We start from the raw sequence: 56,790 nt of genomic DNA on the forward strand, positions 1-56,790 counted from the left end.
CGCCGGCCAGCACCGGCCGGCACCTGGCCATCGGTGGTGCCGCCGCGCTCGGCGCGACCGCCGTCGCCCCGCTCTGCATGCAGCCCGCCCGCGCCGCCGAGTTGATCTCGGTGGACCCGGTCTGGGCGGTCGGCATCTGCGCCATCCTCGGCGCGGTCATCGGAGCGGGCGCGGCCATCGCCGTACTGCTCCGGCCGGAGTTGGGCTGGAACATGGCGGCCGTTGCCGGGACGATCTGGCTGCTGGCGCTGGTCTCCGTTCTGCCGTCGCTCGGCACGGCCGGCCCGCTGCCCACGGTGCGACTCGGCGTACTCGAACCGGACTGGCTCAACGACGCGGCCGCGCAGCGCCTGGCGCTGCTCGTGCTGCCCCTGGTGGCGCTGCTCGCGGGCGCGGCGACCGCCGGACTGGCCCGGTGGCGCGGCCAGATCCCGCTGATCAGCGCGGCGACCGGGGTGGCGGGTCCGGTGCTGGTGGCGTTCGCCTACCTGACCGCCGGCCCCGGCGACGCCGTCGACCGCTACCAGACGACCCCCTACTACGGCGCGCTGATCGCCGTCCTCGCCGGCGCCCTCGGGGCCGCGGCGGCCGCCCTGCTGCGCTGGCCCGTCGGCGTCCGCGCCGCCGAGTCCGAGGCGATCGCGCCCACCGACATCCTGCGTCCGCTGCCCACCGGCCCGACGCTGCCGGGTACTGAGCCGGCGACGTCGACGGACCAGGCCGAGGACCACCCCGGGCCCGCCGGCGGACAGCTGGTCGGGACGGCTGCGGGTCCGCGTGCCGGTGACGACACCACCGGTGTACGCACCGTCCCCGCCCACTGGGACTGGCCGTCGGCCACGGCGAGCGGCCAGCACGGCCCGGTCCCCGCCGACGCGACGCGCCCGGGCGAGAGCCCTCGACCCACCGGCCCCCGCCAGCGGTCCGACGCCGCCGGGTCGGCAGCGGACGCCCCGACCCCGGACCCGTCCGCCACCGGCGGGCGGTACGACCGCACACCGGCCCGCGCCTCCTGGCTGACCGACCCGACCGGCGAGTTCACCGCCGGGCGGCAGTCGTCGAGCCGCGCCGAGGACGCAACCGGCGGTGCCGCCGACCCGGCCCGTACCGCTGCGGCGTCCTCCACGCCCGCGACGGCAGCCGTCAGCCCGACGTCCACCACGCCCGCATCGGCAGCCGTCAGCCCGACGTCCGACGCGGGCGGCGACGGCGCGACAGACAGCGCGACGACCGGCTGGGACAAGCCGGCCACCGACCGCACGACGATCAGCGCCACGGAAGCGCCGCCCGACATGGAAGCTCCGCTCGACACGGACGGCTCCGGTGACACGGGCACTCCGCTCGCGGGCACCACCGTCGCTCCGGTCACCCAAAGGGCGGGCACGCGGGCCAGGGGTGGCGCGGGCACGCCGAGCGCGGGCGACACCGGCGAGCCGGTCGCGGCCAATTCCGGCACCCCGAGCACGCAGGGCACGAATCCGCAGGTCGTGGACGTGGCGGGCACGCCGAGCACCGGTCCGCAGGTCGTGGCCAATACCGGCACGCCGAGCATCGGTCCGCAGGTCGTGGCCAACGCCGGCACGCCGAGCACGGGTCCGCAGGTCGTGGACGTGGCGGGCACGCCGAGCACGGAGAGCGGGGACAGCGCGGGCGACCGCGCTGTCGACGCGTCCACGCCCAAGCCGCGTCGCTCGCGCAAACCAAAGTCCGTCCCGGCGGCCACCTCGACGACCGCGACCGACGACGGCACGGCAGCAGCCACCGGGACGAACACCAGCGCGACGGCCACCGCCGGACCGGCCACCGCCGGTACGAGCAGCGCCGGTACGAGCACCGCCGGTACGAGCACCGAGGGGACGACCGGCGGACGCGCCAAGCGGACGGCCCGCGCCGGCAAGGGCACCGACGTGACGAGCGTCGACCAGCCGCTCGGCCACGACGCGTCGCGCCCTTCCGGCGAGAGTGAGAGCGCCACGCCCGACGAAGCGACACGGACCGCTGAAGCGGAAACCGACGCGCGGGCCGCCGAGGGGAGTGCGGACCTGCCCGCCGGAGGCTCCACGCCGGTCCCGGAGTCGAGGGCGGGCCGCCGCACCGAACCCGAGGGTGGCACCGGCGCTTCGCTGTTCGGCGAGCCGACGGCGGGCGACGCGGGGGCCGACCGCTGGACGCCGGCAGCACCGGCCTGGTCGGCCACCCCGTCGTGGACCACGGCGTCGACCGACCCGGAACCGTCGGCTGCGGATGCGCCCGCGAGCGCCGAGGAGTCGACCGACTGGACGCCCCGCTTCCGGCACCGGGCACCCCTGCCCGACCTGAGCCGGGTGCCCACCTGGGACGCCTTCGACACCACCCGCCGCGCCAGATCATCGGATCAGAGCACCGGTACGCCGGACCAGAACACCAGCGCACCGCCCGCCGGCACCGCCGGACCAGCCGTCAGCACGCCGGACCCGGCCCCCGGTACGACCGGCCGGGCCGACCAGGCCAGCGCGATGGCCGCCCTGGCGAGGTCCATCGTGCCGCCGTCGATCCCTCCGGTCGTACCGGAGCAGGGGGGCCCGTCCACCACCGCCGGCAGTGCCGAGCCGGCGAACGACCCCGCGCGGACGTCCACGGACGACGGGCGGTCCTCCCGGCGGGGGCGGCTCGGCGGCCTGTTCCGACGTAACCGGGTGCGGGCCGACGAGGAGAGCCGACCCGCGCCCGACGCGGCGGAGCCGCTGCCCTCGCAGGACGAGGAGTTCGTCGACTGGGTCGCCGGCCTCAGCAAGCCGGTCACCGACAACGAGCCCGAGCAGGAGAGCGGCCGTCGCTCGCTGCGCTCCACCGGCCGCCACCACCGCGACTGACCTGATCGACCCCGGGTTCCGGGAAGCCGGGCCTTCCTGCCGGCCAGGACGCCCCGACTTCCCGGAACCCGGGGTTGACCATGCCAAACGTCAGGCCAGGGGCAGGTAGACCTTCCCGCCGCCGGAGACGAACTCCTCCGACTTGTCCTTCATGCCGCGGGCGGCGTACTCCTTCAGCTCCTGGGTGATCTTCATGGAGCAGAACTTCGGACCGCACATCGAGCAGAAGTGCGCCGTCTTCGCTGGCTCGGCGGGCAGGGTCGCGTCGTGGTACGAGCGCGCGGTCTCCGGGTCCAGCGAGAGGTTGAACTGGTCCTCCCAGCGGAACTCGAACCGCGCCTTCGACAGCGCGTCGTCCCACGCCTGCGCGCCGGGGTGCCCCTTGGCCAGGTCGGCGGCATGGGCGGCGATCTTGTACGCGATCACGCCGGCCTTCACGTCGTCGCGGTCCGGCAGGCCGAGGTGCTCCTTCGGAGTGACGTAGCAGAGCATGGCGGTGCCGAACATGCCGATCATCGCCGCGCCGATCGCGGAGGTGATGTGGTCGTACGCGGGCGCGATGTCGGTGGTCAACGGCCCGAGCGTGTAGAACGGGGCCTCGTGGCACCACTCCTGCTGGAGGTCCACGTTCTCCTTGATCTTGTGCATGGGCACGTGGCCGGGGCCCTCGATCATCACCTGGACGTCGTGCTCCCAGGCGACAGTCGTCAACTCGCCGAGGGTGCGCAGTTCGGCGAACTGCGCCTCGTCGTTGGCGTCCGCGATCGAGCCGGGCCGCAGCCCGTCACCGAGCGAGAACGTCACGTCGTAGCGCGCGAGGATCGCACACAGCTCCGCGAAGTTGGTGTACAGGAAGTTCTCCTCGTGGTGCGCCAGGCACCAGGCCGCCATGATCGAGCCGCCCCGGGAGACGATCCCGGTCACCCGGTCCACGGCCAGCGGCACGTACGGCAGCAGCACCCCGGCATGCACCGTCATGTAGTCCACGCCCTGCTCGGCCTGCTCGATGACGGTCTCGGCGAACACCTCCCAGCTCAACTTCACCGGGTCGCCGCCGACCTTCTCCAGCGCCTGGTAGATCGGCACCGTCCCGATCGGCACCGGGGAGTTGCGCACGATCGCCTCCCGGGTCTCGTGGATCCGCTTGCCCGTGGACAGGTCCATCACGGTGTCCGCGCCCCACCGGGTCGCCCAGGTCAGCTTCTCCACCTCCTCGGCCACCGACGAGCTGACCGCCGACGTGCCGATGTTGGCGTTCACCTTGACCAGGAACGCCTTGCCGATGATCGCCGGCTCGCACTCCGGGTGGTTCACGTTCAGCGGCAGCACCGCCCGGCCGGCGGCGATCTCGGTCCGTACCAGCTCCGGGTCGACGTTCTCCCGGATCGCCACGAACTCCATCTCCGGCGTCACCACACCGGCCCGCGCGTACGCGAGCTGCGTGGGCCGGCGACCGTCCGCGCCGGCCAGCGGCGTGCCCGCGCCCCGCACCGGGGCCACGTCACCGCGCTCGGCGATCCACGGACCACGCAGCGCCGGCAACCCCACCGCCGGGTCGGACCCCGGGCCGGACGTGTCGTAGAGCCGTACCGGCGGATGGTCACCGGTCAGCGGCACCTCCGCGAACGGCACCCGCACATCCGGCCGCGACCCCTCGACGTACACCTTGCCTCGTGCCTGCATGACAACCTCCCTGGTGATCAGGCGGACCAGCCGAAGTGATCCAGCGGTCCGCGCCCCGTGCCCAGCTCCCAGCCCCGCCCGCCGGTCAGCGCGCGGAACACGTACTCCTTGGCGACCTGCACCGCCGCCGGCACCGGATCGCCCAGCGCCAGCCGCACGGCGATGGCCGCCGAGAACGAGCAGCCGGTGCCGTGGGTGTGCCGGGTGTCCACCCGGGGACCGCGCAGCAGGGTGGTGACGCCGCCGCCGCACAGCACGTCGACCGCCTCGTCCCCAGCGACGTCGCCGCCGGTGACCACCACGTACTCCGGGCCGCCGGCCGCGAGGGCCTCGGCGGCCACGACCATCCCCGCGACGTCGTCCACTCCGCGTCCGGTGATGGCCGCGGCCTCCGCGCAGTTCGGCGTCGCCACCCGGGCGTACGGGAGCAGCCGCTCCACCGCGCCCACCACGCCCAGCCGGTGGCCGCTCGTCGCGACCAGCACCGGATCGACGACGAGCTGGGGCAACCGGCCGTCCCGGGCGGCCTGAGCCACCACGTCGGCGACGGCCGGGGTGCCGAGCATCCCCGTCTTGACCGCGCCCACGGTGAAGTCGGCGAGCACGCTGTCCAACTGCTCCGCGACCGTGCGCGGTGGCAACGGCAGGACGGCGTCGACACCCCGGGTGTTCTGCGCGGTGACCGCCGTGAGGACACTCGTGCCGTACGCGCCGAGCGCCGCGAAGACCTTGAGGTCCGCCTGGATGCCCGCGCCGGCGCCGGAGTCGGAGCCGGCGATGGTTAACGTGGTTTTCGGGGTCACTGGCTTTCCTTCGTGGTCGCGGTTTCGGGCTGCGGCCGACCGTGCCCACTCCGGGCGGTCAGGCTTGATCCCTGCGTGGGCACGGTCGGCCGCAGCCCTGACCGGGGGACCTCCGTGCGCCCGTGCCGGCTTCTTTGAACCTTCTGGGTGATCGCCTCTTCGAAGGCGTTGCTCAGTTGGTGGGCTGTTTTCTTGGGGTTTTCTGCGCGCATGAGGGCGCCTAGCACTGCCACTCCGACGGCGCCTGCCTGCACGCAGGCGGTTACCTGTTCCGGAGTTTCGATGCCACCCAGCGCCAACAGGGGCACCGGGCTGACCTCGGCCAGCTTTCGTAGGCCGGCGGCTTCTAGGGGTGGGCCGTAGCCGGGTTTTGTTGTGGTGGGCCAGATTGGGGAGAGGGTGGCGTAGTGCTCGGTGGTGAGGCGGTTCAGTTCGATTTCGTTGTGGCAGGAACGGCCGACCAGGCGGGCCGGTGGCGGCGGGTACGGGCCGGCGGCCGGCAGGTGGACGGCATCGCCACCCAGTGGGTCGGGGCCGGCCACGATGAGGGTTCCGCCGACGTCGGCGAGGATCGCGCGTAGCTCGACGGCGAGGGCGGCGCGCTCGGCGCGGGGCAGGTCCTTCTCCCGCAGCACGACCCAGCGCACTCCCCCGGCGACCGCCCCCGCCACGACCCGTTCGAGACCGCTCCGGGCGACCAGCCGATCGGTCAACAGGACGACCCCCGACGGGACCGGCCCCGTCACAGGTTCGGTCTTCCCTCGTCGGGAGTGGACGCGAGGGCGTGGAAGCGTCGGGCGATCCGGCCCGCGCCCGCCGCGAGGCGGCCGGCCTCGACGGCGTACCGCATCGCCGTGGCCATCGCCACCGGGTCGGCGGCCCGCGTTACCGCGCTGGCCAGCAGGACGGCGTCGCAGCCCAGCTCCATGGCGAGCGCCGCGTCGGAGGCGGTGCCGATGCCGGCGTCGAGGATCACCGGCACGTCCACGCTCTGCCGGATCAGCCGGATGTGGTGCGGGTTGCCGATGCCGAGTCCCGAGCCGATCGGCGCTCCGGCGGGCATCACCGCGGCGCAGCCCACGTCGGCGAGGCGGCGGGCGAGCACCGGGTCGTCACTGGTGTACGGCAGCACCGTGAAACCGTCGGCGACGAGTTCCTCGGCGGCGCGGAGCAGCTCCACCCCGTCGGGCAGCAGCGTCCGCTCGTCGCCGATGACCTCCAATTTCACCCAGTCGGTGTCGAACGCGTCGCGCGCCAGCCGGGCCACCTTCACCGCCTCGGTCGCGGTGTGGCAGCCGGCGGTGTTCGGCAGCAGCCGTACGCCGCACCGGTCCAGCAGGTCCAGCAGCCCGCCTCCGGTGCCCGGCGCGGTGTCCACCCGGCGCAGCGCCAGCGTGACCAGTTCCGTGCCGGACGCCCGGATCGCCTGCTCCAGCACGTGCAGGTTGGCGGCTCCGCCGGTGCCGAGGATCAACCGCGAGCCGAACGTCTCCCCACCCAGTTCGAAGGGCACGCCGCTCACCCGCCCTGCGCGGCGGTGAGCACCTCGACGCGGTCGCCGTCGCGCAGTTCCGTGGCCGGCCAACCGGCCCGGGGCACCACCTCGCCGTTGACCGCGACCGCGACGCCACGCTGGTGCGGCGCGACGTCCTGGACCAGGTCGGCCACCGACGCGCCGCCGGGGACGCGGCGCCCGGCTCCGTTCACCGTCAGCTCCATCACTCCTCCTCGAAACTGCCTGTCGGCCCGGCGAACCGGTCGGCGCCGAAGCCGCTGAGCAGCGGGTCGGGCACTCCGGTGAGCACCAGGTCGGTGATCGCCTCGGCGGTGACCGGGGTCAGGACGATGCCGTGCCGGTGGTGCCCGGTGGCGGCCAGCACGTCCGGCCGGCCGGGCAGCGGCCCGAGGATCGGCGCGTTGTCCGGGGTGCCGGGGCGCAGCCCGGCGACGGCCTCCACCAGGTCGTACTCGGTCAGTTCGGGCAGCAGGTCGACGCCGGCGCGCAGCAGCCGCTGCACCGCGCCGGCGGTGACGGTGGTGTCCGACCGCTCCTCGACCGTCGCGCCGAGCACCACCTCGCCGTCGGCGCGGGGCACCAGGTACACGTGCTCGCCGTCGGCGTACCCCGGATCACGTGCCGGAAGCCCGGCGCGACGCCGCCGGGCGCGCGCAGCCGGAGGATCTGCCCCTTCACCGGCCGCACCGGCAGGCCGGTGAGGGCGGCCGCGCCGCAACCGGCCGCGACCACGGTAATCCCGGCGTCCACATCGGACAGCCGCCGGACCGGCCGCGGCACGAACGCCGCGCCGGCCCGCCGCGCGGCCGTGCGCAGCGCCGGCACCAGTCGCCGGGGATCGACCTGGTGGTCGGTAGGCGCGAGCGCGCCGCCGCGCACCCGGGGCGCGAGCGCCGGCTCGCGGTCGCGCAGCTCACTGGGGCGCAGCGGCGTCACCGGCAGATCCAGACCCTGTTGGTACGCCCACAGCCGGCGGGCCTCGGCCAGGTCGTCGCCGGTCAGCCCGACCATCAGGGTGCCCTCGGTCCGGTAGCCGATCGTGGCGTCGCTGGCCTCGGTCAGCTCGGCGGCGAACGCGGGCCAACGCGCGGCGGAGGCCACCAGCAGCTCGGTCAGTCGCCGTTCCCCGAAGTACGCCTCGGCGACCGGGGAGAGCATCCCGGCGGCGACGGCCGACGCCCCCGACCCGGGAGTCGGGTCGTGCACCTCGACGCGTAGTCCACGGGTGGCACAGCGCCACGCGATCGCCAGCCCGATCGGGCCCGCACCCACCACCGCCACGTCGGCGCGGGTCACGCCAGCGCCCGCAGCAGGTCGGCGGTCGCCCGCCCGGGATCGGCGGCCGAGGAGACCGCCCCGACCACGGCCACCCCGTACGCCCCGGCGGCGCGCAGCGCCGGCACCCGGTCGGCGGTCACTCCCCCGATCGCGATGACCGGCACGTCGACGGCGTCGACGACGTCGCGTACCCCGACGGACCCGATGGGTTCGGGCAGGCCGGCCTTGGTGCTGGTGGCGTGGCACGGGCCGACGCCGAGGTAGGTGGCCCCGGCGACGACCGCCTCGACCGCGCCGCGCGGCTCGCGGGCGGTGACGCCCAGCACGCCGGTGGGGCCGAGCACGTGCCGGGCCGCGGCGACCGGCAGGTCGTCGGCGCCGACGTGTCCACCGGCGGCGCCGACCGCCAGCGCCACGTGCAGTCGGTCGTTGACCAGGCACGTCGCCCCGTACGCCGCGCACAGCGCGAGCACCCGGGCGGCCAGGTCGTACGCCTCGCGGTCGGTGGCGGAGTCCTGGACCCGGACCTGCACGACGAGGTCGGCGCGGGCCGCCGCGAGGGCGGCCCGGACCACGGTGAGGGGATCGCGCCCGGGTCGGGTGTCGGTGATCAGATGCAGTCGTCCAAGGGACGGCACGGCAACGCTCCTCCCTGCGCCGGCATTACCCGGATCAGGTTCGACGGTCGGGGGCTGTCAGCCCCCCTCTCAGCCCGGTACACCGGGCTCCCGTGGGTTACTTGCGTGTCACCGTACGACAGTTCGGCCTCCTCTGCCAAGGGTGGGTCGTCGGCCCCCAGGCGGCGCATCGATCGGGGTGCTTTTTCCTGTCCTGTTCGGAATGTCGCCCGCCGTTGCAGAACCGTTACCCGCCGGCATCTTGCCGGACATCGATGCAGCAGAACTAATTTGTTCAGCGATTCGACAAAATGCCGGCGTGGACGCCTTGGCACGGCGTCCCCACCGGCTCCATCTGGGACGGTCTTCGGCGAGCCGGCCCCGCGATCCCTGTCCACCGCGACATTGGAGGCGGCGTGTCCCGTTCTCGTCGTGCCCGTTTACCACTCACCGCTACCCTGTTGTCCCTCGCGCTGACGTCGACGGCCCTCATCGGGTCCCCGGCGCAGGCGGCTCCGACCGGAGCGCAGATCCCCGCGCGAGACGTGCCTGTCGCGGCTCCGCTCTCCCAGGCGGTGCCGAAGGCGCCGAAGGCCGCAGCGGCCGACCCCTACTCCGTCCTGATCTTCTCGAAGACCGCCGGCTTCCGGCACGACGCCATCCCCACCGGCATCGCCGCCATCCAGCAGCTCGGCGCCACCAACGGCTTCACGGTGGACACCACCGAGGACGGCGCCGCGTTCAGCGACGCCAACCTCGCCAAGTACAAGGCCGTGATCTGGCTCTCCACCACCGGCGACGTTCTCAACGCCGACCAGCAGGCGGCCTTCGAGCGGTACGTGAAGGCCGGCGGCGGTTACGTCGGCGTCCACGCCGCCTCGGACACCGAGTACAGCTGGGCCTGGTACGGCGACCTGGTCGGCGCGTACTTCGCCAACCACCCCCAGAACCAGCAGGCCACCGTCAAGGTGGAGGACCCGGCCCACCCGTCCACCGCCGGACTGCCGGAACGCTGGTCCCGGTTCGACGAGTGGTACAACTTCCAGACCAACCCCCGGTCGGACGTGCACGTCCTGGCCAGCCTGGACGAGAAGAGCTACACCCCGGGCGCCGGCGCGATGGGCGCCGACCACCCGACGGCGTGGTGCCAGGACTTCGACGGTGGCCGCTCCTGGTACACCGGCGGCGGGCACACCCGTGAGTCGTACGCCGAGCCCGAGTTCCTCAAGCACCTGCTCGGCGGCATCCAGACGGCGGCCGGCGTGGTCGACGCCGACTGCGGCGCGTCGAAGACCTCCAACTTCGAGAAGGTCACGCTGGACAGCAACACCAGCAACCCGATGGAGCTGGACATCGCCCCCGACGGGCGGGTCTTCTACATCGAACGCGACGGTCGGGTGCAGATCATCAAGCCGGACACCGGCAACACCGTCACCGCCGTCGACCTGGACGTCTTCACCGGCAACGAGGACGGCCTGATCGGCATCCGGCTCGACCCGGACTTCGCCACCAACAAGTGGGTGTACCTGTACTACGCCCCGAACGACAACGTCACGCGGAACCTGCTGTCCCGGTTCACCGTAACCGGCGACACCATCGACCTGGCGAGCGAGAAGCAGGTGCTGCGGGTCGACACCCAGCGCAACACCTGCTGCCACGCGGGCGGCAGCATGACCTTCGACAGCGCCGGCAACCTGTACCTGGCCACCGGTGACAACACCAACCCGTTCGAGTCGAACGCGTACGCGCCGCTCGACGAGCGTCCGGGTCGCCAGGACTACGACTCGCAGCGCACGTCGGCCAACACGAACGACCTGCGCGGCAAGGTGCTCCGGATCCACCCGGAGGACAACGGCACGTACACCGTCCCGTCCGGCAACCTCTTCCCGGCGGGCACCGAGAAGACGCGTCCCGAGATCTACGCGATGGGCTTCCGCAACCCGTTCCGGATCGGCACCGACCCGAAGACCGACACGCTGTACGTCGGTGACTACGGGCCGGACGCCAACTCGAACAACCCGGACCGGGGCCCGCGGGGTCTGGTCGAGTGGAACGTCGTGACCCCCGGCAACTACGGCTGGCCGTACTGCACGGGCACGAACGAGGCGTACAACGACTACACGTTCCCGTCCGGCCCGAGCGGTCCGAAGTTCGACTGCGCCGCGCCGGTCAACAACTCGCCCAACAACACGGGCCTGACCAACCTCCCGCCGGTCGTCCCGGCCACCGTCGACTACGGCTACGCCGGTGACGCGCGGTACCCGGAGATCGGTGGCGGTGGCGCGCCGATGGGCGGCCCCGCCTACCGGTACGACGCCAACCTCAACTCGACCCGCAAGTGGCCGGCCTACTTCGACGGCAAGGCGCTGCTGGGCGAGTGGAACCAGAACAAGATGTACACGATGCAGATGACCGCCGACGGCAAGTCGTTGGTGGACATCAACCAGTTGCTCCCCGGCATGTCGATGATCCGGCCGATGGACTTCGAGTTCGGTCCGGACGGCGCGCTGTACCTGATCGAGTGGGGCAGCGGCTTCGGCGGCAACAACGACAACTCCGGGGTCTACCGGATCGACTACACCGCCGGTGACCGTGCGCCGATCGCGGCGGCGGCCGCCAACCCGACCTCGGGTCCGGCCCCGTTGACGGTGGAGTTCTCCAGCGCCGGCTCCCGGGACCCGGACGGTGGCACGCTCACCTACGCCTGGGCGTTCGGTGACGGGCAGACCTCCACCGAGGCCAACCCGACGCACACGTACGCCACGGCGGGCAACTACACCGCCCAGCTCACCGTGACCAACCCGAAGGGCCGCACGGCGGTGGCCAACGTACCGGTCACCGTGGGCAACACCGCGCCGACGGTGACCATCGAGTTCCCGCCGGACGGTGGCTTCTTCAACTGGGGTGACCAGGTCCGCTACACGGTCAAGGTGACCGACCCCGAGGACGGCCAGATCGACTGCACCAAGGTGAACCTCCAGGTGCTGCTCGGTCACGACGAGCACGCCCACCCGCTGGAGCAGCACACCGGCTGCACCGGCACGGTCCAGACGTCGCTCGCCTCCGGGCACGGCGCCGAGGCCAACGTGTTCGCGGTCTTCGAGGCCACCTACACCGACAAGGGCGGCGCGGGCGGTTCCGGCGCGCTCACCGGCCGGCAGATCGAGATCCTGCAGCCCAAGCAGAAGCAGGCCGAGTACTTCACCGCCACCGGGCGTACCCCGGTGAGCACGGGCGGCGGCGACGCCGGCGTGCAGCGCGAGGCCGCGACCGACACCGCCGGTGGCGGGCAGAGCATCGCGTTCATCGAGGACGGCGACTGGTGGTCGGTCGTTCCGGCGAACCTCACCAACATCACCGAGATCCGGTTCCGGGCCGCCTCGGCCGCCGCAGGCGGTCGGATCGAGGTCCACGCCGGTGCGGTCGACGGACCGGTCGTGGCCACGGCCACCGTTCCGGCGACCGGCGGGTGGCAGACGTACACGGACGTGAGCGCGCCGGTGACCGGTGCCGCGAGCGGCGGGCTGTACTTCGTGGCCCGCGACCCGAACGGCGGAACGGGTTCGCTGTTCAACGTCAACTGGATGGACTTCGTCGGTCGCGGCGTCACCGAGAACGGGCCGCCGGTGGTCACCGCCACCGCGACCCCGACCACGGGCACCGTGCCGCTCACCGTCGCCTTCGACGGCACGGCCACCGACGCCGAGGGTGACACCCCGCTGACGTACGCCTGGGACTTCGGTGACGGCGGTACGGCGTCCACCCTGGACGCCAGCCACACGTACACCAGCGTCGGTGCCTTCACGGCCACCCTCACGGTGACCGACAGCAAGGGCGCCAAGTCGTACGCCACGGTGCCGGTGCGGGTCAACGCTCCGGACACGTCCTGCCTCGGGGCGCGTTCGGACGACTTCAACGGCAACACGCTGGACAAGAGCCGGTGGACCACCGTGGTCCGGGAGAACCAGCTCTACTCGCTCAGCGGCGGCGCGCTGAAGCTGCCCACCGCGGTGGGTGACCTCTACGGCGCCCGCAACGACGCCACCAACCTGGTGCTCCAGCCGGCGCCGACCGGCGCCTGGGAGATGACCACCAAGGTCACCCTCCCGGTGACGGCCAACTACCAGCAGGCCGGCCTGCTGGTGTACGGCGACGACGACAACTACGCCAAGGTGGACCTGCTCTACAACGGCAGCCGTCGGGTGGAGTTCATCCGGGAGACGGCGGCCACGCCGCGCAACGACGCTGCCGACGCCACCAACGCACCGGCCGGTGACACCGTGTACCTGCGGATCACCAGCGACGGGACGAACCTGACCGCGGCCACCTCGGGCGACGGGCAGACGTTCACCACGGTCGGCCGCTCGGCCGCGCTGGCCGGCATCACCAACCCGCGGATCGGGGTGTTCGCCCTCAACGGCGGCACCGAGGCCCCGGTGGTGGACGCCGCGTTCGACTCGTTCGTGGTCACGCCGGACGCTCCGGCCGGCCCGGTCGACCCGTCGGACGAGTTCACCGGCACCACGCTGGACAAGTGCCGGTGGGACGCCATCGTTCGGGAGGACCCGAACGGCTACCGGGTGACCGACGGCGCGCTGCGGATCGACGTGCCGAACGGTGACATCTACGGCACCGACAACACCGGTCCGAAGAACTTCATCCTCCAGACCGCGCCCTCGGGCGACTGGACCCTGGAGACCAAGGTCGACGGCAGTCTGCTGAACGAGCAGTACCAGCAGGCCGGTCTGCTCGTGCAGGCCGACGACGACAACTACCTGAAGTTCGACTTCATCGCCGACAACACGGCCGGCTCGGCGGTGACGCGGCGGATCGAGTTCCGCAGCGAGATCGCCGGGACGGTGCAGAGCCCGCAGCCGGAGGCGACGAGCCTCACCTCGGCGGTGTGGTACCTGCGCCTGGCCCGGGTGGGCGACACCTTCACCGCGTCGTACTCGGCCGACGGGACGACCTGGACCACGCTGGAGGCACTGACCAACAGCGCGGTGGGCGCCACCCCGAAGGTGGGTCTCTTCACCCTCGGCGCCAACCAGACGGCGTCGAAGACGGCCGCGTTCGACTACTTCCGGTTGAGCACGAAGGTGGCCGACGACAAGGCGCCGGTCACCACCGCGGCGGTGTCCGGCACCCCCACCGACGGGTGGTACACCGGTCCGGTGACGGTCACCCTGACCGCCGCCGACGAGGCCGGTGGCAGCGGGCTCGCCAGCACGGAGTACCAGCTGGACGGGGCCACCGCGTGGACGTCGTACACCGCGCCGGTGGCGATCAGCGGTGACGGCGAGCACGAGCTGCGCTTCCGCTCGACCGACAAGGCCGGCAACGTGGAGTCGACGAAGACCGTCACGGTCAAGATCGACGCCACCGCTCCGGTCACCACGGCGACGTTCGCTCCGGCAAACGACGCGGGCTGGCACAACGGGACCATCCCGGTGGTGCTCGCCGCGACCGACGCCGGTTCCGGGGTCAAGACGGTCGAGTGGTCGCTGGACGGTGGCGCATGGACGCCGTACACGGAGCCGGTCGAGGTGACCGGTGACGGTCAGCACGAGCTGCTGTACCGCTCCACCGACAAGGCGGGCAACGTCGAGACGCTCAAGTCGGCGATCCTGAAGATCGACGGCACCAAGCCGACGCTGCTGGTCTCCGGCATCGCCGACGGCCAGCTCTACGGCGACAGCCAGGACGTCCGCGTGTCCTGGCAGGCCGTGGACCCGACTTCGGGCATCGCGTCCGTGGTCGGCCAGCTCGACGGCAACACGTACGCCAGCGGCACCCTGCAGGCCATGTACGAGCTGTCGCTCGGCCTGCACGAGCTGACCGTCACCGCGACCGACAAGGCCGGCAACAAGACGACCTCGAACGTCCGGTTCTTCGTCACCACCTCGTTCCGGGACATGCAGTTCCTGCTGGACCGGTTCAAGGCGACGGGGCGGTTGTCGGCCACGGCGCACAAGCAGTTGACCGCCAAGCTCGACGCGGCCCGCCAGGCCGAGGCGGCCGGCAACGACAGCAAGGCGATCAAGCAGCTGACCCAGTTCCGGGAGCTCGCCACCAACGCCACCCTGGTGGCCGAGGCCGAGATCCGGGACACCCTCACCCGGGACGCCGACGCGATGATCGTGCGGCTCGGCGGTACGGCCAGCAAGGCCGGCGTCAAGGCCAATGACGGCGAGCCGGTCAAGGGCACGGGACGGCTCGGTGGCGACGCCACCCGGCTGGCACCCGGTCGCCAGCTCTGATCCGATCGAGGCCCCTCTCCGACGCTCCGGCGTCGGGGAGGGGCCTCCCTCATTAGGGAGGAGACGTCCGTGACGCGTATCCGCACGGCGGTCGCCGCCGTCCTCGTCGGACTGGCCCTGACGCTGGTCGCCGCGGCCCCGGCCGCCGCACGGGCCGACAAGTTGAAGCTGGTGGTGGCCGGCGACGGGGCCGTCGGAGTCACCATCCAGGCCACCTACGCCGATGGCCGCCGGCTCGACCAGGTGGTGCGGTTGACCCTCACCGCCATCGGCCCGGACAAGCAGCAGGTCGGCCCGGTGCAACTGGAGCCGGCACCGGAGGGGCAGGGCTTCTACAGCAGCGGTCCGGTGCTCTCCCCCGGCACCTGGAAGGTGACGGTGAACGCCCCGGCGCCGTACGGCACCAAGACCACCGCGACCGTGCAGGCGCAGGTGGCGCAGAGCCAGCCACCGCCCACCCCGGTCGCGCTGACCAAGCCGACCACCGGAGCGGGCGCTCCCGGGTGGTGGCCGTTCGCGGCGGCCGGGCTGGTGCTCGTCGCCGCGGCGATGGGGGTGGCCATGCTCTTCGGCCGCCGCCGTCCCGACTGACCGACACCGACGACGAAGGGCCGGGTCGCAAGCGCTGCGACCCGGCCCTTCGTGTTTCGGCTCAGAGAATGTCGCGCAGGGCCGTCAGGTCCTCGTCGGTGGGCTCCCAGGTGCCGGCGGCGGCGTTGGCGTGCACCTGCTCGGCGCTGGTGGCGCCGGCGATCACCGAGGTCACCGCGGGCTGGGCGGCCAGGCCACCGATCGCCACCTGGAGCATGGTCAGACCCCGCTCGTTCGCGTACGCCTCGATGGCCTCGATGGTGTCCCAGTCGGCCGCCGCGAGCCGGTCGGCGTACCGGCCGCCACCGGAGAGCCGGCTGCCGGCCGGAGGCTGCTCGCTGCGCTTGTACTTGCCGGTGAGCAGGCCGTTGGCGAGCGGGAAGAATGGCAGCATTCCGAGGCCGAACCGCTCACACGCCGGAATCACCTCGGTCTCGACGGAGCGCTCCAGCAGGCTGTAGTGGTTCTGCGCGCTGATGAAGCGGGCCTGGCCGTTTGACGACGCGACCCAGTCCGCGTCGGCGATCTGCCAGCCGGTGAAGTTGGAGTTGCCCAGGTAGCGCACCTTGCCGTCCCGGACCAGGTCGTCCAGCGCGGCGAGGGTCTCGTCGATCGGCGTACCCGGGTCGGGCTCGTGCATCTGGTACAGGTCGATGTGGTCGGTCCCGAGCCGGCGCAGCGACGCCTCGACCGCGCGGGCGATGTACCGGCGCGCGCCACGCGCCCCGAAGTCCGGGCCGTTGAGGCCGTTCATGTCCATACCGAACTTGGTGGCCACCACCACGTCGTCGCGGCGACCCTTGAGCGCCTGCCCGAGCAGTTCCTCCGAGCCACCCTGCGGCTCACCGTAGATGTCGGCGGTGTCGAACAGGGTGATCCCGGCGTCCAGGGCGGCGTCCACCACCGCTCGCGTGCCGTCGAGGTCCAGCTTGCGGCCGAAGTTGTTGCAGCCGATTCCGACGACGGAAACCACGAGCCCGGAGTCGCCCAGCCGGCGATAGGTCATCTCAGTCACGAGATCCACCCTATGCCGGCTGGAGGCACGCCCGCCCGGCGACCGATCAGCCGACGTCCCAGACCGGCTCGGGGGTTTCCACCACCTCGTTGTCGCCCCGGAACAGCACGAACCGGTCGAAGGATCGGGTGAACCACCGGTCGTGCGTGACGGCCACCACCGTCCCCTCGAACGCGTTCAGACCCGCTTCGAGGGCTTCCGCGCTGGCCAGGTCGAGGTTGTCGGTGGGTTCGTCGAGCAGCAACAGGGTCGCCCCGGACAACTCCAGCAGGAGTACCAGGAAGCGGGCCTGCTGCCCTCCGGAGAGGGTGCCGAAGCGCTGGTCACCCTGCCCGGCCAGCTCGTACCGACTGAGCACCCCCATCGCCGCGTGCCGGTCCATCCCCTGGCGGTGCTCGTCGCCCCGCCACAGGATCTCGACAAGCGTCTTCCCCATCAGCTCCGGTCGGTCGTGCGTCTGGGAGAAGTGCCCGGGGCGGACCCGCGCGCCGAGCCGGGCCACGCCGTCGTGCACCACGGGCGCGAGCGCGCCCGCGCCGTCGACCGGCCCGTTCGCCGGGTCGGGGTCGGTGCCGCCGCGCGCCAGCAGCCGCAGGAAGTGCGACTTGCCGGTGCCGTTGGCGCCGAGGACCGCCAGCCGGTCGCCGTACCAGATCTCCAGGTCGAAGGGGAAGGTCAGGCCGTCCAGCTCGAGCTGGTCGCAGACGACCGCGCGCTTGCCGGTCCGCCCGCCGGTCAGCCGCATCCGGATGTCCTGGTCCTTGGGGGGTACGGGCGGAGGCCCGGCCTCCTCGAACTTGCGCAGCCGGGTCTGCGCGGCCTGGTACCGCGAGGCCAACCCGTCGTTGTACGCGGCCTTCTGCTTGTACATCAGCATCAGCTCGCGCAGCTTCTGGTGTTCCTCGTCCCAGCGTCGACGCAGCTCGTCGAGGCGGGCGTGCCGGGCCACCCGGGCCTCATGCCAACTGGCGAAACCACCCGGGTGCACCCAGGCGCTGCCGCCCTCGACGGCGACCACCCGGTCGGCGCTCTGCGCCAACAGCTCACGGTCGTGCGAGACGTAGAGCACCGACTTCGTCGACTCCCGCAGTCGCGCCTCCAACCAACGCTTGCCGGGCACGTCGAGGAAGTTGTCCGGCTCGTCGAGCAGCAGCACCTCGTCCGGGCCGCGCAGCAGCAACTCCAGGGCGAACCGCTTCTGCTGCCCGCCCGAGAGCGTACGTACCGGGCGGTCCCGTACGGCGTCCCACGGCTGGTCGAGCACGATGGTGGCGACGGTGTCGAAGAGCACCTCGGCGTCGTACCCGCCGGTCTCGCCCCAGGCGCCGAGCGCGTCCGCGTACGCCAACTGTGCCTTGCCCGCGGCGTTGCTGAACTTGCCGTGGGCCTCGGCCGCCCGCATGGCCGCCTCGGTCTCGCCGAGCCGGCGGCCGGCGTCGCGCAGCGCCGGCGGGGCCAGCGACAGGGCCAGGTCGGCGAGCGTCGTCTCGTCGCCGATCATGCCGATGAACTGCCGCATCACGCCCAGGCCGCCGGCCCGCGCGATGCTGCCCGCGCGTACCGGAAGGTCACCGGCGACCATCCTCAGCAGTGTCGTCTTGCCGGCGCCGTTCGGCCCGACCAGGGCGACCTTGGCGCCCTCACCGACCCGGAACGACACGTCGGCGAAGAGTTCCCGACCGTCGGGCAGGGTGTGCCCGACCGCTGCCACGTCCACGTATCCCACGCCGGGATCCTGCCCCAACCGGGACCGGTAGGGACATCCAATTACCGGGTGACCCGCAGCACCCGGAAGCCCTTCTGGCTGGCGTGCCGCTCGACCTGCCAGCCCTGTTCGACGAGCCAGCGGTGCAGCGAGTCGCCACCCAGGTGCCGGGCGACGACCAGCCAGCCGACGCCGTCCGGGGCGAGCCGGGGCAGCCAGCGCCGCAGCAGGTCGTGCAGCTCGTCCTTGCCGATCCGGATGGGCGGGTTGGACCAGAGCTGGGCGAAGGTCACCTCCGCCGGTACGTCGTCGGGCGCGCTCACCCGGACCCGGTCACCGGCGCCGATCCTCGCCGCATTGGCGGCGGTGAGGTCGCGGGCGCGGGAGTTGACGTCGACGGCCCAGACGGTGCTCGTCGGCGCGAGGTCGGCCAGGACGCACGCGATGGGTCCGAACCCGCAGCCGAGGTCGAGCAGGTCACCTGTGGTGTCGGCGGTGGGCAGGTCGGCCTTGCGCAGGAGTACCGCGGTGCCGGGATCGAGACGGCTGGCGGAGAAGACACCGCCGGCCGAGGCGAGTCGGTAGTCGCGGTCGGCGACGGAGAATTCGACCTCGCGCGCCGGTGCGTCGCTGGCGGGCTGCGCGGTGAAGTAGTGGTCGCCGGTCACGTCGGCAATTCTCGCATCGGCTCGGGCGGCTCACGACACTGCCCACACCCACATTTCCCTGATATTACCCCCTAAAGGGACAATAACTCCTACTCTGGGCGACATGGTGTATCGGTACCAGTCCGAAGAGGACGCATTCGAGGACCCCGACGGGTCCGACCTGGACGCGCTCGGCGCCGGTCCCCCTCCACCGGCCGGCCCGTCACCGTCGCGTTTCCCCGCGCCGTCGCTGCCCCGGCCCAACCAGTTGGTGCTGCCGTCGAACCAGCCACCGCCGGCCCCCGCGTCACCGCGCCGGTGGCGGCTCCCCGCAGCCAGGTCTACACCTCGGCCCAGCCTGTGGAGCCGTCCGCACGGCGCGGCGGTGGGCGGCTCTGGCAGGTGGTGATCGGCGGCGCCGCCGTCCTCGTCCTGCTCGCGCTCTGCGGCCTGGGCGCCGCCGCGCTGCTGCTGGATCGCGATGCGACACCACAGTCCACCCCGACGTACCAGCCGAACGCCGCGCCGTCCGCCGGCGTCCCGCAGCAGCAGGATCTCGACTCGCGGGACACCGACCAGGCGCCGCTCACCGCGAAGGAACTCTTCCCCGACAAGGAGCTGAAGCTCGCCGAAGGCCAGCCCGCCTACCAGGTGCTGAAGACCCAGTCCAGCGGCAGTTGCGCCGTCGCCGCCACGGACGAGGTCGCGGACCTGCTGGTCCGGCTCGGCTGCAACCAGGTCGTCCGAGCCACCCTGCGGAGCCCCGGCGGTGAGCACCTGGTCACCACCGGCCTGTTCAACCTGACCGACAGGGCCAACGCCGAGCGGGCCCGGGACCGGATCCGGCAGATCCTCGACGAACGGCAGGGTCGGTTCCGGGGGCTGACCGCCGGCGACGACACCGATGCGCTGACCAGCGCCCCGGCCCGGGTGGGCTGGCAGGTCCGCGGCCACTACCTGGCGTACGCGCTGGTGGTCCGCGCCGACGGAACCGCGGTCAAGTCCGGCGACACCAAGATCCGGGAAGTCCTGTTCGACATGCTCGAGGCGCACCTCAGCAAGGGCGTCCTCCAACGGCGGGCCGACATCGGCACTGCCGGGCAGCCAACGGGGGCATCCACCGAGGGCAGCGGCAGCCAGAGCCCCAGCGAGGACGGCGACTGACCCACGACCGCGTCCGACGGGTGTGCCGCCGAACAGGTGGCCCACCCGTCGTCGTCCGTACCGGGTCCGCCCGTCAGCCCTCGACCGGCACGCGCAGCCGGCGCGTCAGGTCGGCACGGCGCGCGTAGTCCGCCGGATCGTCCGGGTAGCCGACCGCGACCAGGGTCAGCCCGTGCGCCGGCGCCACCGTCACCTCGCTGGACCGCTCCTGCCGGTTCAGCAGGCTGCCCGGCCACCGCACCGGCCGGCGGCCGTCGCCGGCCGCGAGCATCGCCCCCACGAGGCTGCGCACCATCGCCTGACAGAACGCGTCCGCCTGCACGGTGGCGACCAGGATGCCGTCCGGGTCCCGCCGCCAGTCCAACCGGGTCACCTCGCGCAGCGTCGTCGCGTTCTCCTTGCGTCGGCAGTACGCGGCGAAGTCGTGCTCCCCCACCAGGCCCTCGGCCGCGGCGTTCAGGGCCGCCAGGTCCAGCGCCCGCGGCCAGGCCAACACCTCGTGCCGGCGGAGCGGCTCCGCGCCGTACGGGGCGTCGGTCACCCGGTACTCGTAACGCCGGTAGGTGGCCGAGAAGCGGGCGTCGAAGTCGGTGGGCACCTCGGTCATCGCCCGTACCCGCACGTCGGTGGGGAGCAGCCGGGCCAGCCGGCGCAACAGCCGCCCCTCGTGCTCCCGCCACACCTCGACGGGTAGGTCCAGGTGACAGACCTGCCCGGAGGCGTGCACCCCCGCGTCGGTCCGGCCCGCGACGGTCAGGCCGGTCGCCGTACCCGCGCCCAGGACCAGGTCCAGGGTCTCGACGAGCACCCCGGCGACGGTCCGCCGCGTCGGCTGGGGCGCCCACCCGGAGAAACCCGCGCCGTCGTACGAGACGTCCAGCCGCAGCCGGATCCGCTCGTCCACCTCGTACCTCCTGTTACGGGTCGGGCCCGACACCCCGAAAGGGGTGCCGGGCCCGCACTGATGCCCGAGGTCAGGCCTTGTTCTCCTCGGTGGCGAGGTCGCTGTCCTCGCGCGCCTCGGCGGTGTCGCCGGAGGCCGACACCGGCGCCTCGGAGTCCTGGTCGGCGTCGGCCGACTTCGGAGCGTCCTCGGCCGGCGCGAGCGCCTCGACCTTGTCCTGCTGCGCGGCCTTGCGGGCGGCGGTCTTCTTGTTCACCTTCGGCTCGGCGACCTGAAGCTCCTCCACCAGCTCGATGATCGCCATCGGCGCGTTGTCACCCTTGCGCGGACCGGTCTTCACGATCCGGGTGTAACCGCCGGGGCGGTTGGAGTACCGGGGCGCGATCTGGTCGAACAGGGCGTAGACGACGTCCTTGTCCTTGACGACACCCAGCACCCGACGCCGCGAGGCGAGGTCACCGCGCTTGGCCTTGGTGATGAGCTGCTCGGCCAGCGGGCGCAGCCGCCGGGCCTTCGTCTCGGTGGTCTGGATCTTGCCGTGCTGGAACAGCGCGGTCGCCAGGTTGGCGAGCATCAGCCGCTCGTGCGAGGGGCTGCCGCCGAGGCGGGGGCCCTTGGTGGGCGTGGGCATTTTTGGTGCTCCTCAGTTGTGGCGGCAGCGCGGACTAGAGCTGCTCGGTCTCGCGGTAGTCGTCGGTGTCGTAGTCGGCCTCGCCGAAGGTGTCCACGACGTGCGCCGGGTCGAAGTTCGGAGCCGAGTCCTTCAGCCCGAGACCCATCCCGGCGAGCTTCATCTTGACCTCGTCGATCGACTTCTGACCGAAGTTGCGGATGTCGAGGAGGTCGGCCTCGGTACGCCCGATGAGCTCACCAACGGAGTTGATGCCCTCGCGCTTGAGGCAGTTGTAGGAGCGGACGGTCAGGTCCAGCTCCTCGATCGGCAGAGCGAGGTCCGCCGCCAGCTGGGCGTCCTGCGGGGACGGCCCGATGTCGATGCCCTCAGCCGTCTCGTCCAGCTCACGAGCCAGACCGAACAGCTCCACCAGCGTCGAGCCGGCGGAGGCCAGCGCGGTGCGCGGGCCCATCGACGGCTTGGTCTCGACGTCGATGATGAGCCGGTCGAAGTCGGTGCGCTGCTCGACGCGGGTCGCCTCGACGCGGTAGGTCACCTTCAGCACCGGCGAGTAGATCGAGTCGACCGGGATCCGGCCGATCTCGGCGCCGGACTGCTTGTTCTGGGCGGCCGTCACGTAGCCCCGGCCCCGCTCGACGGTCAGCTCCATGTCGAGCCGGCCCTTGCCGTTCAGGGTCGCGAGCTTGAGGTCCGGGTTGTGCACCGAGACGCCGGCCGGGGGCTGGATGTCGCCCGCCGTCACGTCGCCCGGGCCCTGCTTGCGCAGGTACATGCTGACCGGCTCGTCGTGCTCGGAGCTGACGCACAGCTCCTTGATGTTCATGACGAGCTCGACCACGTCCTCCTTGACACCGGGGATCGTGGTGAACTCGTGCAGCACGCCGTCGATCTTGATCGAGGTGACCGCCGCACCCGGGATCGACGACAGCAGCGTGCGCCGCAGCGAGTTGCCCAGGGTGTAGCCGAAGCCCGGCTCGAGCGGCTCGATGGCGAACCGCGACCGGGTCTCGTTGATCGACTCCTCGGAGAGGGAGGGTCGCTGGCTGATGAGCATCTTTTCTCTTCTCTTCCGGGGCGCCCGCTATTTGACGCCCACGACACAAACTGTTCCGGTGGCCCGCCCCGAAGGGCGGGCCACCGAACGAGCTCGGACTACTTGGAGTAGAGCTCGACGATCAGCTGCTCCTGGACCTGCGTGTCGATGACCTGCCGGGCCGGGAGGGAGTGCACGAGCACCTTCATCTGGCTCGGAATGGCCTCGAGCCACGCCGGAACCGTCTTCGAACCGGCCTGAGCCTGCGCCACCACGAAGGGGGTGAGCTCCTTGCTCTTGCCCCGGACCTCGATGATGTCGTGCTCCTTGACGCGGTACGACGGGATGTCGACCTTCTTGCCGTTCACCGTGAAGTGACCGTGCTTGACCAGCTGGCGGGCCATGTCCCGCGAGTGGGCGTAGCCGGCCCGGTAAACGACGTTGTCCAGCCGCGACTCGAGGATCTGCAGGAGGACCTCACCGGTCTTGGCCTGCTTGCCGACGGCTTCCTCGTAGTAGCCACGGAACTGCTTCTCCAGCACGCCGTACACGCGGCGGGCCTTCTGCTTCTCGCGGAGCTGGAGCAGGTACTCCGTCTCCTTGGTGCGGCCGCGGCCGTGCTGCCCGGGCGGGAACGGCCGGGACTCGAACGGGCACTTCGGACCATCGCACTTGCTGCCCTTGAGGAACAGCTTCATCTTCTCCCGCCGGCAACGGCGGCAGTCAGCACCGGTGTAACGAGCCATCTCTCTCTACCTCTCAGACCCGACGACGCTTAGGCGGACGGCACCCGTTGTGCGGCTGCGGGGTGACGTCGGCGATCTGGCCGACCTCGAGGCCCACGGCCTGCAGCGAACGGATGGCGGTCTCCCGGCCGGAGCCGGGGCCCTTGACGAACACGTCGACCTTGCGCATGCCGTGCTCCATGGCGCGACGCGCGGCGGCCTCGGCGGCCAGCTGCGCGGCGAACGGAGTCGACTTGCGGGAGCCCTTGAAGCCCACCTGGCCCGCGGAGGCCCAGGAGATGACCGCACCGGTCGGGTCCGTGATGGACACGATGGTGTTGTTGAAGGTGCTCTTGATGTGCGCCTGCCCGTGGGCGACGTTCTTGCGTTCCTTGCGCCGGACCTTCTTGACAGCGGCTCCGGCACGAGCCTTCGGTGGCATAAGTCTGTGCGCTCCTATTACTTCTTGCCGGGCTTCTTCTTGCCGGCGACGGTCCGCTTCGGGCCCTTGCGGGTCCGCGCGTTGGTCTTGGTCCGCTGGCCACGCACGGGCAGGCCCCGGCGGTGCCGGATGCCGGCGTAGCAGCCGATCTCAACCTTGCGGCGGATGTCAGCGGCGACCTCGCGGCGCAGGTCGCCTTCAACCTTGTAGTTGCCCTCGATGTGGTCGCGGAGCTGCACGAGCTCCTCGTCCGTGAGGTCCCGAGCGCGCTTGTCCGGCGAGATGCCGGTGGCGGCGAGCGTCTCCAGGGCGCGGGTTCGACCGACCCCGAAGATGTAGGTGAGCGCGATCTCCATCCGCTTCTCGCGGGGGAGATCCACGCCGACTAGACGTGCCATGTGCGGGCGTACTCCTCGTGATGTGTGGCGGAGGTGTGGACCCGTCCCACCCCGCTACCGGCCGTCCCGTCTTTCCGACGCCATCAGCGCCGGCGACCGGGATCGGTCGCTGCCCAAGCGGGCCCCGGCCTCCGACCGGGGGTCAGCCACGAAAGGAGTACGCCTCGCGTACCGCTCGCGGCTGGGACGAGCATGTGTGATGTGTGTGTCGCTGAGGAACTGCCCGGACCAACACCACCCGGCCGTGTTCGGCCGGACGGGCTGAGTCAGCCCTGGCGCTGCTTGTGGCGCGGGTCGGTGCAGATGACCATGACCCGGCCGTGCCGGCGGATAACCCGGCACTTGTTGCAGATCCTCTTGACGCTCGGCTTGACCTTCACGGTTGCCTTACTTCCCATCTGGCCCGGCAACGCGCCATGCGCGAGACCGGACGTCGAAGACGGACACGGGACTTCCCGGCCGCCGTCAGGACTACTTGTAGCGGTAGACGATGCGCCCGCGGGTCAGGTCGTACGGCGAGAGTTCGACGACGACTCGGTCCTCCGGCAGGATGCGGATGTAGTGCTGCCGCATCTTGCCGCTGATGTGAGCCAACACCTTGTGGCCGTTCGCGAGCTCCACGCGGAACATGGCGTTCGGCAGGGGCTCGATGACCCGACCCTCGATCTCAATGGCTCCGTCTTTTTTCGGCATGTCCTCCGCTGTCCTGACGTCGATTGCTCCGGGCGACCCACAACGTCTTACACGGAAATCTGACCAGAATCAGAAGACCGCGCCAGCCGCGGCTCCGGGACCCACCGAAGCGCAGGGTGGGCATGCCGGAGTGGACGCTGTGCGCCGATCAGAAAGTGTACGCCGGCCTGCCGCCCACCGCCAAACCACCCACCCACCCCGACCCGCAATCTCCGGTTGATCATGAAGTTGTTGCCATGACACGCCGGGCCCGAGGGCAACAACTTCATGATCGACGGGGATCTGGGCCGGGGGGGTGGGGGTGCGGGTGGGGTGGGTGGGTTAGTCAGGTGGGGGTGGGGTTTTGTCTGGTTCGGTGGAGCGGAGTTGGCGTTTGCGCTCTCGCTTGGCGCGCTTGCGCTGGCGACGACGCTCCCGCTCGATCGCGTGCCGCCGGGGCTCTCCCGCGGCCAGCCCACCCACCGTCCGAAGCACCAGCACCACACCCCACGGCCCGGCCACCCAGGCCGGCCAGAAGTAGAGCAGCTCCTGACTCAGCAGCGAGGTCACGCCCCAGATCGTCACCACGATGGCGAGCACCTTCAGGTACGGGAACCACACCTCGCCCAGCCAACGACCGGTGTCGCCGGACACGAACGGGGCGAGTCGGCCGGTGGACGGTTGGGCCACCGTGCTGGGCGCCCGCAGGGCCGGCTGCGCCGGAGACGACATCGGCGGCAGGTCCGACAGCAACGGGTCCAGTTCGGCATACGTCCGCGCAGCGTAGGCCCGCTGCAACCGCTCGTCGTACTCGTGCAGGTCCAACCGACCTTCGTTGAGGGCGGCCCGCAGCCGTTCGGCCACCGCTTCCCGGTCCGCGTCCGCCGCTCGCATCCCGTCGCGCCCGTCCATGCCGGCAAGCATGCCACCGCCCCGCCAATCCGTCCCGCCCGGACGCCCTGCCCTTGATCGACTCGACAACAGGGCAACTGGGGTGTCCATGGCCGTGGGACAGGGCGACCTTCCGGAACCCGATTTGATCAACCGCCACGACGCGGCCCACCCGACCCACTCGGCCGGCCCCGCCTGCCCGGCCGGCTCGGCGGGACCGTCAGGAGGTGGTGGAGGCGGCGGGCTGGCGGGCCGTCACGAGGTCGCCGAGTCGAGCCCGGCCCCCGTCGAAGGCGGTGAGCACCCAGACGCCGTCGGGCAGGAGCGCCATCGAGTGCTCGACGTGCGCCGCGATCGACCCGTCCCGGGTGACGACCGTCCAGCCGTCGGCCAGCTCGACCGTACGGGGCGAGGCCATCGTGATCATCGGCTCGATCGCCAGCGCCATGCCCGGGACCAGACGCGGACCCTTGCCCGGCCGGCCGTGGTTGAGCACGTGCGGGTCCTGGTGCATCTCGGTGCCGATGCCGTGCCCGCCGTAGCCGTCGACGATGCCGTACCGGCCGCCCTTGCGGACCGCGGTCTCCACGGCGTGCGAGATGTCGGTGAGCCGGCCCTTGCCACTGGCCGCTCCACGGGCCGCGGCGGCGATGCCCGCCCACATGGCGTCCTCGGCCACCTCAGCCATCTTCAGCAGCGCCGGATCGACCTCGCCGACCCCGACGGTGATCGCCGAATCGCCGTGCCACCCGTTCAACACCGCACCGCAGTCGATCGAGATGAGATCGCCCTCGGCGAGCACCTGGTTCGGCGATGGGATGGCGTGCACGATCTGCTCGTTCACCGAGGAGCAGATCGACGCCGGGAAGCCGTGGTAACCCTTGAACGACGGGACGGCGCCCGCCTCGCGGATCGTCGACTCGGCGATCGCGTCCAGATCGGCGGTGCTCACACCGGGCGCCACAGCCTCGCGCATCCGGCGGAGCGCCTCGGCGACCACGAGTCCGGCCGCGCGCATCTTCTCGATCTGGTCAGGGGTCTTCAGCTGGATGTCCAGCTGGGGACGACGCATGGAGCGGTTACCTTTCGTTGCCGAAACAGCGGGGCACGTCTCGCGTACCCCGCTGTTCGCACTCTATCCGCCGCGGTGCGGCCGGGCCTCAGCCGCCGTACGACCGCAGCGCGTCGATGGCCCGGGTCGTGACGTCCTCCACCGGGCCGGTGGCGTCGATCCCGACGAGCTTGCCCTGGGCGCCGTAGTAGTCGACCAGGGGGGCGGTCTTCTCGCTGTACTCCCGCAGGCGGGTGGCGATGGTCTCCGGCTTGTCGTCGTCGCGCTGGAACAGCTCGGCGCCGCACCGGTCACAGATACCCGGACGGGTGGTGGCGTCGAACTCGACGTGCCAGATCTTGCCGCAGCCCCGGCAGGTACGCCGGCCGGAGAGCCGCCGGATCACCTCGTCGTCGTCGACCACCAGCTCCAGGACCAGGTCCAGAGCGGTGCCCAGGTCGGCGAGGAGCTTGTCCAGAGCGGCCGCCTGCGGAGTGGTCCGCGGGAAGCCGTCGAGGAGGAAGCCCTCGCTGGCGTCGGGCTCGGCGAGCCGATCCCGGACCATGTTGATGGTGACCTCGTCCGGAACCAGCTCGCCCGCGTCCATGTAGCGCTTCGCCTCGACGCCCAGTGGCGTGCCCTGGGTGACGTTCGACCGGAAGATGTCCCCGGTCGAAATCTTGGGCACCGACAGGTGCGCGGCGATGAACTCGGCCTGCGTGCCTTTGCCCGCGCCCGGCGGGCCAACCAGAACGAGTCTCATCTACCGCAGGAACCCTTCGTAGTTCCGCTGCATGAGTTGGCTCTCGATCTGCTTCACGGTCTCCAGACCGACGCCGACCATGATGAGCACAGCGGTGCCACCGAACGGGAAGTTCTGGTACTGCTGGTTGTCCAGCCAGATGAAGAAGAAGTTCGGCAGGATCGAGATGACGCCCAGGTAGAGCGCGCCCGGCAGGGTGATCCGGCTGAGGATGAAGTCCAGGTAGTCGGCGGTCGGCTTGCCCGGACGGATGCCCGGCACGAACCCGCCGTACTTCTTCATGTTGTCCGCGACCTCGGTCGGGTTGAACGTGATCGACACGTAGAAGTACGTGAAGAAGATGATCAACAGGAAGTAGACCGTGATGTAGATCGGGCTGTCCGGGGCGACCAGGTTGTTCTGGATCCAGGCCTGGACCTTGCCCGGGTCGTTCTGGTCGAAGAACTGGAGAGCCAGCTGCGGCAGGTAGAGCAGCGACGAGCCGAAGATGACCGGGATCACACCCGCCTGGTTGACCTTGAGCGGGATGTAGGTCGAGGTGCCGCCGTACATGCGCCGGCCGATCATCCGCTTGGCGTACTGCACCGGAATCCGGCGCTGCGCCTGCTCGATGAAGGTAACCGCCGTGATGACCACCAGGACCAGCGCGATGACCAGGGCGAACATGTCCCAGCCCTTGCTGGTCTTGATCTGCCAGCCCTCGCTGGGCAGGCGGGCCGCGATCGAGGTGAAGATCAGGACGGACATGCCGTTGCCGACGCCGCGGTCCGTGATCAGCTCGCCGAGCCACATGACCATGCCGGTGCCGGCGGTCATGGTGATCACCAGGATGGACAGCGTCAGCCAGTCCGGGATGCCGGTGCCCTCGGGGATGATCGGGAACTGGTCGCAGCGGTTCTGGAACAGCTGCCCGGAGCGGGCCAGGGCGACGAACGCCGACGCCTGCAGGACACCCAGACCCAGGGTCAGGTAGCGGGTGTACTGCGTGATCTTCGCCTGGCCGGCCTGGCCCTCCTTGCGGAGCTGCTCGAGGCGCGGAATCACGACGGTCAGCAGCTGCAGGATGATCGACGCCGTGATGTAGGGCATGATGCCCAGCGCGAAGACCGAGAGCTGGAGCAGCGCTCCGCCGGAGAAGAGGTTGAGCAGATTCAGCGGGCCCGTCGTGTCGCCCGAGATGGAGTCGAGGCACTTCTGCACGTTGCCGTACGAGACGCCGGGGCTGGGCAGCGTGGCACCCAGCCGGTAGACCGCGATGATGCCTACTGTGAACAGCAGCTTCTTGCGCAGGTCAGGCGTACGGAACGCACTGAGAAAGGCGGACAGCAACTTCTTCCTCCTGCGCGAGGCGGGCCGCCGGTGATCCCTGGCGGGTCGGGGTGAATCCCGGGCGAGTGCCCGGAATCCATGGCTGGGATGGGACTCTAACAGCCCTGTCCCACTCCGGGCAGGTGTGCCCGGCTACATAAACCGATTCCGATATTACCGGGCGCTCAGGCCCCAGGCAGACCTAGGCGCCCGCCAGTTGCTCGCAACTGGACGGGCGCCGAGGTCGTACGCCTTACAGCTCGGTGGCAGAGCCACCGGCGGCGGCGATCTTCTCCTTGGCCGACGCGCTGAACGCGTGCGCCGACACCTGGAGCGCCACCCCGCCGAGATCCCCGGTGCCGAGGACCTTGACCGGCTGGCCCTTGCGGACCGCGCCGGCCTCGACCAGCTCGATCGGGCCGACCTGGCCGCCGTTCGGGAACAGCTCGGCGAGCCGGTCCAGGTTGACCACCTGGAAGACCACCTTGAACCTGTTCTTGAAGCCCTTCATCTTCGGCAGGCGCATGTGGATGGGCATCTGCCCACCCTCGAACGCCGCCGAGATGTTCTTGCGGGCCTTGGAGCCCTTGGTACCGCGACCGGCGGTCTTGCCCTTGGAACCCTCACCGCGACCCACACGGGTCTTCGCGGTCTTGGAACCGGGCGCCGGGCGCAGGTGGTGCACCTTGATCGTCATTACTCGACCTCCTCGACCTTCACGAGGTGGTTGACCGTGAAGATCATGCCGCGAATCTCGGGCCGGTCCTCCTTGACCACCACGTCGTTGATCCGCTTGAGACCGAGCGAACGCAGCGAGTCACGCTGGTTCTGCTTGGTCCCGATACCGGACCGGAGCTGGGTGACCTTCAGGCGTGCCATCAGCGCGCCACCCCCGCCCGCGACGCCAGCATGGCGGCCGGCGCGACGTCCTCCACCGGCAGACCACGACGCGCTGCGACCTGCTCGGGGGACTCGAGCCCCTTCAGGGCCGCCACGGTGGCGTGCACGATGTTGATCGGGTTCGACGAACCGAGGCTCTTGGAGAGCACGTCGTGGATACCGGCGCACTCCAGCACGGCACGCACCGGACCACCGGCGATGACACCCGTACCGGCCGAGGCCGGCTTGAGCAGCACCACACCGGCCGCGTCCTCACCCGTCACCGGGTGCGGGATCGACTGACCGATCCGCGGCACCTTGAAGAAGTGCTTCTTGGCCTCCTCGACACCCTTGGCGATGGCCGCGGGCACCTCCTTGGCCTTTCCGTAGCCCACGCCGACCGTGCCGTCGCCGTCGCCCACGATCACCAGGGCGGTGAAGCTGAAGCGACGACCACCCTTCACGACCTTGGCGACGCGGTTGATCGCGACGACCCGCTCAAGGTGCGGGGTCTTCTCGACGGGCGCGTTTCCGCGGCCGCCCTCACGGCGGTTGTCGCGGCGACCACCCTCGTTGCCACCGGACCCGCCGCCACGGCGCTGTTGACCTGGCATCAGCAGCCTTCCTTATCTCTCGTGACGGGGTTGTTAGAACTCGAGCCCGGCTTCGCGGGCGGCGTCGGCAAGCGCGGCGACTCGGCCCGCGTACCGGTTGCCACCGCGGTCGAAGACGACCTTGGAGACGCCAGCGGCCTTGGCCCGCTCGGCGAGCAGGGCGCCCACCTTGCCGGCGAGGGCGCTCTTGTCGCCCTCCGTACCGCGCAGCGAGGCGTCCAGGGTCGACGCCGACGCCAGGGTGTGGCCCTTGGTGTCGTCGACGATCTGGGCGACCATGTGCCGCAGCGAACGGGTGACGACCAGGCGCGGACGCTCGGCCGTACCGGTGACGTTCTTGCGGACGCGGAAGTGCCGACGCGCACGCCCAACGGCGCGCTTGGCGGCGACGCCGCGGCGGCGCTTGAGCAGCGTGGCGCTCACTTCTTACCTGCCTTTCCGGCCTTGCGGCGGATGACCTCGCCCTGGTACTTCACGCCCTTGCCCTTGTAGGGCTCCGGCGGACGGATCTTCCGGATGTTGGCGGCGACCTCACCGACCTGCTGCTTGTCGATGCCGGCCACGTGGAACAGGGTCGGCCGCTCCACCGTGAAGGTGATGCCCGCCGGGGCGGGGACGACCACCGGGTGCGAGAACCCGAGCGCGAACTCGAGGTCCGAACCCTTGGCGGTGACCCGGTAACCGGTGCCCGCGATCTCCAGGCTCTTACGGTAACCCTCGGTCACGCCGACGATCATGTTGGCGACCAGGGTACGGCTCAGGCCGTGCAGTTCCTTGGCCTTGCGCTCGTCGTTCGGGCGGCTGACGTTCAGCTGCCCGTCCTCCGCGCGCTCGATCGTGATCGGCTCCGCGATGGTGTGCTGGAGCTCGCCCTTCGGGCCCTTGACCTTGACGGTCTGCCCGTCGATCGTGATGTCGACGCCGGATGGCACCGGGATCGACTTACGTCCAATTCGCGACATTTCTACCAGTCTCCCGTTACCAGACGAAGGCGAGGACTTCCCCGCCAACACTCCGCTTGCGGGCCTGCCGGTCGGTCAGCAGTCCCTGGGACGTCGAAATGATCGCCACGCCCAGCCCACCGAGCACCCGCGGGAGCCCGTCCGACTTGGCGTACACCCGGAGACCGGGCTTGGACACGCGCTTGATGCCGGCCAGGCTCCGCTCGCGGTTCTGGCCGTACTTGAGCTCGACGACCAGTCGCTTGCCGACGGCGCCCTCCTCGGGCTCCTCGACCGACCAGGTGGCGATGTAACCCTCGGCCTTCAGGACCTCGGCGATGTTCGCCTTGATCTTGGAGTAGGGCATCTTCACCTGATCGTGGTACGCCTGGTTGGCGTTACGCAGACGCGTGAGCATGTCTGCGATCGGGTCGGTCATCGTCATGGATTTCGTCAGCCTTTCTCGCCGGGGTTCCCGGGGCATCAGCCCCGGGCCTACGGCGAAGAGCAATACCTAATCGGTGCAGGAGTTCCCGGCCGGAGCCGGGACGCGGTCGCCCTTACCAGGAAGCCTTGGACACACCCGGCAGCTCACCGCGGTGGGCCATCTCCCGGATGCAGACCCGGCAGAGCCCGAACTTGCGGTAGACCGCCTTCGGACGCCCGCACCGCTGGCAGCGGGTGTACGCGCGAACCGAGAACTTCGGCTTCGCGGCCGCCTTGAGGATCAGCGCCTTCTTGGCCATCTCAGTTCTCCTTGAACGGGAAGCCCAGGAGCTTGAGCAGCGCCCGGCCCTCGTCGTCGGTCGTGGCGGTGGTGACCACCGTGATGTCCATGCCCCGCTGGCGATCGATCCGGTCCTGGTCGATCTCGTGGAACACCGACTGCTCGGTCAGACCGAACGTGTAGTTGCCGTGCCCGTCCAGCTTGCGCCCGTCCAGACCGCGGAAGTCGCGGATACGCGGCAGCGCGATGGAGAGCAGCCGGTCCAGGAACTCCCACATGCGGTCGCCGCGGAGGGTCACCTTCGCGCCGATCGGCATGCCCTCGCGGAGCTTGAACTGCGCGATGGACTTGGTCGCCCGCCGCACCTGCGGCTTCTGGCCGGTGATCGTGGCGAGGTCGCGGACCGCGCCGTCGATCAGCTTGGCGTCGCGAGCGGCCTCGCCGACACCCATGTTGACGACGATCTTGACCAGCCGCGGCACCTGCATGGGGTTGCCGTAGCTGTTCTGCTCACGCAGCTGGGCCACGATCTCGTTGCGGTACCGCTCCTTGAGGCGCGGCATGGTCTTTTCGGTAGCCGTGGTCATCACAGGTCCTTACCGGTGCTACGCGCGATGCGGACCTTCTGGCCGTTGTCGTCGATCCGGTAACCGACGCGGGTCGGCTTGCCGTCGGAGTCCAGGACCTGCACGTTCGAGACGTGGATCGGGGCCTCCTGGGTGACGATGCCGCCGGTCTTGGCGCCACGCTGGGTGGTGCTGATGCGGGTGTGCTTCTTGACCCGGTTCACGCCCTCGACCAGGACCTTGTCCTGCCGCGGGTAGGCCGCGATGACCTTGCCCTTGGCACCCTTGTCCTTGCCGGCGATGACGACGACCGTGTCGCCCTTCTTGACCTTCACGGTCACAACACCTCCGGCGCGAGGGAAATGATCTTCATGAACCGCTTGTCCCGCAGCTCCCGGCCCACCGGGCCGAAGATACGGGTTCCACGCGGGTCCCCGCCGTCCTTGATGATGACGGCGGCGTTCTCGTCGAAGCGGATGTACGAGCCGTCCGGCCGCCGCCTCTCCTTGGCCGTGCGAACGACGACCGCCTTGACGACGTCGCCCTTCTTCACACCGGCACCCGGGATCGCGTCCTTGACCGTGGCCACGATGACGTCGCCGATGCTCGCGTAGCGCCGACCGGAGCCACCGAGAACCCGGATGCACAGGATCTCCCGAGCACCCGTGTTGTCGGCGACGCGCAGTCGCGACTCCTGCTGAATCACGTCTATCTCCTATGTCTGCCGGTTCTCCGGCCGCCGTGGCGGCCGGAGCCTGGCGGAACCAACGCCCGACGCAACGCCGGGCGAGCTCGAGCCTTCGCTACTTGGCCTTTTCCAGGATCTCCACGATCCGCCAACGCTTGGTGGCGCTCAGCGGCCGGGTCTCCATGATCAGGACCCGGTCACCGGTGCCAGCGGCGTTCTGCTCGTCGTGCACCTTCAGCTTGCTCGTACGGCGCATGATCTTGCCGTACAGCGCGTGCCGAACCCGGTCCTCGACCTCGACCACGACGGTCTTGTCCATCTTGTCGCTGACCACCAGGCCCTCGCGGACCTTGCGGCGCGCGCGGGTGGCGTCAGCGGTGGTGTTCTCGGTCATGATGCAGTCACCTCAGTCGGCGCGGCCGAGAGCCCCAGCTCGCGCTCGCGCATGATCGTGTAGATCCGGGCGATCTCCCGACGGATGACCTGCAGCCGCCGGTTGTTGTCCAGCTGCCCGGTTGCGGCCTGCACGCGGAGGTTGAACAGCTCCGCCTTGGCCTCCCGCAGCTTCGTGACCAGCTCCTCCTCGGAGAGCTCACGCAGCTCGGTCGCCTTAACGCCCGCTGCCATCAGGATTCACCCACTTCGCGCGTAACAATGCGGCACTTCATCGGGAGCTTGTGGATCGCGCGACGCATGGCCTCACGCGCGATCTGCTCGTTGGGGAACGACATCTCGAAGAGAACCCGTCCCGGCTTGACGTTGGCGACCCACCACTCCGGCGAACCCTTACCGGAACCCATCCGGGTCTCGGCAGGCTTCTTGGTGAGGGCCTGGTCCGGGAAGATCGTGATCCAGACCTTGCCGCCACGCTTGATGTGACGGGTCATCGCGATACGCGCCGACTCGATCTGGCGGTTGGTCACGTACGCCGGCTCGAGAGCCTGGATCCCGAACTCGCCGAACACCACCCGGTTACCACCCTTGGACGCGCCGTGGCGGTCCGGGTGGTGCGGCTTGCGGAAGCCCTTCGGGGGCTTGCGCGGCATCAGCATCTGTCAGCCCTCCTGCTGCGTTTCAGCCGGAGCAGCAGTGGCGGCGACAGCAGCGCTGTCGACCGGCTCGCCGCTCGGCGTCTCGGCCTGCTGCGCGATGGTGGTCGCAGCAGCCCGACCGGCCTCGGTGCCACCAGCCGTGGTGCCGGACGAACCCGACCGGCCACGGCGCGGACGCTCGGGACGGTCGCCGCGCTCACCACGACGCGGGCGGGACGGACCGGCCTCGGCCGGAGCCTCCCGGCCCGGGACGGCGTCGCCCTTGTAGATCCAGACCTTCACGCCGATCCGGCCGAACGTGGTACGGGCCTCGAAGAAGCCGTACTCGATGTTGGCCCGCAGCGTGTGCAGCGGAACCCGGCCCTCACGGTAGAACTCGGTCCGGCTCATCTCGGCGCCGCCCAGGCGGCCCGAAACCTGAACCCGGATGCCCTTGCAGACCGGGTTCTTCATGGCCGACTGCATGGCCTTGCGCATCGCCCGACGGAAGCTGACCCGGCTGGACAGCTGCTCGGCCACGCCCTGCGCGACGAGCTGAGCGTCCGACTCGGGGTTCTTCACCTCGATGATGTTCAGCTGGACCTGCTTGCCGGTGAGCTTCTCCAGCTCGCCGCGGATCCGGTCGGCCTCCGCACCCTTACGGCCGATGACGATGCCCGGCCGGGCGGTGTGGATGTCGACGCGGACGCGGTCGCGGGTGCGCTCGATGTCGACCTTGGAGATCCCGGCACGCTCGAGGCCCTTGGACATCATGCGGCGGATCTTGACGTCCTCGCCGATGTAGTCCTTGTAGAGCTTGTCCGCGAACCAACGGGACTTCCAGTCGGTCGAGATGCCGAGCCGGAACCCAGTGGGGTGAACCTTCTGACCCATTACTCGGCGTCCTCCGTCTTGCTCTGCGCTTCGGCCGGTGCGGCCTGCGTGGCCGGGGCGGCCTTCTTCGCCGCGGCCTTCCTCGGCGCTGCCGGCGCGACCGCCTCGACCGCCACGGTGATGTGACAGGTGCGCTTGCGGATCCGGTACGCCCGACCCTGCGCCCGCGGCTGGAACCGCTTCATCGTCGGGCCCTCGTCCACGAACGCCTCGCTGACGAGCAGCGCGTCGGGGTCCAGCCGCTCGTTGTTCTCCGCGTTGGCGATCGCGCTAGCGAGCACCTTGTACACCTGCTCGCTCGCAGCCTGCGGCGCGAACTGCAGCACCGTGAGCGCCTCCTTCGCGGGCAGGCCGCGGACGAGGTTGACCACCCGGCGCGCCTTCATCGGCGAGATGCGCACGTGCCGCGCAACCGCCCGCGCGCCCGGAAGCACCGGAGCGTCGCCCTTTCCTGGCATCGCTGTAACCCCTTGTTCCCTCTATCCGTATGCCTGGCGGCGTCAGCGCCGACGGCTCTTCCGGTCGTCCTTCTCGTGACCCTTGAAGGTGCGGGTCAGCGCGAACTCGCCGAGCTTGTGCCCGACCATCGCCTCGGTCACGAACACCGGGACGTGCTTGCGTCCGTCGTGCACGGCGATCGTGTGCCCGAGCATCTCGGGGATGATCGTCGAGCGCCGCGACCAGGTCTTGATCACGTTCTTGGAGCCCTTGTCGTTCTGAACTTCCACCTTCTTGAGCAGGTGGTCGTCGACGAACGGGCCCTTCTTCAGGCTGCGAGGCATGTCTTATCTCCCTCAGCCGCGCTTACGCGTGGCGTAGCGGCGGCGGACAATCAGCTTGTCGCTCGCCTGGCCCTTACGGCGGGTGCGGCCCTCGGGCTTACCCTGCGGGTTGACCGGGTGGCGACCACCGGAGGTCTTACCCTCACCACCACCGTGCGGGTGGTCGACCGGGTTCATGGCGACACCACGGACGGTCGGGCGCTTGCCCTTCCACCGCATACGGCCGGCCTTACCCCAGTTGATGTTCGACTGGTCGGCGTTGCCGATCTCGCCGATGCTGGCGCGGCAGCGCACGTCCACCCGCCGGATCTCGCCGGACGGCATACGCAGGGTCGCGTACACGCCCTCGCGGCCGAGCAGCTGGATGCCGACGCCGGCGGAACGGGCCAGCTTGGCCCCGCCGCCCGGACGCAGCTCCACGTTGTGGATCGTCGTACCGACCGGGATGTTGCGCAGCGGCAGGTTGTTACCCGGCTTGATGTCGGCGCCCGGACCGGACTCGACGCGGTCGCCCTGCTTCATGTCCTTCGGCGCGATGATGTACCGCTTCTCGCCGTCGGCGTAGTGCAGCAGCGCGATGCGCGCGGTGCGGTTCGGGTCGTACTCGATGTGGGCGACCTTCGCCGGCACGCCGTCCTTGTCGACCCGCTTGAAGTCGATCAGACGGTACTGGCGCTTGTGACCGCCACCGTGGTGCCGCGTGGTGATCCGGCCGTGGGCGTTACGCCCGCCCTTCTTCGGCAGCGGAGCCAGCAGCGACTTCTCCGGCGTGGACCGGGTGATCTCGGCGAAGTCGGCGACGCTGGAGCCACGACGGCCCGGCGTCGTCGGCTTGTACTTACGGATAGCCATTGTCTACACCCCTCAGCTGACCGGGCCGCCGAAGGCCTCGATACGGTCACCGTCAGCCAGCTTCACGATCGCCCGCTTGGTCGCCTTGCGCTGACCGAAGCCGGTCTTGGTGCGCTTGCGCTTGCCCTGGCGGTTGAGCGTGTTGACCGTCAGGACGCGGACGTCGAAGATCTGCTGGATAGCGATCTTGATCTCGGTCTTGTTCGCGTCCGGGTGCACCAGGAAGGTGTACCAGTTCCGGTTCAGCTCGCTGTAGCTCTTCTCCGAGACGACCGGCGCCACGATGATGTCGCGCGGGTCGGCGATCGTGCTCACTTGCCACCCTCCTCGGTGGTCTCGGCGGGCACGCCCAGGAACTCGTCCAGGGCGTCCTTGGTGAAGACCACGTCGTCGGCCACCAGCACGTCGTACGTGTTCAGCTGGCCGGACTCGATCAGGTGCACCCGCGACTCGTTGCGCAGCGACACCCAGTTCAGCTCGTCGGTGCTGCTCAGCACGACCAGGACCCGACGGGCCTCGGTGAGCTTGGCGAGCGTGGCCAGAGCGGCCTTGGTCGACGGCTTCTCGCCCGAGACGAACGCCTCGACGACGTGCACCTGCCCGGCGCGGGCCCGGTCGGAGAGGGCACCGCGGAGCGCGGCGGCCTTCATCTTCTTCGGGGTCCGCTGGCTGTAGTCACGCGGCACGGGACCGTGCACCACGCCACCACCGGCGAACTGCGGCGCGCGGATCGAGCCCTGCCGGGCGCGACCGGTGCCCTTCTGCTTGTACGGCTTCTTGCCGCCACCGGCGACCTCGCCGCGGGTCTTGGCCTTGTGCGTGCCCTGTCGGGCCGCCGCGAGCTGGGCCACCACGACCTGGTGCATCAGCGCGACGTTGGCCTGCACGTCGAAGATGTCCGCCGGCAGCTCGACCGAGCCGCTGGTGGTGCCTTCGACGGTGCGCACGTCAACGGTGGTCACTTGGCCGCACCGCCCTTCTTCACCTTGCTCTTGGCCGCGGTACGGACCAGAACGAGCGCGCCCTTGGGACCAGGAATGGCACCCCGGACGAGCAGCAGGTTGTTCTCGGTGTCGACCGCCTGGACGGTGAGGTTCTGCACGGTGTAGCGCACGCCACCCATGCGGCCGGCCATCCGGGTGCCCTTGAAGACACGACCCGGGGTGGCGCAGGCGCCGATGGAGCCGGGCGAGCGGTGCTTGCGCTCGACACCGTGGCTGGCGCGCAGACCGTGGAAGCCGTGCCGCTTCATCGGGCCGGCGTAGCCCTTGCCCTTGGTCTTGCCGGTGACGTCGATCGTGACGCCCGCCGGGAACTCCTCGACCGTGACCTCCTGGCCGAGCGAGTACTCCGACGCGTCCGTGGTGCGCAGCTCGACGATGTGCCGGCGCGGCGCCACGTCCGCCTTCGCGTAGTGCCCGCTGACCGGCTTCTTCACCTTGCGCGGGTCGATCGTGCCGTACGCCAGCTGGACCGCGGAGTAACCGTCCTTCTCGGCGCTACGAACCTGGCTGATGACGCACGGGCCGGCCTCGACCACGGTCACGGGAACAACCTTGTTGTTGTCCCAGACCTGGGTCATGCCGAGCTTGGCGCCCAGGATCCCCTTGACTTGCCTGTCCATTTGTCCGGTCCCTACAGCTTGATCTCGATGTCGACGCCAGCCGGCAGGTCGAGGCGCATGAGCGAGTCGACCGTCTTCGGGGTCGGGTCGATGATGTCGATCAGCCGCTTGTGCGTGCGCATCTCGAAGTGCTCGCGCGAGTCCTTGTACTTGTGCGGCGAGCGGATAACGCAGAAACGGTTGATCTCCGTGGGCAGCGGCACCGGGCCCGCGACCTGCGCCCCGGTACGCGTCACCGTCTCGACGATCTTCCGAGCCGAGGAGTCGACGACCTCGTGGTCATAGGCCTTGAGCCGGATGCGGATCTTCTGTCCCGCCATGGTGGCTTCTGTTCCTTCTCTCGATGCCGCTGTGTTGCGGGCGCCTGTACCGGCTGGCACAGGCCCACTTCGCCGACCCCCGCGGTCGGGCGTGTCGCGCCCTCGGGCCAGGCTCCGCCCCGAGGTTCCGGAGTGGTGCTGACCGCGCGGTGGGTCAAGGCGTCGATCGCACTACCGCGACCTGAACGCCGTGCGAGGGTGGTTGGCGACTGGGCCGCCAACCACCCTACGCTCGACTGTCTCGCCACCCGGAGGTTCAGCGAAAGCCGAACACAGGCGACGAACTGTCGTTACGCAACCTGACTAGTATGCCGCACGACCGGCGGCGGGTCTAATCGGGGTTACCCAGGTCACTTCTGAATCTTGGTGACGAACCCGGCGCCGACGGTGCGGCCACCCTCGCGGATCGCGAACTTGAGGTTCTCCTCCATGGCGATGGGCTGGATCAGCTTCACCGACATGGTGGTGTTGTCACCCGGCATGACCATCTCGGTGCCCTCGGGGAGGGTGACGACACCGGTGACGTCCGTGGTCCGGAAGTAGAACTGCGGGCGGTAGTTCTGGAAGAACGGGGTGTGCCGGCCGCCCTCCTCCTTGGAGAGGATGTAGACCGTCGCCTCGAACTCCGTGTGCGGGGTCGTGGTGCCCGGCTTGACGACCACCATGCCGCGCTCGACGTCCTCGCGCTTGATGCCACGCAGCAGCAGACCGACGTTCTCGCCCGCGCGGGCCTCGTCGAGCAGCTTGCGGAACATCTCGATACCGGTGCAGACCGTCTTCTGCGACTTCTCGCGGATACCGACGATCTCCACCTCCTCGTTCGGCTTGAGGATGCCGCGCTCGGCGCGACCGGTGACGACGGTGCCACGACCGGTGATCGTGAAGACGTCCTCGATGGGCATGAGGAACGGCTTCTCGGTCTCGCGCTCCGGCTGCGGGATCGCGGTGTCGACCGCGGTCATCAGGTCCAGGAGCTTGCCGGTCCACTCGGGGTCACCCTCGAGGGCCTTCAGCGCCGAAACCCGGACGACCGGCAGGTCGTCACCCGGGTACTCCTGCGAGGAGAGCAGCTCGCGGACCTCGAGCTCGACGAGCTCCAGGAGCTCCTCGTCGTCGACCATGTCGCTCTTGTTGAGCGCCACGACGATGTACGGCACGCCAACCTGACGCGCGAGCAGCACGTGCTCACGGGTCTGCGGCATCGGGCCGTCGGTCGCCGCGACCACCAGGATCGCGCCGTCCATCTGCGCGGCACCGGTGATCATGTTCTTGATGTAGTCCGCGTGGCCGGGGCAGTCCACGTGCGCGTAGTGCCGCGACTCGGTCTGGTACTCGACGTGCGCGATCGAGATCGTGATGCCGCGGGCCTTCTCCTCCGGCGCCTTGTCGATCTCGTCGAACGGCGTGTACGGGTTCAGGTCCGGGTACTGGTCGTGCAGGACCTTGGTGATGGCCGCCGTCAGCGTCGTCTTACCGTGGTCGATGTGACCAATGGTGCCGATGTTGACGTGCGGCTTAGTCCGCTCGAACTTAGCCTTCGCCACTGGTGTCCTCCTGTGGACTTCTTGGTTCGTACGCCCGGCGCGCCGGTCGGCGCTTAGGACTCTGTCGACAGCCTTTCCGGCCTGACGGCCGGAGAGCCTTTGTGGGTTCTGCGGCGATGAAGCCTACAGGCCCGGTCTCACGCGATCCGATCGTGGTGGCCGCGGGCGGGTTGAGTCACCCGCGACCGACCACGAATCACCTGCTCGGGGCAGTTACTCGCCCGTCGCCTTCGCGATGATCTCCTTCGCGACGCTCTGCGGAACCTCCGCGTAGGAGTCGAACTGCATGCTGTAGCTAGCCCGGCCCTGGGTCTTCGACCGCAGGTCGCCGACGTAGCCGAACATCTCCGACAACGGCACCAGAGCCCTCACGATGCGGGCGCCGCTGCGCTCCTCCATCGCCTGGATGATGCCGCGGCGGGAGTTGAGGTCACCGATGACGTCACCCATGTTCTCCTCAGGAGTGGTGACCTCAACGGCCATCATCGGCTCGAGCAACGCGGGATCGGCCTTGCGGGCCGCGTCCTTCATCACCATCGAGCCGGCGATCTTGAATGCCATTTCCGACGAGTCGACCTCGTGGTACTGACCGTCCAGCAGCGTCAGCTTCACACCGACGAGCGGGAAGCCCGCGAGGATGCCGTACTGCATGGCGTCCTGCGCACCGGCGTCGACCGACGGGATGAACTCCCGCGGGATGCGACCGCCGCTGACGGCGTTGGCGAACTCGTAGGTCGGCGAGTCGTTGTCCAGCGGCAGCGGCTCGACGCTCACGATCACGCGGGCGTACTGGCCGGAACCACCGGTCTGCTTCTTGTGGGTGTACTCGACCTTCTCCACCTTGCGGCGGATGGTCTCGCGGTACGCCACCTGCGGCTTGCCGACGTTGGCCTCGACGTTGAACTCGCGGCGCATCCGGTCGACCAGGATGTCCAGGTGCAGCTCACCCATGCCGGAGATGACCGTCTGACCGGTCTCCTCGTCCAGCTGGACGCGGAAGGTCGGGTCCTCCTCGGCCAGGCGCTGGATGGCCGTGCCCAGCTTCTCCTGGTCGGACTTGGTCTTCGGCTCGATCGCCACCGAGATGACCGGCTCCGGGAAGGTCATCGACTCCAGGATGACCGGGTTCGCCGGGTCGGAGAGCGTGTCGCCGGTGGTGGTCTGCTTGAGACCCTGCACGGCGATGATGTCGCCGGCCTGCGCCGACGGACGCTCTTCACGCTTGTTGGCGTGCATCTGGTAGATCTTGCCGATCCGCTCCTTGCGGTCCTTGGTGGAGTTGACCACCTGGGAGCCGGAGTCGAGCGTGCCGGAGTAGACGCGCACGTAGGTGAGCTTGCCCAGGTGCTTGTCCGTCTGGATCTTGAAGGCCAGACCGGAGAAGGGCTCCGAGTTGGACGGCTTGCGCAGCAGCGGGGTCTCACCGTCGGTGGCCGTACCCTCGATCGCCGGAACGTCCAGCGGCGACGGCAGGAAGTCGACCACGGCGTCGAGCATGGGCTGGACGCCCTTGTTCTTGAACGCCGAGCCGCACAGCACCGGGTTGGCCTTGCCGGCGATGGTGGCACGCCGGATGGCGGCCTTGATCTCCTCGACGGAGACCTCCTCGCCTTCCAGGTACTTCTCCATCACCGAGTCGTCGACGTCGGCGAGGGTCTCCATCAGCTTCTCGCGCCACTCGGCCGCGGAGTCGGCCAGCTCGGCCGGGATCTCCTCGATCGCGTAGTCCTCACCCTTCTGGGTCTCCCCGCGCCAGGTGAGGGCGCGCATGCCGACCAGGTCGACGACACCGATGTGGTCGCCCTCGAGCCCGATCGGGATCTGGAGCACCAGCGGGGTGGCGTTGAGCCGGTCGATCATCATCTGCACGCAGCGGAAGAAGTCGGCACCGGTCCGGTCGAGCTTGTTGACGAAGCACATCCGCGGGACGTTGTACTTGTCGGCCTGCCGCCAGACGTTCTCCGTCTGCGGCTCGACGCCGGCGACACCGTCGTAGACCGCGACCGCACCATCCAGGACACGCAGCGACCGCTCGACCTCGACCGTGAAGTCGACGTGGCCAGGCGTGTCGATGATCTGGATCGTGTGGCCCTTCCACTCACACTTGGTGGCAGCGGAGGTGATGGTGATACCACGCTCCTGCTCCTGCTCCATCCAGTCCATGACGGCGGCGCCCTCGTGGACCTCACCGATCTTGTACGTGATGCCGGTGTAGAACAGGATTCGCTCGGTGGTCGTGGTCTTACCGGCATCGATGTGCGCCATGATGCCGATGTTGCGTACGTTGGCGAGCGCGTCTGCGGCGGCCACTTCAATCCCTACTTATCGTCGTCTCGACTCAACTGGTGGCGGTTCCGGCGCCCGGTGGACGCCGGAACCTCAGGTGTTACCAGCGGTAGTGCGCGAAGGCCTTGTTGGACTCGGCCATCTTGTGCGTGTCCTCGCGCCGCTTGACGGCGGCACCGAGGCCGTTGCTCGCGTCCAGCAGCTCGTTCATCAGCCGCTCGACCATGGTCTTCTCGCGCCGGGCGCGGGAGTAGGTCACCAGCCAGCGCAGGCCCAGCGTGGTCGCCCGGGTGGGGCGGACCTCGACCGGCACCTGGTAGGTGGCGCCACCGACACGACGGCTACGCACCTCGAGGGTCGGCTTGACGTTGTCCATCGCCCGCTTGAGGGTGACGACCGGGTCGGTGCCGGACTTCTCGCGGCAGCCCTCGAGGGCCGCGTACACGATCGACTCGGCGAGCTGACGCTTGCCGCGCAGCAGGATCTTGTTCACCAGCTGGGTGACCAGCGGCGAGTTGTACACCGGGTCAGCGACCAGCGGCCGCCGCGGAGCGGGTCCCTTACGCGGCATGTCAGCTCTTCTCCTTCTTCGCGCCGTAACGGCTGCGCGCCTGCTTGCGGTTGCGGACACCCTGGGTGTCCAGCGAGCCGCGAACGATCTTGTAACGCACGCCGGGGAGGTCCTTCACACGACCGCCACGCACGAGCACGATCGAGTGCTCCTGCAGGTTGTGGCCGACACCCGGGATGTACGCGGTTACCTCGATCTGGCTGCTGAGCTTGACACGAGCGACCTTGCGCAGCGCCGAGTTCGGCTTCTTCGGGGTGGTGGTGTACACGCGGGTGCACACGCCGCGCCGCTGGGGAGACCCCTTGAGCGCAGGGGTCTTGGTCTTGGTCGTCTTGGCCTGACGGCCCTTTCGGACCAGCTGCTGAATGGTGGGCACCGGGTTTCTCCGCTCCCTTCGGCCGCTGTCCGCGGCCGCGCCGTCTGCTCGTTAGCCAGCCTGATGACCGGCTCTCCTACATTCCGACCAGGGTCACCTTGCGGTGGCCCCGGCACCCGCGGTCGGGCGTGTCGCCCAGCTCACGGTCCCGGTGCGGACGCTGTCGCGGGCGTACCGGGTTTCTGTCACCGGCACGCGGATCGCCCCGCTCCGGGTCTTTGGCTTGTCGTGCCGCCGTCCGGACTCCGGAACCAGCGCACGCACGAGTTGCCCGGGCATGCCCGGGCACAAGGGGAAAGAGTACCTACCACAGCCGCCCAGGTCAAAACGGAATGGGTCGGCGAACGTCTCACCCCTCGCCGGCCGGATCGCGTCCCGCCTCGGCACCCGCGATGGGCACCTACGAACACAAGTGTACCGGCTTCCCCGCCGAAGCACCCGTCGGCCCCGGGCAGGCCCCCAGGCACCACCTGATCCACGGAGCCGTCCCGGCACCCCTGTCACGTCAGACTGATCAGCAACCCCAGCCCCAGACCCAACAGGCTCAGCAGGGCACCCGCCGCGCCGCAGCTGACGCCGGCCACCGCGAGCCCCCGACCGGTGAACCGCACCGCCGACGGCCCGGCCACCCGGCGGATCTGTCGCTGGCCCAGCAGGCCGGTGACGACCGCCGCCAATCCCGCCAGCACCCCCAGCACCGTGAAGGCGCCCGAGACCCACACTCCCCCACGGGCACCGAAGGCCACACCGACACAGATCACCAGCAGCGAGACCAGGATCGACGCGATGCCGGCCACCAGCGATCCGGTCGCCAGCCCGGCGGTCACCGGCGGCACGTCCAGGTGCACCACCCCGAACGGGGTACCGGGCACCGCTTCCACCCGCTTCGGCGGCCTCCGTTGATCATCGGTGGGCGGCGGCACCGGCCGGGCGGCGGCCGTACCCCAGGCGGGGAAGTGCCCCGGAGCCGGCTGCCCCAGGCGCCCGGCCCGGACGCGGCCTGCCCCCAGGCGCCCGGCCCGGACGCGGCCTGCCCCCAGGCGCCCGGCCCGGACGCGGCCTGCCCCCAGGCGCCCGGCCCGGACGCGGCCTGTCCCCAGCCGGGCGGTCCGGACGATGGGTGGCCCCAACCGGCCGGCGCGCCCGGTCCGGACGGCGGCTGCCCCCACCCGTGCGCGGCGGCGGGCCCAGCCGGCGGTTGGGCCCAGCCGTACGGCACCGGCGTACCGGAGGCCGGATGGGGCTGCTGGTAACCGGGCGGGAAGACCCCGCCCCACTCGGCCGTCGGCGGACCCCAGGCGGGCGAGGGCGGCGTACCCGCAGCAGGGGCACCGGTCGTTGGGGCCGGCTGTCCGCCCGCCTCCGGTTGCGCCCACTCACTCCGCGCCGAGGGCGTCGGCCCGAAATCCGAAACCGGTGCGGACGACGCGCTCGACGTCGGCACGGTGGAATCGGTGTCCGAGGAGGCAGGTGACCCGACGCCCGGGGAGGATGCCGCGGTCGGATTCGGGCCGGAGGTGGCATCGACAGCTGGTCCCGGGAGAGCCGCGTCCGGAGCCGGCGCGGAGGAGGTCACGCCGGGAGCCGGCGACCCGGGAGTCGCGCCCGGAGCCGGCACGTCAGGATGCCCGGCTGGTTCGTCCGCCGGGGGCCGCGCCGGTTCCGTCACGAAATCCTCCTGTCGACAGGGCCGCCAGCGCGCGCGGCGGACACCGGCCAGGCTACCGCCGGGGGCGACGCCGTCCGCGCCGGGCGCGGTCGCCGCATGCTTCAGTCCATGTTCGAGGGGTAGTCGTGGCCGAACGGCGTGCCCGCCAGCCGGACCACGCCGATCACCACGACGACGACGACGCTGACCGCGACCAGCGCCAGGCCGGTCCAGGCCATCCGCTCCCCCCGCCGCAGCCAGACACTTCCGGTCAGGAAACCCCCCGAGGCGTACGCCTCCCGGCGGGCCTGCCGGGCCAACTGGAGCGCCACCGTCGCGGGCACCACCCCGCCGATGAACAGCCCGGTCAGCATGCCGAGCAACCCCAGCGCGAAGACCGCCCGCGCCTTGGTGGCACGGGCCGGATCCGGGTCGAGCGGGTGGCGTAGGCCCGAAGAGGCGACGGACACCTGCCCGGATGCGGTCGTCATGCCTCCATCATGCCCAACCCGGTCCGCTGGCAGGGCGGTCCGGGAACGACGAGGCCCCCGGCGGATGCCGGGGGCCTCGTCGTTGTCTGGTGCTTAGCGGTACGACCCGAAGTCGAAGTCGTCCAGCGGCACAGCCTGCCCACTGGCCGGCCCGAAACCGTAGTCGGTCTCCGGGTAACCGGTCATCGAGTAGACCTTGGCCTTGGCCTCCTCGGTCGGCTCGACCCGGACGTTGCGGTACTTGCTGATGCCCGTACCGGCCGGGATGAGCTTACCGATGATCACGTTCTCCTTGAGGCCGACCAGCGAGTCGCTGCGCGAGTTGATCGCAGCGTCGGTCAGCACCCGCGTGGTCTCCTGGAAGGAGGCCGCGGAGAGCCAGGAGTCGGTGGCCAGCGAGGCCTTGGTGATACCCATCAGCACCGGACGGCCGGCGGCGGGCTCGCCACCCTCCGACACGAGTCGGCGGTTCTCCGACTCGAACAGCGCCCGGTCGACGAGCACGCCCGGCAGGAACTCGGTCGAGCCGGAGTCGATGACCGTCACCCGCTTGAGCATCTGGCGGATGATGATCTCGATGTGCTTGTCGTGGATGAGCACACCCTGCGAGCGGTAGACCTCCTGGACCTCACTGGTCAGGTGGACCTGGACCGCCCGCGGACCCATGATCCGCAGGAGCTCGTGCGGGTCGATGGTGCCCTCGGTCAGCTTCTCGCCGACCGCGACGTGGCCGCCGTCGTGGGTCCGGAGCTTGACGCGCTTCGAGATCTTGTCGTAGACGATCTCGTCGCTGCCGTCGTCCGGCACCACGATGATCTTCCGCGAGCGCTCGCCGTCCTCGATGCGGATCCGGCCGGGGGTGTCGGCGATGGGCGCCTTACCCTTCGGGACCCGGGCCTCGAAGATTTCCTGCACACGCGGCAGACCCTGGGTGATGTCCTCACCCGCGACACCACCGGTGTGGAAGGTACGCATCGTCAGCTGCGTACCCGGCTCACCGATGGACTGGGCGGCGATGATGCCGACGGCCTCACCGATGTCGACCGACTTGCCGGTCGGCAGCGAACGGCCGTAGCAGGCCGCGCAGACGCCCAGCTTCGACTCGCAGGTGAGCACGCTGCGCACCCGGACCGTCTCCACGCCAGCGGCGACGATCTTGTCGACCCCGATGGAGTTGATGTCCTGGCCGCGCTCGGCCACCACGGTGCCGTCCGGCCCCTTGATGTCGTCGGCCAGGGTCCGGGCGTGCACGCTGGTCTCGGCGTGGGTGTGGACGACGAGCTTGCCGTCGAGCTTCTCGCCGATCTGCATCGGGATCGCCCGGTCGGTGCCGCAGTCCTCCTCGCGGATGATGACGTCCTGGGAGACGTCCACCAGACGACGGGTCAGGTAACCCGAGTCGGCGGTCCGCAGCGCGGTGTCGGCGAGACCCTTACGGGCACCGTGCGTGGAGATGAAGTACTCCAGCACGGACAGACCCTCCCGGTAGCTGGCCTTGATCGGCCGCGGGATGATCTCACCCTTCGGGTTGGCCACCAGACCACGGATCGCCGCGATCTGCCGGAGCTGGAGCAGGTTACCGCGAGCACCCGAGTTGATCATCTTCCACAGTGGGTTCTCCTGCGGCAGCGCGGTGTCCATCTCCTTGGCGACCTCGTTGGTCGCCTTGGTCCAGATCTCGATGAGTTCGCCGCGACGCTCCTCGGCGGTCATCAGACCACGCTGGTACTGCTTGTCGATCCGGTCGGCTTCCTTCTCGTACTTCGCCAGGATCTCCGCCTTGCGCGGCGGGGCGATGACGTCCTCCATGCCGATCGTCACGCCGGACCAGGTGGCCCAGTGGAAGCCGGCCTCCTTGAGCCCGTCCAGGGTGGCCGCGAGAGCCACCTTGGGGAAGCGCTCGGCGAGGTCGTTGACGATCGCGGAGAGCTGACCCTTGCGGATCTCGTAGTTCACGAAGCGGTAGCCCTGCGGCAGCGTCTCGTTGAACAGCACCCGACCGAGGGTGGTCTCCACGGTCAGCGGCTCACCCTCGACCCAGCCCTCCGGAGCGGTCCACGCCTCGGCACCGGCGCCGTTGTCGACACCGATCACGTTCCGCAGGCGGATCTTCACCGGAGCCTGCAGGTGCAGCTCGCCGTTGTCGAACGCCATCCGCGCCTCGGCGTCCGAGCTGAACGCCCGGCCCTCGCCCTTCTCACCGGCGGTGAGGTGGGTGAGGTGGTACAGGCCGATGACCATGTCCTGGGTGGGCATGGTGACCGGCTTGCCGTCGGCCGGCTTGAGGATGTTGTTCGACGACAGCATCAGGATCCGCGCCTCGGCCTGGGCCTCGGCGGACAGCGGCACGTGCACCGCCATCTGGTCACCGTCGAAGTCCGCGTTGAACGCGGTGCAGACCAGCGGGTGGATCTGGATGGCCTTGCCCTCGACCAGCTGCGGCTCGAACGCCTGGATGCCCAGACGGTGCAGGGTCGGTGCCCGGTTGAGCAGCACCGGGTGCTCGCCGATGACCTCTTCCAGCACGTCCCACACGACCGGGCGCTGACGCTCGACCATCCGCTTGGCGGACTTGATGTTCTGCGCGTGGTTGAGGTCGACCAGCCGCTTCATGACGAACGGCTTGAACAGCTCCAGGGCCATCTGCTTGGGCAGGCCGCACTGGTGCAGCTTGAGCTTCGGGCCGACCACGATGACCGAACGGCCGGAGTAGTCGACGCGCTTGCCCAGCAGGTTCTGGCGGAACCGGCCCTGCTTGCCCTTGAGCATGTCGGACAGCGACTTGAGCGGGCGGTTACCCGGACCGGTGACCGGCCGGCCACGACGACCGTTGTCGAACAGCGCGTCGACGGCCTCCTGGAGCATCCGCTTCTCGTTGTTGACGATGATCTCGGGCGCGCCGAGGTCGATCAGCCGCTTGAGGCGGTTGTTCCGGTTGATCACGCGGCGGTACAGGTCGTTGAGGTCCGAGGTCGCGAACCGACCACCGTCGAGCTGCACCATCGGGCGCAGGTCCGGCGGGATGACCGGGACGCAGTCCAGCACCATGCCGAGCGGCGAGTTGCGGGTGTTCAGGAACGCCGCGACGACCTTGAGCCGCTTGAGCGCCCGGATCTTCCGCTGGCCCTTGCCGGACCGGATGGTCTCGCGCAGGCTCTCGGCCTCAGCGTCGAGGTCCATGTTCTGGACCAGCGCCTTGATGGCCTCCGCGCCCATCGAGCCGGTGAAGTACTCACCGAACCGGTCGCGCAGCTCGCGGTAGAGCAGCTCGTCGGTGACCAGCTGCTTCGGCTCCAGCTTGCGGAAGGTGTCCAGCACCTCGTCCAGGCGGTCGATCTCGCGCTGGGCCCGGTCGCGGATCTGGCGCATCTCGCGCTCTCCGCCCTCCTTGACCTTGCGCCGGACGTCCGCCTTGGCACCCTCGGCCTCCAGCTCGGCCAGGTCGGCCTCGAGCTTGGCGGCCCGCTTCTCGATCTCCGAGTCGCGGCTGTTCTCGGACTGCCGCTTCTCGGCCAGGATCTCGTTCTCGATCGTCGAGAGGTCACGGTGACGCGACTCGGCGTCCACGCTCGTCACGACGTACGAGGCGAAGTAGATGATCTTTTCGAGGTCCTTCGGGGCGAGGTCCAGCAGGTAGCCCAGCCGGCTCGGAACGCCCTTGAAGTACCAGATGTGGGTCACCGGAGCGGCGAGCTCGATGTGCCCCATCCGCTCACGACGAACCTTGGAGCGGGTCACCTCGACGCCGCAGCGCTCGCAGATGATGCCCTTGAACCGGACGCGCTTGTACTTACCGCAGTAGCACTCCCAGTCCCGCTGCGGACCGAAGATCTTCTCGCAGAAGAGCCCGTCCTTCTCCGGCTTCAGGGTGCGGTAGTTGATGGTCTCAGGCTTCTTGACCTCGCCGTGCGACCACTGACGGATGTCGTCAGCGGTGGCGAGACCAATGCGCAGCTCGTCGAAGAAGTTGACGTCGAGCACTATGTCCCCTATGTCGTCGTCTTTAAAGCTAGCTAAATCGGGGGGTTCGGGGCGGGGTGACCGGCGGAGGGATCAAGCCTGACCGCCTGGAGCCGGTCACCCCGCCCCGAACCACCACCTCACACCTCTTCGACCGAGCTCGGCTCGCGCCGGGACAGGTCGATGCCCAGCTCCTCTGCGGCCCGGAACACCTCGTCGTCGGTCTCGCGCATCTCCAGGGCCACACCGTCGCTGGACAGCACCTCAACGTTGAGGCACAGCGACTGCAGCTCCTTGAGCAGCACCTTGAACGACTCCGGGATGCCCGGCTCCGGGATGTTCTCGCCCTTGACGATGGCCTCGTAGACCTTCACCCGGCCGAGCACGTCGTCGGACTTGATCGTGAGCAGCTCCTGCAGGGCGTACGCGGCGCCGTACGCCTGCATCGCCCAGCACTCCATCTCACCGAAGCGCTGACCACCGAACTGCGCCTTACCACCCAGCGGCTGCTGCGTGATCATCGAGTACGGACCGGTCGACCGAGCGTGGATCTTGTCGTCGACCAGGTGGTTGAGCTTCAGGATGTAGACGTAGCCGACCGCGATCGGGTCCGGCAGAGGCTCACCGGAACGACCGTCGAACAGCTGCGCCTTACCGGTGCGCCCGATCAGCTGCTTGCCGTCCCGGTTGGGCAGGGTCGACTCGAGCAGACCGGAGATCTCCTCCTCGCGGGCACCGTCGAAGACCGGGGTGGCCACGTTGGTGTCGCCCTCGGACTCGTGCGCGTCGATCGAGCGGAGCTGGCGCTTCCACTCGGCGTCGTCGCCCTCGACCTTCCAACCGGTCTTGGCGACCCACCCGAGGTGGGTCTCCAGCACCTGGCCGATGTTCATCCGGCTCGGCACACCGAGCGGGTTGAGCACGATGTCGACCGGGGTGCCGTCCTCGAGGAACGGCATGTCCTCGACCGGGAGGATCTTCGAGATGACGCCCTTGTTGCCGTGCCGGCCGGCGAGCTTGTCGCCGTCCTGGATCTTGCGCTTCTGGGCGACGTAGACCCGGACCAGCTCGTTGACGCCCGGCGGCAACTCGTCGCCGTCCTCGCGGGAGAACGTGCGCACACCGATGACCGTGCCGGTCTCGCCGTGCGGCACCTTCAGCGAGGTGTCCCGAACCTCACGCGCCTTCTCACCGAAGATCGCGCGGAGCAGCCGCTCCTCCGGGGTCAGCTCGGTCTCACCCTTGGGCGTGACCTTGCCGACCAGGATGTCGCCGGGGACGACCTCGGCGCCGATCCGGATGATGCCGCGCTCGTCGAGGTCGGCGAGCATTTCCTCGCTGACGTTCGGGATGTCGCGGGTGATCTCCTCCGGGCCGAGCTTGGTGTCCCGGGCGTCGACCTCGTGCTCCTCGATGTGGATCGAGGTGAGCACGTCCTGCTGCACGAGGCGCTGCGACAGGATGATCGCGTCCTCGTAGTTGTGGCCCTCCCAGCACATGAACGCCACCAGCAGGTTGCGTCCGAGTGCCATCTCGCCCTCGTCGGTGCAGGGACCGTCGGCGATGACCTGACCGGCCTCGACGCGGTCGCCCTCGAAGACGACCGGCTTCTGGTTGACGCAGGAGCCGGCGTTGGAGCGGCGGAACTTGTGCAGCAGGTACGTCCGGCGGTGGCCGTCATCCTGGTGGATGGTGACGTAGTCGGCGCAGAGATCCTCGATCACACCGCCGACCTCGGCGACCACCACGTCGCCAGCGTCGACCGCGGCCCGGTACTCCATGCCCGTACCCACGAGCGGCGCCTCGGCCTTGACCAGCGGCACCGCCTGGCGCTGCATGTTCGCGCCCATCAGTGCCCGGTTGGCGTCGTCGTGCTCGAGGAACGGGATCATGGCGGTCGCGACCGAGGTCATCTGCCGGGGCGAGACGTCCATGTAGTCGACGGCGCCGGGGACGACGTCCTCGGTCTCGCCGCCCTTACGACGGACGAGAACCCGGTCCTCGGCGAACGTGCCGTCAGCCTTCAGGCGCGCGTTGGCCTGGGCCTTGACGAACCGGTCCTCCTCGTCCGCGGTCAGGTAGTCGATCTGGTCGGTGACCCGACCCTCGACGACCTTCCGGTACGGCGTCTCGATGAAGCCGAACGGGTTGACCCGGGCGAAGGTGGACAGGGCGCCGATCAGGCCGATGTTCGGGCCTTCCGGCGTCTCGATCGGGCACATCCGGCCGTAGTGGGACGGGTGCACGTCGCGGACCTCGAAGCCGGCCCGCTCCCGGGACAGACCACCCGGGCCGAGCGCGCTCAGCCGACGCCGGTGGGTCAGGCCCGCCAGCGGGTTGGTCTGGTCCATGAACTGGGACAGCTGCGACGTACCGAAGAACTCCTTGATCGCCGCCACCACCGGGCGGATGTTGATCAGGGTCTGCGGCGTGATCGCCTCGACGTCCTGCGTGGTCATCCGCTCGCGGACGACCCGCTCCATGCGGGAGAGGCCGACCCGAACCTGGTTCTGGATCAGCTCACCCACGGTGCGCAGGCGACGGTTGCCGAAGTGGTCGATGTCGTCGGCCTCGTAGCCGTCCTCACCGGCGTGCAGCCGGCAGAGGTACTCCACGGTGGCGACGATGTCGTCCTCGGTCAGCGTGCCGGTGGTGATCGGCACGTCCACTTCGAGCTTCTTGTTGAACTTGTAGCGCCCGACCTTGGCGACGTCGTACCTCTTCGGGTTGAAGAAGAGGTTGTCGAGCAGGGTCTGGGCGTTCTCGCGCGTCGGCGGCTCGCCAGGGCGCAGCTTGCGGTAGATGTCTAGCAGGGCCTCGTCGGCGCCGGCGATGTGGTCCTTCTCGAGCGTGGTCATCATCAGCTCGGACCAGCCGAACTTCTCACGGATCCGCTCGGCCGACCATCCGATGGCCTTGAGCAGGACCGTGACGGCCTGCCGGCGCTTACGGTCGATACGTACGCCGACCGTGTCGCGCTTGTCGATGTCGAACTCCAGCCAGGCACCCCGACTCGGGATGACCTTGACGCTGGAGAGGTCGCGGTCGGAGGTCTTGTCCGGCTGCTTGTCGAAGTACACGCCCGGAGACCGGACGAGCTGACTGACCACGACGCGCTCGGTGCCGTTGATGACGAAGGTGCCCTTGGGCGTCATCATCGGGAAGTCACCCATGAACACCGTCTGGCTCTTGATCTCGCCAGTGGTGTTGTTGGTGAACTCCGCGGTCACGAAGAGCGGAGCGCAGTAGGTCAGGTCCTTCTCCTTGCACTCCTCGATCGAGGCCTTGACCTCGTCGAAGCGCGGCGCCGAGAAGGAGAGCGACATGGTGCCGGAGAAGTCCTCAATGGGACTGATCTCTTCAAGGATCTCCGCGAGACCCGAGCGTGCGTGCGGGTCGTCCGCCGACCGGCCCTGCCAAGCCTCGTTGCCGACGAGCCAGTCGAAGGACTCGTTCTGGATGGCAAGGAGGTTGGGGACCTCGAGGTGTTCGGTGATCCTGCCGAATGAAACTCGGCGGGGAGCGAATGCGCTCGACGTACGACTGGTCTTCGCAGGGCGGGAAGCTGCCAAGATGCGTCCTTCCGAGGACCGGTGCTGCAGAACGGCTGGTACGCGTGCACTCCAATGACCCCACCAGAATTATCCGTAAACGGACATTTCCGAGCAGGGGTCAAGTCGGAAGGCAGCGCAAACTAGCAGTGTAGCCGAGAGGCTAACCGCTGTCCAGCCCACCCCGCAGGTCGTTTGCGGAACGCTCCTCGGCCCCCGTTCACCGGGGTCTGCCGGGCCGCTCAGAACGCAACTCCCCACTGGGCCGCTCGGGTGACCGCGACCGATGGTGCCGTCGCTGTCATTACCCACATCGTGGCCGTCGCAAGCGCGGTGTCTTGCTGGTGTCAGGGTGCCTGGCTGGCCGGGGCCGCGTCAAGGGCCGGTATCCGGGTCGTCGGTTCTTTCCCACCTGAGGAGGATCCGGTCGTTCGTGCGGATGATTCGGCGTCGACCATCGGCGCCCAGCTCAGAACGGTTGTCGCCCGGTACACGAGACACGGCGGGCGGTGATCCGTGTCGGATCACCGCCCGCCGCGACGCGACCGTGTCCCAGCTCACCGAGCCGGGTACGCGCAGGTGGAGCTCAGGTCACTTGAGGGTGACCTTGGCGCCCTCACCCTCGAGCTTGGCCTTCGCCTTCTCGGCGGTCTCCTTGTTGACCTTCTCCAGGATGGCCTTCGGCGCGGACTCGACCGCGTCCTTGGCCTCCTTGAGGCCCAGGCCGGTCAGCTCACGCACGACCTTGATGACCTGGATCTTCTTGCCACCGTCAGCCTCGAGGACGACGTCGAACTCGTCCTTCTCCGGCTCGGCCTCGGCGGCGGCCGGGGCGCCACCGGCGGCGGCAACCGCGACCGGAGCGGCGGCGGTGACCTCGAAGGTGTCCTCGAACTGCTTCACGAACTCGGAGAGCTCGATCAGCGTCATCTCCTTGAACGCGTCGAGCAGCTCGTCGGTGCTGAGCTTCGCCATGTCTGGCGTCCTTTCTAAAGGTTGTCTAAGAACGTGGGTGCGCCGCGCGGCCTCAGGCCGCCTCGGCGCCCTCCTGCTCGCGCTTCTTGTCCGCCAGGGCGGCCGCCGCGCGGGCGGCCTTGGAGAGCGGAGCCTGGAACAGGGCCGCGGCCTTGCTCAGGTTGCCCTTCATCGCGCCGGCCAGCTTGGCCAGCAGCACCTCACGGGACTCCAGGTCGGCGAGCTTCGTGACCTCGGCCGCGGAAATGGCCTTGCCCTCGAAGACACCGCCCTTGATGACGAGCTTCGGGTTGGCCTTCGCGAAGTCGCGAAGCCCCTTCGCCGCCTCGACGACGTCGCCCGAAACGAAAGTCAGCGCGGTAGGACCGGTGAACAGCTCGTCGAGGCCGGTGATGCCCGCGTCCGTCGCGGCACGCTTCGCCAGCGTGTTCTTCGCGACCGTGTAGCTGGTCTCGGCACCGAGCGATCGCCGCAGCTGGGTGAGCTGGGAAACCGTCAGACCGCGGTACTCGGTCAGCACGGTAGCGCCCGCGCTGCGGAAGCTCTCGGTCAGCTCAGCGACGGCCGTGGCCTTGTCGGCTCGGATCGGCTTGTCCGCCATGTCCCTCCTCTCTCGTTGCTCGAGGCTGGTCCCCGACACGGCCGAAGCCGGAGCGGGGGCGAAGGCAGCACGACAACGAAAAGCCCCGGCGCAGGGCGCACGGGGCGAGGGCCGGCGGGAAGTCACGGTCGGCGGACCATGCTCACTGCCGAGTTACGCTTGCCGCCCTACGCGGGTCGCCCGTCGTCGCGGGACCTTCGACCGTGCCGAAACACGGTGACCAGCGGTCTCTGGGTGGTTCCTCATCCATGACAACACGGATGACGTTTGAAGAGTACGCGCCCGCGGGACCAGCGCCAAATCGTCCCTGGTGAGCCGGGTCACGCCGCCGGACCACTCAGCCCTGGGCCCGCCGCCGCCACAGGTAGCCGGCCGTCACCGCCACACTCCACGCCAGGGCCCAGGCCGTGAGCCCGAGCAGGGTCAGCGCGGCGGCGTCACCCGCGGTCGTCCGGGCGGTAGCCATGATCGGCGGTACCAGCCAGGGCGCGACCGAGCCACGCAGGCCGAGCGCCACCGCGCCGACACCGCCGAGGGCCAGCACCGCGACGCCGTACGCTGCGCCACCCACCGACGCCCGGCTGGCCAGCGCGCCGAGGGCAACCGCGGCGGGTACGGCCAGCAGATGCGCCCACAGCCCCAGCGCGATGCCGACCGGCACCGACCGGTCCCCCGGCTCGACCGGGCCGGTGACCCCACCCACCAGCCACGGAAAGAGCAGCGCGACGGCCACCGCGACCAGCGCCGCCGCGCCGGCCGCCAGGAGACCGGCCAGACGTTCCCGGGCCACCCCGACGGTCACCTGGGCCAGCCGACGCTGCACGTCCGGCTCGATGTCCAGCAGGATCTTGGTCTGCCAGGCGAGCACCGGAAAGAGCACCACGGCCGAGACGCCGTACGCCTCCGCCGGCTGGGACCGGCCGCCGCCGTAGAGCGTGCCGAGCACGACGAGGCCGGCGAGCAGGGGCGCCAACGCCCGTCCGGTACGCAGGAAACCCGCCAGTCGCATCCGCACCAGCGCGTTCATCGACCCTCCCCCGTGCTGGGCTCGACCATCGCGTCGGCCGCTGCGAGCCGCGCCGTCGTGGCCGACGGGGTGGGCGGATGCGCCTGGGGTGGGGTGGTGGAGGCGTCGGCGCGTACTCGAAGGATCTGATGGCCCTCGGCGCGCAGGCGGGCGACGGTGCCGGCGACCCGCGCGGCCGGCACCGCGACCTCGACCACCGCGATGGCCTCCTCGTCGGCGGGCGCGGTCTCCTCGGTCAGCGCGCCGGCGGCCACCGACCAGCGGCGCGCGGCCGGCAACCGGACCGTCTCCCCCCGGTGGTCACTGACCAGGACGGTGCCCCCGTCGGCGAGCACCTCGTCGATCAGCTCGGGAACCAGCTCGCGGGTCGCGGCGTCCAGGCCCTCCCACGGCTCGTCGAGCACCAGCAGGCCCGGCGTCCGCAGCATGGCCTGGGCGAGGCCCACCTTCTGCGCGGTGCCCTTGGACAGCTCCGGGAGGCGCACCGAGCGGAACGCGTCCAGTCCGAGCCGCTGGGTCCAGGTCGTCACGGCCTCGTCGGCGGCCGAGCGCCCCAGCCCGGCCGCGCGGGCCATGCCGGTCAGATAGCGGGACACGGTGAAGGGCTGGTCGGCCGGGAAGCGCTCCGGCACCCAACCCACCCGGTCCGGCCGGTCGACGACCCGACCCCGGCCCGGCCGCAACACCCCGGCGGCCACCTGGAGCAGGGTGGATTTGCCCACCCCGTTGCGGCCCAGGACGACCGCCACCTCACCCGGGCCGATCTGCGCGTCCACGCTCCGCAGCACCCACGGACCCCGCCGGTGGTACCGCAACCAGACGTTCTCCAGCCGCATGCGGTCGAGCTTGCCACACCCGGAACGCGCCGGGGCGCCGCCACGATCGTGGCG

58 protein-coding genes, 1 pseudogene and 1 riboswitch (1 of these 60 running past the window's edge) are annotated in these 56,790 nt (G+C 69.9%); of the genes and pseudogenes, 4 read left to right on the forward strand and 55 right to left on the reverse strand.

Annotated elements, in window-relative coordinates:
- Positions 1 to 2,852, forward strand: partial view of a hypothetical protein gene (locus ACQP0N_RS29055; RefSeq protein ID WP_433115547.1) — the 3' portion only. It extends 235 nt beyond the left edge of the window; 2,852 of the gene's 3,087 nt are visible here — the last part of the coding sequence; its start codon lies beyond the left edge, outside the window; the stop codon is at positions 2,850 to 2,852.
- A gap of 90 nt (positions 2,853 to 2,942) precedes the next feature.
- Here the strand turns inward: ACQP0N_RS29055 and thiC are convergent, their stop codons facing one another.
- The 7 genes and pseudogenes from thiC to thiE all read right to left on the reverse strand — a co-directional run bounded on the left by thiC (position 2,943) and on the right by thiE (position 8,770).
- Positions 2,943 to 4,535 (reverse strand): phosphomethylpyrimidine synthase ThiC, encoded by a 1,593-nt coding sequence (gene thiC, locus ACQP0N_RS29060; RefSeq protein WP_433115549.1) that lies wholly within the window; start codon positions 4,533 to 4,535, stop codon positions 2,943 to 2,945.
- Positions 4,536 to 4,552: 17 nt separating this feature from the next.
- Entirely contained in the window at positions 4,553 to 5,338 is a 786-nt protein-coding gene (thiD, locus tag ACQP0N_RS29065; RefSeq protein WP_433115551.1) for a bifunctional hydroxymethylpyrimidine kinase/phosphomethylpyrimidine kinase, read from the reverse strand.
- A complete protein-coding gene (locus tag ACQP0N_RS29070; RefSeq protein ID WP_433115553.1) occupies positions 5,335 to 6,084 on the reverse strand; it encodes a thiamine phosphate synthase in 750 nt (249 codons plus the stop codon). The genes thiD and ACQP0N_RS29070 overlap by 4 nt, the downstream gene beginning before the upstream one ends.
- Positions 6,081 to 6,860 (reverse strand): thiazole synthase, encoded by a 780-nt coding sequence (locus ACQP0N_RS29075; protein ID WP_357393848.1) that lies wholly within the window; start codon positions 6,858 to 6,860, stop codon positions 6,081 to 6,083. The genes ACQP0N_RS29070 and ACQP0N_RS29075 overlap by 4 nt, the downstream gene beginning before the upstream one ends.
- Complete coding sequence (gene thiS / locus ACQP0N_RS29080) at positions 6,857 to 7,057, reverse strand: sulfur carrier protein ThiS (RefSeq protein ID WP_433115556.1); 201 nt, start codon at positions 7,055 to 7,057, stop codon at positions 6,857 to 6,859. The genes ACQP0N_RS29075 and thiS overlap by 4 nt, the downstream gene beginning before the upstream one ends.
- Positions 7,057 to 8,150: pseudogene (gene thiO, locus ACQP0N_RS29085) on the reverse strand (glycine oxidase ThiO). The gene thiS and the pseudogene thiO overlap by 1 nt, the downstream one beginning before the upstream one ends.
- A complete protein-coding gene (thiE, locus tag ACQP0N_RS29090) occupies positions 8,147 to 8,770 on the reverse strand; it encodes a thiamine phosphate synthase (protein WP_433115558.1) in 624 nt (207 codons plus the stop codon). Before thiE ends, thiO begins: the two are co-directional and overlap by 4 nt.
- A riboswitch (TPP riboswitch) is annotated at positions 8,765 to 8,874 on the reverse strand. Its footprint overlaps the gene before it by 6 nt.
- A gap of 291 nt (positions 8,875 to 9,165) precedes the next feature.
- Between thiE and ACQP0N_RS29095 the strand changes: the two genes are divergently transcribed.
- Both ACQP0N_RS29095 and ACQP0N_RS29100 read left to right on the forward strand, forming a co-directional pair.
- Positions 9,166 to 15,009: a ThuA domain-containing protein gene (locus tag ACQP0N_RS29095; protein ID WP_433115560.1), complete on the forward strand. Its 5,844-nt coding sequence runs from the start codon at positions 9,166 to 9,168 to the stop codon at positions 15,007 to 15,009.
- A 69-nt stretch (positions 15,010 to 15,078) separates the two neighbouring features.
- Positions 15,079 to 15,600, forward strand: a complete 522-nt coding sequence (locus tag ACQP0N_RS29100; protein ID WP_433115562.1) for a hypothetical protein — start codon at positions 15,079 to 15,081, stop codon at positions 15,598 to 15,600.
- Positions 15,601 to 15,661: 61 nt separating this feature from the next.
- Here the strand turns inward: ACQP0N_RS29100 and ACQP0N_RS29105 are convergent, their stop codons facing one another.
- The 3 genes from ACQP0N_RS29105 to ACQP0N_RS29115 are packed head-to-tail and all read right to left on the reverse strand — an operon-like array spanning position 15,662 to position 18,988.
- On the reverse strand, positions 15,662 to 16,624 hold the full coding sequence (locus ACQP0N_RS29105) for an aldo/keto reductase (RefSeq protein ID WP_433115564.1): 963 nt from the start codon (positions 16,622 to 16,624) through the stop codon (positions 15,662 to 15,664).
- A 37-nt stretch (positions 16,625 to 16,661) separates the two neighbouring features.
- On the reverse strand, positions 16,662 to 18,341 hold the full coding sequence (locus tag ACQP0N_RS29110; RefSeq protein ID WP_433115566.1) for an ABC-F family ATP-binding cassette domain-containing protein: 1,680 nt from the start codon (positions 18,339 to 18,341) through the stop codon (positions 16,662 to 16,664).
- 41 nt (positions 18,342 to 18,382) lie between these two features.
- The gene (locus ACQP0N_RS29115) at positions 18,383 to 18,988 is read right to left on the reverse strand and encodes a class I SAM-dependent methyltransferase (protein WP_433115568.1); all 606 of its coding nucleotides are present in this window, start codon (positions 18,986 to 18,988) and stop codon (positions 18,383 to 18,385) included.
- 297 nt (positions 18,989 to 19,285) lie between these two features.
- On the opposite strand from ACQP0N_RS29115, the gene ACQP0N_RS29120 reads away from it, so the two are divergent.
- Entirely contained in the window at positions 19,286 to 20,131 is an 846-nt protein-coding gene (locus tag ACQP0N_RS29120) for a hypothetical protein (RefSeq protein WP_433115569.1), read from the forward strand.
- A 73-nt stretch (positions 20,132 to 20,204) separates the two neighbouring features.
- On the opposite strand, the gene truA is transcribed toward ACQP0N_RS29120, so the two are convergent.
- The 45 genes from truA to ACQP0N_RS29345 all read right to left on the reverse strand — a co-directional run bounded on the left by truA (position 20,205) and on the right by ACQP0N_RS29345 (position 56,736).
- Positions 20,205 to 21,035: a tRNA pseudouridine(38-40) synthase TruA gene (truA, locus tag ACQP0N_RS29125; protein WP_433115571.1), complete on the reverse strand. Its 831-nt coding sequence runs from the start codon at positions 21,033 to 21,035 to the stop codon at positions 20,205 to 20,207.
- Between the two features lie 70 nt (positions 21,036 to 21,105).
- Positions 21,106 to 21,666 (reverse strand): 50S ribosomal protein L17, encoded by a 561-nt coding sequence (rplQ, locus tag ACQP0N_RS29130; RefSeq protein WP_355050752.1) that lies wholly within the window; start codon positions 21,664 to 21,666, stop codon positions 21,106 to 21,108.
- Between the two features lie 34 nt (positions 21,667 to 21,700).
- Entirely contained in the window at positions 21,701 to 22,723 is a 1,023-nt protein-coding gene (locus ACQP0N_RS29135) for a DNA-directed RNA polymerase subunit alpha (protein WP_007465227.1), read from the reverse strand.
- Between the two features lie 98 nt (positions 22,724 to 22,821).
- Positions 22,822 to 23,448, reverse strand: coding sequence for a 30S ribosomal protein S4 (rpsD, locus tag ACQP0N_RS29140; protein ID WP_007465229.1), 627 nt, complete (start codon positions 23,446 to 23,448; stop codon positions 22,822 to 22,824).
- Positions 23,449 to 23,461: 13 nt separating this feature from the next.
- Complete coding sequence (gene rpsK, locus ACQP0N_RS29145; protein ID WP_030329919.1) at positions 23,462 to 23,869, reverse strand: 30S ribosomal protein S11; 408 nt, start codon at positions 23,867 to 23,869, stop codon at positions 23,462 to 23,464.
- A 17-nt stretch (positions 23,870 to 23,886) separates the two neighbouring features.
- Positions 23,887 to 24,267 (reverse strand): 30S ribosomal protein S13, encoded by a 381-nt coding sequence (gene rpsM, locus ACQP0N_RS29150; RefSeq protein ID WP_007465236.1) that lies wholly within the window; start codon positions 24,265 to 24,267, stop codon positions 23,887 to 23,889.
- A 266-nt stretch (positions 24,268 to 24,533) separates the two neighbouring features.
- Entirely contained in the window at positions 24,534 to 24,647 is a 114-nt protein-coding gene (gene rpmJ / locus ACQP0N_RS29155) for a 50S ribosomal protein L36 (RefSeq protein ID WP_012184307.1), read from the reverse strand.
- Positions 24,648 to 24,738: 91 nt separating this feature from the next.
- Positions 24,739 to 24,960, reverse strand: coding sequence for a translation initiation factor IF-1 (gene infA / locus ACQP0N_RS29160; protein WP_007073013.1), 222 nt, complete (start codon positions 24,958 to 24,960; stop codon positions 24,739 to 24,741).
- A 321-nt stretch (positions 24,961 to 25,281) separates the two neighbouring features.
- Positions 25,282 to 25,851 (reverse strand): DUF1707 SHOCT-like domain-containing protein, encoded by a 570-nt coding sequence (locus ACQP0N_RS29165; RefSeq protein ID WP_433115574.1) that lies wholly within the window; start codon positions 25,849 to 25,851, stop codon positions 25,282 to 25,284.
- 199 nt (positions 25,852 to 26,050) lie between these two features.
- Positions 26,051 to 26,902, reverse strand: coding sequence for a type I methionyl aminopeptidase (gene map / locus ACQP0N_RS29170; protein WP_433115576.1), 852 nt, complete (start codon positions 26,900 to 26,902; stop codon positions 26,051 to 26,053).
- A gap of 88 nt (positions 26,903 to 26,990) precedes the next feature.
- Entirely contained in the window at positions 26,991 to 27,644 is a 654-nt protein-coding gene (locus tag ACQP0N_RS29175) for an adenylate kinase (RefSeq protein ID WP_088950228.1), read from the reverse strand.
- Positions 27,645 to 28,973 (reverse strand): preprotein translocase subunit SecY, encoded by a 1,329-nt coding sequence (secY, locus tag ACQP0N_RS29180; RefSeq protein ID WP_355050755.1) that lies wholly within the window; start codon positions 28,971 to 28,973, stop codon positions 27,645 to 27,647.
- Positions 28,974 to 29,205: 232 nt separating this feature from the next.
- Complete coding sequence (gene rplO / locus ACQP0N_RS29185) at positions 29,206 to 29,649, reverse strand: 50S ribosomal protein L15 (RefSeq protein ID WP_357126507.1); 444 nt, start codon at positions 29,647 to 29,649, stop codon at positions 29,206 to 29,208.
- Complete coding sequence (gene rpmD, locus ACQP0N_RS29190; RefSeq protein ID WP_030329904.1) at positions 29,649 to 29,831, reverse strand: 50S ribosomal protein L30; 183 nt, start codon at positions 29,829 to 29,831, stop codon at positions 29,649 to 29,651. The genes rplO and rpmD overlap by 1 nt, the downstream gene beginning before the upstream one ends.
- Complete coding sequence (gene rpsE / locus ACQP0N_RS29195; RefSeq protein WP_007465263.1) at positions 29,831 to 30,445, reverse strand: 30S ribosomal protein S5; 615 nt, start codon at positions 30,443 to 30,445, stop codon at positions 29,831 to 29,833. The genes rpmD and rpsE overlap by 1 nt, the downstream gene beginning before the upstream one ends.
- 33 nt (positions 30,446 to 30,478) lie before the next feature.
- Entirely contained in the window at positions 30,479 to 30,868 is a 390-nt protein-coding gene (gene rplR, locus ACQP0N_RS29200) for a 50S ribosomal protein L18 (RefSeq protein ID WP_357126510.1), read from the reverse strand.
- A complete protein-coding gene (rplF, locus tag ACQP0N_RS29205) occupies positions 30,865 to 31,407 on the reverse strand; it encodes a 50S ribosomal protein L6 (RefSeq protein ID WP_355050757.1) in 543 nt (180 codons plus the stop codon). Before rplF ends, rplR begins: the two co-directional genes overlap by 4 nt.
- 16 nt (positions 31,408 to 31,423) lie before the next feature.
- Positions 31,424 to 31,831 (reverse strand): 30S ribosomal protein S8, encoded by a 408-nt coding sequence (rpsH, locus tag ACQP0N_RS29210; protein WP_007465270.1) that lies wholly within the window; start codon positions 31,829 to 31,831, stop codon positions 31,424 to 31,426.
- Between the two features lie 115 nt (positions 31,832 to 31,946).
- Positions 31,947 to 32,132: a type Z 30S ribosomal protein S14 gene (locus ACQP0N_RS29215; RefSeq protein WP_007073023.1), complete on the reverse strand. Its 186-nt coding sequence runs from the start codon at positions 32,130 to 32,132 to the stop codon at positions 31,947 to 31,949.
- Between the two features lies 1 nt (position 32,133).
- Positions 32,134 to 32,700 carry a 50S ribosomal protein L5 gene (rplE, locus tag ACQP0N_RS29220; RefSeq protein WP_355050758.1) on the reverse strand — a complete coding sequence of 189 codons (567 nt, stop codon included), beginning with the start codon at positions 32,698 to 32,700 and terminating at the stop codon, positions 32,134 to 32,136.
- Positions 32,700 to 33,020 (reverse strand): 50S ribosomal protein L24, encoded by a 321-nt coding sequence (gene rplX / locus ACQP0N_RS29225; RefSeq protein ID WP_007465276.1) that lies wholly within the window; start codon positions 33,018 to 33,020, stop codon positions 32,700 to 32,702. Before rplX ends, rplE begins: the two co-directional genes overlap by 1 nt.
- Entirely contained in the window at positions 33,017 to 33,385 is a 369-nt protein-coding gene (rplN, locus tag ACQP0N_RS29230; protein WP_007465279.1) for a 50S ribosomal protein L14, read from the reverse strand. Before rplN ends, rplX begins: the two co-directional genes overlap by 4 nt.
- Positions 33,386 to 33,482: 97 nt before the next feature.
- Positions 33,483 to 33,761, reverse strand: a complete 279-nt coding sequence (rpsQ, locus tag ACQP0N_RS29235; RefSeq protein WP_355050759.1) for a 30S ribosomal protein S17 — start codon at positions 33,759 to 33,761, stop codon at positions 33,483 to 33,485.
- Positions 33,758 to 33,994: a 50S ribosomal protein L29 gene (gene rpmC, locus ACQP0N_RS29240; protein ID WP_007465283.1), complete on the reverse strand. Its 237-nt coding sequence runs from the start codon at positions 33,992 to 33,994 to the stop codon at positions 33,758 to 33,760. The genes rpsQ and rpmC overlap by 4 nt, the downstream gene beginning before the upstream one ends.
- The gene (gene rplP / locus ACQP0N_RS29245; protein WP_073834927.1) at positions 33,994 to 34,419 is read right to left on the reverse strand and encodes a 50S ribosomal protein L16; all 426 of its coding nucleotides are present in this window, start codon (positions 34,417 to 34,419) and stop codon (positions 33,994 to 33,996) included. Before rplP ends, rpmC begins: the two co-directional genes overlap by 1 nt.
- 3 nt (positions 34,420 to 34,422) lie before the next feature.
- Positions 34,423 to 35,292 carry a 30S ribosomal protein S3 gene (gene rpsC, locus ACQP0N_RS29250; RefSeq protein WP_091402401.1) on the reverse strand — a complete coding sequence of 290 codons (870 nt, stop codon included), beginning with the start codon at positions 35,290 to 35,292 and terminating at the stop codon, positions 34,423 to 34,425.
- A complete protein-coding gene (gene rplV, locus ACQP0N_RS29255) occupies positions 35,292 to 35,750 on the reverse strand; it encodes a 50S ribosomal protein L22 (protein WP_089018943.1) in 459 nt (152 codons plus the stop codon). The genes rpsC and rplV overlap by 1 nt, the downstream gene beginning before the upstream one ends.
- 42 nt (positions 35,751 to 35,792) lie before the next feature.
- Positions 35,793 to 36,074 carry a 30S ribosomal protein S19 gene (gene rpsS / locus ACQP0N_RS29260; protein WP_007465299.1) on the reverse strand — a complete coding sequence of 94 codons (282 nt, stop codon included), beginning with the start codon at positions 36,072 to 36,074 and terminating at the stop codon, positions 35,793 to 35,795.
- A gap of 12 nt (positions 36,075 to 36,086) precedes the next feature.
- Positions 36,087 to 36,926 carry a 50S ribosomal protein L2 gene (gene rplB / locus ACQP0N_RS29265; RefSeq protein WP_355050760.1) on the reverse strand — a complete coding sequence of 280 codons (840 nt, stop codon included), beginning with the start codon at positions 36,924 to 36,926 and terminating at the stop codon, positions 36,087 to 36,089.
- Between the two features lie 12 nt (positions 36,927 to 36,938).
- Complete coding sequence (gene rplW, locus ACQP0N_RS29270; RefSeq protein WP_088998352.1) at positions 36,939 to 37,241, reverse strand: 50S ribosomal protein L23; 303 nt, start codon at positions 37,239 to 37,241, stop codon at positions 36,939 to 36,941.
- Complete coding sequence (rplD, locus tag ACQP0N_RS29275) at positions 37,238 to 37,888, reverse strand: 50S ribosomal protein L4 (RefSeq protein ID WP_396804631.1); 651 nt, start codon at positions 37,886 to 37,888, stop codon at positions 37,238 to 37,240. The genes rplW and rplD overlap by 4 nt, the downstream gene beginning before the upstream one ends.
- Positions 37,885 to 38,550, reverse strand: a complete 666-nt coding sequence (gene rplC / locus ACQP0N_RS29280; protein ID WP_355050762.1) for a 50S ribosomal protein L3 — start codon at positions 38,548 to 38,550, stop codon at positions 37,885 to 37,887. The genes rplD and rplC overlap by 4 nt, the downstream gene beginning before the upstream one ends.
- Positions 38,551 to 38,561: 11 nt before the next feature.
- Positions 38,562 to 38,870, reverse strand: a complete 309-nt coding sequence (gene rpsJ, locus ACQP0N_RS29285; protein WP_007073037.1) for a 30S ribosomal protein S10 — start codon at positions 38,868 to 38,870, stop codon at positions 38,562 to 38,564.
- 350 nt (positions 38,871 to 39,220) lie between these two features.
- A complete protein-coding gene (gene tuf / locus ACQP0N_RS29290) occupies positions 39,221 to 40,414 on the reverse strand; it encodes an elongation factor Tu (protein WP_355050763.1) in 1,194 nt (397 codons plus the stop codon).
- Positions 40,415 to 40,627: 213 nt separating this feature from the next.
- The gene (fusA, locus tag ACQP0N_RS29295; protein WP_355050764.1) at positions 40,628 to 42,724 is read right to left on the reverse strand and encodes an elongation factor G; all 2,097 of its coding nucleotides are present in this window, start codon (positions 42,722 to 42,724) and stop codon (positions 40,628 to 40,630) included.
- 76 nt (positions 42,725 to 42,800) lie between these two features.
- The gene (gene rpsG / locus ACQP0N_RS29300; RefSeq protein WP_007465317.1) at positions 42,801 to 43,271 is read right to left on the reverse strand and encodes a 30S ribosomal protein S7; all 471 of its coding nucleotides are present in this window, start codon (positions 43,269 to 43,271) and stop codon (positions 42,801 to 42,803) included.
- 1 nt (position 43,272) lies between these two features.
- A complete protein-coding gene (gene rpsL, locus ACQP0N_RS29305; protein ID WP_007465318.1) occupies positions 43,273 to 43,647 on the reverse strand; it encodes a 30S ribosomal protein S12 in 375 nt (124 codons plus the stop codon).
- 500 nt (positions 43,648 to 44,147) lie between these two features.
- Positions 44,148 to 44,528: a hypothetical protein gene (locus ACQP0N_RS29310; protein WP_355050765.1), complete on the reverse strand. Its 381-nt coding sequence runs from the start codon at positions 44,526 to 44,528 to the stop codon at positions 44,148 to 44,150.
- 889 nt (positions 44,529 to 45,417) lie between these two features.
- Positions 45,418 to 45,786: a hypothetical protein gene (locus ACQP0N_RS29315; RefSeq protein WP_355050766.1), complete on the reverse strand. Its 369-nt coding sequence runs from the start codon at positions 45,784 to 45,786 to the stop codon at positions 45,418 to 45,420.
- Between the two features lie 93 nt (positions 45,787 to 45,879).
- Positions 45,880 to 49,767 (reverse strand): DNA-directed RNA polymerase subunit beta', encoded by a 3,888-nt coding sequence (locus tag ACQP0N_RS29320; RefSeq protein ID WP_355050767.1) that lies wholly within the window; start codon positions 49,765 to 49,767, stop codon positions 45,880 to 45,882.
- A 119-nt stretch (positions 49,768 to 49,886) separates the two neighbouring features.
- Positions 49,887 to 53,318 carry a DNA-directed RNA polymerase subunit beta gene (locus ACQP0N_RS29325; RefSeq protein ID WP_433115586.1) on the reverse strand — a complete coding sequence of 1,144 codons (3,432 nt, stop codon included), beginning with the start codon at positions 53,316 to 53,318 and terminating at the stop codon, positions 49,887 to 49,889.
- 570 nt (positions 53,319 to 53,888) lie between these two features.
- The gene (gene rplL / locus ACQP0N_RS29330) at positions 53,889 to 54,272 is read right to left on the reverse strand and encodes a 50S ribosomal protein L7/L12 (protein ID WP_007465324.1); all 384 of its coding nucleotides are present in this window, start codon (positions 54,270 to 54,272) and stop codon (positions 53,889 to 53,891) included.
- A gap of 52 nt (positions 54,273 to 54,324) precedes the next feature.
- A complete protein-coding gene (gene rplJ, locus ACQP0N_RS29335; protein WP_355050769.1) occupies positions 54,325 to 54,873 on the reverse strand; it encodes a 50S ribosomal protein L10 in 549 nt (182 codons plus the stop codon).
- A 337-nt stretch (positions 54,874 to 55,210) separates the two neighbouring features.
- The gene (locus tag ACQP0N_RS29340; protein ID WP_355050770.1) at positions 55,211 to 55,900 is read right to left on the reverse strand and encodes a hypothetical protein; all 690 of its coding nucleotides are present in this window, start codon (positions 55,898 to 55,900) and stop codon (positions 55,211 to 55,213) included.
- Complete coding sequence (locus ACQP0N_RS29345; RefSeq protein WP_433115589.1) at positions 55,897 to 56,736, reverse strand: ATP-binding cassette domain-containing protein; 840 nt, start codon at positions 56,734 to 56,736, stop codon at positions 55,897 to 55,899. Before ACQP0N_RS29345 ends, ACQP0N_RS29340 begins: the two co-directional genes overlap by 4 nt.
- Positions 56,737 to 56,790: the final 54 nt, after the last annotated feature.

This window comes from Micromonospora sp. CA-246542, assembly GCF_050942905.1.
GTDB lineage: Bacteria > Actinomycetota > Actinomycetes > Mycobacteriales > Micromonosporaceae > Micromonospora.

Excerpts from the sequence above, each read along its gene's own strand:
- rpsM (WP_007465236.1), bottom strand. The coding sequence starts at position 24,267 with ATGGCACGTCTAGTCGGCGTGGATCTCCCCCGCGAGAAGCGGATGGAG.
- rpmD (WP_030329904.1), bottom strand. The coding sequence starts at position 29,831 with ATGGCACGCCTGAAGGTCACCCAGCTCCGGTCCGGTATCGGGACCAAG.
- rplQ (WP_355050752.1), bottom strand. The coding sequence starts at position 21,666 with ATGCCCACGCCCACCAAGGGCCCCCGCCTCGGCGGCAGCCCCTCGCAC.
- rplO (WP_357126507.1), bottom strand. The coding sequence starts at position 29,649 with ATGACGATCAAGGTGCACCACCTGCGCCCGGCGCCCGGTTCCAAGACC.
- rpsG (WP_007465317.1), bottom strand. The coding sequence starts at position 43,271 with ATGCCGCGTAAGGGACCCGCTCCGCGGCGGCCGCTGGTCGCTGACCCG.
- ACQP0N_RS29345 (WP_433115589.1), bottom strand. The coding sequence starts at position 56,736 with ATGCGGCTGGAGAACGTCTGGTTGCGGTACCACCGGCGGGGTCCGTGG.
- rplB (WP_355050760.1), bottom strand. The coding sequence starts at position 36,926 with ATGGCTATCCGTAAGTACAAGCCGACGACGCCGGGCCGTCGTGGCTCC.
- rplC (WP_355050762.1), bottom strand. The coding sequence starts at position 38,550 with ATGGACAGGCAAGTCAAGGGGATCCTGGGCGCCAAGCTCGGCATGACC.
- rplE (WP_355050758.1), bottom strand. The coding sequence starts at position 32,700 with ATGACCACGGCTACCGAAAAGACCATGCCGCGCCTCAAGGAGCGGTAC.
- rpsS (WP_007465299.1), bottom strand. The coding sequence starts at position 36,074 with ATGCCTCGCAGCCTGAAGAAGGGCCCGTTCGTCGACGACCACCTGCTC.
- rpsQ (WP_355050759.1), bottom strand. The coding sequence starts at position 33,761 with ATGACCGAGAACACCACCGCTGACGCCACCCGCGCGCGCCGCAAGGTC.
- rpsE (WP_007465263.1), bottom strand. The coding sequence starts at position 30,445 with ATGCCAGGTCAACAGCGCCGTGGCGGCGGGTCCGGTGGCAACGAGGGT.
- infA (WP_007073013.1), bottom strand. The coding sequence starts at position 24,960 with ATGCCGAAAAAAGACGGAGCCATTGAGATCGAGGGTCGGGTCATCGAG.
- rpsJ (WP_007073037.1), bottom strand. The coding sequence starts at position 38,870 with ATGGCGGGACAGAAGATCCGCATCCGGCTCAAGGCCTATGACCACGAG.
- rpsK (WP_030329919.1), bottom strand. The coding sequence starts at position 23,869 with ATGCCACCGAAGGCTCGTGCCGGAGCCGCTGTCAAGAAGGTCCGGCGC.
- ACQP0N_RS29215 (WP_007073023.1), bottom strand. The coding sequence starts at position 32,132 with ATGGCCAAGAAGGCGCTGATCCTCAAGGCGGCCGCGAAGCCGAAGTTC.
- rpsD (WP_007465229.1), bottom strand. The coding sequence starts at position 23,448 with ATGGCTCGTTACACCGGTGCTGACTGCCGCCGTTGCCGGCGGGAGAAG.
- thiC (WP_433115549.1), bottom strand. The coding sequence starts at position 4,535 with ATGCAGGCACGAGGCAAGGTGTACGTCGAGGGGTCGCGGCCGGATGTG.
- ACQP0N_RS29135 (WP_007465227.1), bottom strand. The coding sequence starts at position 22,723 with ATGCTCATCAGCCAGCGACCCTCCCTCTCCGAGGAGTCGATCAACGAG.
- rplF (WP_355050757.1), bottom strand. The coding sequence starts at position 31,407 with ATGTCGCGAATTGGACGTAAGTCGATCCCGGTGCCATCCGGCGTCGAC.
- rplP (WP_073834927.1), bottom strand. The coding sequence starts at position 34,419 with ATGCTGATGCCGCGCAAGCCCCCGAAGGGCTTCCGCAAGCCGCACCAC.
- map (WP_433115576.1), bottom strand. The coding sequence starts at position 26,902 with ATGCGTCGTCCCCAGCTGGACATCCAGCTGAAGACCCCTGACCAGATC.
- rplL (WP_007465324.1), bottom strand. The coding sequence starts at position 54,272 with ATGGCGAAGCTCAGCACCGACGAGCTGCTCGACGCGTTCAAGGAGATG.
- ACQP0N_RS29315 (WP_355050766.1), bottom strand. The coding sequence starts at position 45,786 with ATGACGACCGCATCCGGGCAGGTGTCCGTCGCCTCTTCGGGCCTACGC.
- rplJ (WP_355050769.1), bottom strand. The coding sequence starts at position 54,873 with ATGGCGGACAAGCCGATCCGAGCCGACAAGGCCACGGCCGTCGCTGAG.
- rpsC (WP_091402401.1), bottom strand. The coding sequence starts at position 35,292 with ATGGGTCAGAAGGTTCACCCCACTGGGTTCCGGCTCGGCATCTCGACC.
- rpsH (WP_007465270.1), bottom strand. The coding sequence starts at position 31,831 with ATGACGATGACCGACCCGATCGCAGACATGCTCACGCGTCTGCGTAAC.
- rplV (WP_089018943.1), bottom strand. The coding sequence starts at position 35,750 with ATGCCAGGAAAGGGCGACGCTCCGGTGCTTCCGGGCGCGCGGGCGGTT.
- ACQP0N_RS29165 (WP_433115574.1), bottom strand. The coding sequence starts at position 25,851 with ATGGACGGGCGCGACGGGATGCGAGCGGCGGACGCGGACCGGGAAGCG.
- ACQP0N_RS29175 (WP_088950228.1), bottom strand. The coding sequence starts at position 27,644 with ATGAGACTCGTTCTGGTTGGCCCGCCGGGCGCGGGCAAAGGCACGCAG.
- ACQP0N_RS29340 (WP_355050770.1), bottom strand. The coding sequence starts at position 55,900 with ATGAACGCGCTGGTGCGGATGCGACTGGCGGGTTTCCTGCGTACCGGA.
- thiS (WP_433115556.1), bottom strand. The coding sequence starts at position 7,057 with ATGGAGCTGACGGTGAACGGAGCCGGGCGCCGCGTCCCCGGCGGCGCG.
- rpmC (WP_007465283.1), bottom strand. The coding sequence starts at position 33,994 with ATGGCAGCGGGCGTTAAGGCGACCGAGCTGCGTGAGCTCTCCGAGGAG.